The following is a 56,465-nucleotide window of genomic DNA, read 5'->3' as shown; positions in this document are numbered from 1 at the left end:
CCGGTGAGGCTCTGTTTCTCACACAGCCGTCCGTGCCCAAGGCAGTTGCGCGAGAAGGCTGACGGCGATCCACATAGATCCCAACAGGTCCGTGCTGATCCAGCTCACCCCATAGGGTGGCTGCCGTGGCAGATGCCGAGTCATGCGTTGCAGAAGCCAGTCCGGCGAGGTCTGCATCACGAACCAAGATTCGGAGCGACTCTGTTGTCGGAAGTGGTGTGGAGTGGGGGACTCTTGTCCAACGGATGTCTGTTAAGAGCCCTCCACACCAGTGGGTGATGCACAGGTCAAAGCCTTTCTGGGGCCGTCCGCCAACATCTATTCCAATGTGGACGCCGTCGCGGGCTGTTGCTGCGGCTGTCGGCGGCTGTTGTGCCTGAATCACTGCTGTTGCGTCTGGAGCCTGCCGGGAGGTGGTCACGTGTGGCATAGCAGGTAACCGAGGCGTACCAACGCGTGGTGGCGACTTAGCTACAGAGGGGGCCGAGCTAAGCCTGGATAGCGAGTTCTGCTTCTCGTACCGCAGTTTGGAGGATTGCGGAGGAGAGCCTCGGCTTCGGGACATCAGGCGCAGATTCGGCCACGTCGTGGCCGACATCGTTGATGGTTGCTCGGGAACGGACGCCGTTTCCGAGCCGGACTATCGAAAACGCAAGCAGCGCTACATCGAGCACTTGGAGGAGGCGTCGCCGTCGGTACGTCCTGTGTCGGCTGCCGACAAGCTGGCGAACATCCGGTCGATCATCACCGACTGCCGTGCCGTCGGGGACGGCTTGTGGGCCCGGTTCAACGCCCCGAAGGTGGACCAGCTCTGGTACTACGGATCCTTGTCGAAGGCGTTCAGTCGCCTTGGGCCAACTTCGGTCGCCCGTGAACTGGAAGAAGCGCTGGCAGAGCTTCTGCGGCTCACCGGGGAATCTCCGGTCAACCGCAAAGAGGCCGAGTAGGTCTCAACGCCAAGGCTTGCTGATCACCACCCAAACCACCAGACCGGGAGCGCGGCGGACAGCCCTGCGGCGAACTGGATGGCGAGTACGATCAGCGTCTGCCTGGCAACCACCGCCCACGTGCGCCGCCATGGGGCGACGTCCTGGCCGCCGGTTGGTGACTTTTTCTGGCCTTCGGGAATATTTCCACTTCTAGAGAGCCGTCTCGCCTCACGAGTCCCCGGGCGCGTCATTTGCATTCGCAGTCGATCGGTCGGCGTCCTCCCGTCGCCCACAGGCGTATGCTGGAAGGAATAGGTGGGTGTTATGGCCGACTTCGAGATCGTGACACGCGACGATTTCTCTGAAGTAACGTACCTGCTTGAAGTGCGCCATCCGCTGATGGCGAGGGCCGCCCGGCCCGGACAGTTCGTCATCGTCATGCTCCACCCCAATGGCGAGCGCATTCCCCTCACGATTGCCGACTTCGACCGCGACAAGGGCACGGTGACGCTGGTCATCCAAGCCGTTGGCAAGACCACCCGACAGATGCAGCAGGAATGCCAGGTGGGAACGTCGCTGCACGCCATGGTCGGCCCGATGGGCATTCCGAGCCCGACGACGAAAGCGAAAAAGGTGGTGTGCGTGGGCGGTGGCCTCGGCGTCGCGCCGATCTTTCCGCAGGCGCGCGGCTTCAAGGACAGTGGCGCCTACGTGATCGCGGTGCTCGGGTTCCGCACCATGGGCCTGGTCTTCTGGGAGGACAAGTTTGCCGCGTGTTGCGATGAGCTGATCCTGTGCACCAACGACGGCACGGCCGGCATCAAGGGCCTGATCACCGACGGCATCAAGGTCGCACTCGATCGCCACGCCGACATCGACGAAGTCGTCGCCATTGGCCCGCCCGTGATGATGCAGGCGTGCGCCGACGCCACCCGCGCCCGCCAGATCAAGACCATCGTCAGCGTCAACCCGATCATGGTGGACGGCACCGGGATGTGCGGCGGGTGCCGGGTCAAGGTCGGCGGGCAGGTGAAGTTCGCCTGCGTCGATGGCCCCGACTTCGACGGTCACCTGGTCGATTTCGACGACTTGATGGTCCGCCTGCGGCGCTACACGACAGTGGAGCAAACGGCGCAGGAGCGCTGGTCCGAGAGCTGCCGAATGACCCGGCAGGTCGGCCCGAGCGCCCTCGACGCCCTGGCGCGCGGCAGCGCCGAGCAGAGCGAGTTGCTCGAACTGCCTGAGAATGATGCGCTTGGCGGATAGGTTGATATCCGGCTAAAGCCGGATGCTACAGGGGAGAGGGAGATATCCGGCTAAAGCCGGATGCTACAGGAAACTGGGTGGAGCCGGATGGCGACGAAACGGACGATTCGCAGCATTCCACAGGCGCGCACGCCGATGCGCGAGCAGGATCCGCAGGTGCGGGCGAAGAACTTCGAGGAAGTGGCCCACGGCTACTCGCTCGAAGAGGCCATGCGCGAATCGGAGCGCTGCCTGCACTGCCCGGATGAGCCCTGCATTGCCGGCTGCCCGGTCGGCATCGACATCCCCGCCTTCATCAAGCAGATCGGCGAGCGCAACCTGCGCGGCGCCTATGACGTGATTACCGCCACCAACCTGTTGCCGTCGGTGTGCGGGCGGGTGTGTCCGCAGGAGAGCCAGTGCGAAGGCGCCTGCACGGTGGGGGAATCGCTGGAGGCGGTCGCCATCGGACGGCTCGAGCGGTTCGTCGGCGACTCCGCAATCAAGGAAGGCTGGGTCAATATCCCGCACCTCGAACCGACCCGGTTCAAGGTCGGCATTGTCGGCTCGGGCCCGGCCGGCATGGCGTGCGCGGCCGACATGGCCAAGGCCGGCACCGCGGTGACGGTGTTCGAGGCCTTCCACGAAGCGGGCGGCGTGCTGAAGTACGGCATTCCCGATTTCCGGCTGCCCAACACGGTGATCGACGCCGAAATCGAGAACCTCAAGAAGCTCGGCGTCACGTTCGAATGCAACACGCTGGTCGGCCGCCTGTTCACCATCGAGCAGATGCTCGACGAGATGGGCTTCGACGCGGTGTTCGTCGGCGTCGGCGCCGGCTACCCAACGATGCTCGGAATTCCCGGTGATTCGCTGAACGGCGTGCTCTCGGCCAACGAGCTGCTGACGCGCTGCAACCTGATGCGGGCCCGGGATTTTCCCAACTACGACACGCCCCTGCCGATCGGGCGGCGGGTCGCGGTCGTGGGCGCCGGCAACACCGCGATGGACGCCATGCGCGTGTCACTCCGGCTGGGCGCCGACAAGGTCTACTGCATCTACCGCCGTTCCAGCCTGGAAGCGCCGGCGCGGGCGGAGGAACTGCATCACGCCGAGCAGGAAGGGGTCGAGTTCCACTGGCTCACCAGCCCGGTGTCGGTCCTGGACGATGGCCACGGCAACGTGCGCGGCATGCGCTGCGTGCGCATGGAACTGGGCGAACCGGACGAGTCGGGCCGGCGCCGGCCGGTGCCGGTGGCGGGCAGCGAGTTCGACTTCGAGGCCGATCTGATTGTCTATGCCATCGGGACCAATGCCAACCCGATCATGGGCCAGACCTCCTCGTTGACACTCAACGCGCGCGGCTACATCGCGACCGACGACACCTGCGCCACCTCGGTGGCCGGGGTTTTCGCCGGCGGCGACATCGTCACCGGCGCGGCGACGGTGATCGAAGCGATGGGCGCGGGCCGCACCGCCGCCCGCAGCATCAAGGCGTATCTCGGCATTCGCGATCCCGGGCGTCCGTATCGGGGCGAGGCCGGCACGTTGTTCGGCATTGACACACGGGAACGCAACTTCGTACGGGTGCGCGTTGGCTAGAAACAGGAGATCAGGAGATCAGGAGTTGAATGTTCAAAGACGTGCTCTTGACCTCTTGAGCTCCTGTTCACGTCATCTGGAGGAAATGTGGTCACGTTGAACGAACACATCGTCGAGATCATCAGCGATTCGGGCGAAGGCGCCCAGAAGTGCGGCCAGTCGCTGGGCGCGATCGCGGCGCAGAGTGGCAACGGCGTCTGGACCACGGAGATCATCCCGGCCGAGATCCGTCCGCCGGCGCGCAGCGTGGCGGGCGCGAGTGGCGTTCGCATCCGCATCGGATCGGGGCCCGTGACCAATGGCGGCGACGAGACCGACCTCGTGGTGGCCTTCAACGAGCAGGTCCTGCTCGGGCGCGTGCGGGCCAGGGAGCTCAAGCCCGACTGCCTCATCCTGCTCGAGGACATGTGGCGCCACCACGCCGACCCGACGGTCGCGGCGGCCTACGTTGAGACCTACGATCGGCTCGTGGCGGCGGGCTACCGGGTGCACGAAATTCCGATGGAGCGGGAGTGCCGGACGCTGGTGAGCGATGCGCGTCGAGGCAAGAACATGTTCGCGCTGGGCATGCTGTGCCAGATCTACAGCCTGGACCTGAAGCTCGCCGCGGATCAGGTCGTGCAGACGTTTGGGAAGAAGGATCAGCGGATCGTGGACGCGAACATCGCGTTGCTCGAAGCCGGTCATCGCTGGGCGGGAACCAACCTCGACTTCAGTTACCGCATCCCCGCGGTCCGCTCGACCGAGCCGCAGATCGTGGTGAACGGCAACACCGCGCTGGCGCTCGGCGTGCTCGCCTCCGGGATGGAGATCTGCGCGATGTATCCGATCACGCCCGCCACTTCGGCCTCGCACTACCTGTCGGAGGCCTTCGAGCAGGTCGGCGGCATCGTGCACCAGGCCGAAGACGAGATTGCGGCCTGCGCCTTCGCCATCGGCGCGTCGTATGCGGGCAAGTGCGCGGTGACCATCACGTCGGGCCCGGGCTTTTCACTGAAGCAGGAGGGCATCGGGCTGGCGGTGATGGGCGAGATCCCGCTGGTGGTGGTCAACGTCCAGCGCGGCGGGCCGAGCACCGGGCAGCCAACCAAGGCCGAGCAGGGCGACCTGCTGACGGCGATCTTCGGCAGCCATGGCGACGCGCCGAAGGTGGTCATGGCGCCGTCCACCATCGAGGACTGTTTTTACTCCATCATCACCGCGCGCCGGATTGCCGAGACCTTCAACATGGTGGTCGTCGTCTTGTCGGACACCACGCTGGCCACCTCGCAGCAGCCCTTCCCGCGGCCGGTCTTCAGCGAGAGCTGGATGGCGCCGCCGGTCGACCAGAGCGCGGTGCCTGATTCCGCCAGGCCGTACGACTGGGACGACACCACCGGCCTGGCCCGCCGCTTCATCCCGGGGCAGCCGGGCGGCATGCACACACTCACCGGGTTGGCGCACGACCGCGACAGCCACGTCGCCTACGACGCCGACAGCAACGAGCAGGGGCTGCGGGCCCGCAGCCTGAAGCTGGCGGCGCTGCAGAAGACCCTCGTGCCGCCGCCCGTGGTCGGCGAGCAGAGTGGCGACCTGTTGGTGGTGGGCTGGGGCAGCACCCGGGGCGCCATCGAGGAGGCGGTCGGCTCGCTGCGCGCCGAGGGCCACAAAGTGTCGTCGATGCACTTGCGGTTCCTGCAGCCCTTGCCACCGGGGATCAAGGAGATCATGCAGGGCTTCGCACAGGTCATCACGATTGAAAGCAACTGGAGCGACCATCCGGACGATCAGCTCATCGACGACAGCAACCGCCGCTACTCGGCGCTGGCCATGATGCTGCGCGCGCGCTATCTGGTCGATGTCGATTGCTTCAGTGAAGTCAGGGGCCAGCCGATCCGGCCCAGCACGATTCGCCGGGCCGTCCGCGAGAAGCTCGCACGGGTGCCGGGAAAGGTGGCCACGTCATGAGCCCGATGTCCGCGACCGAATGCCTGCTGCAGATGTGCGACGAGCGTCACGAGCTCGAGGATTACCAAAGCGGGGTGCCGCGCTGGTGCACGGGCTGTGGCGACAACGCCATTCTCGCCGCCGTCCAGCGGTTATGCCGCGACGAGGGCCTGCGGCCGGAGAAGACAGTGTTCGTCTCGGGCATCGGCTGTTCGAGCCGCTTTCCCCATTACATGAAGACCTACGGCTTTCATGGGATCCATGGGCGCGCGCTGCCGATCGCCGAAGGGGTCAGGATGGCGCGGCCCGACCTGACCGTGTTCGTCAACACCGGCGATGGTGACTGCTGCAGCATCGGCGCGGCGCACTGGATTCACGCCATTCGCTACAACATGAACATCACGGTGTTCCTGCACGACAACCAGGTCTACGGGCTGACCAAGAAACAGGCGTCGCCGACCTCGCCGATCGGCACCAAGACCAACACCACGCCGCGCGGCAGTTACCTCGAGGCGCTCAACCCGCTGACAGTTACGCTCGGGGTCCAGAACGTCTCGTTTGTCGCGCAGGCGGTGGACTGGGCGCCGGATCTGCTCTACGACATTGTCACGGCCGCGCATCGCCACAAGGGCCTCTCGTTCGTGCGCATCGTTCAAAGGTGCCCGGAGTGGATGCCCAAGTTGCTCGATCCGTGGCTGCACGACCCCAGCCAGGTGCAGTTGCTCCATCATGCCAACGGCCTGCAGCCGAGCGCCGGTGCGGCCAAGGTCTACAAGAACCTGGTCGAGCACGATCCGTCGGATCTCAACCAGGCGCGGGTGATCGCGTCGCGTACCGACGTGGTGCCGGTCGGGATCCTCTATCGCAATCCCGAGGTGCCCTGCTACGAGGACCTGGTGCGCTCCGATCGGTTGCGGTCCGCGGCGCTGACCCGGGCCGGGCTCAACGCCGAGTTCGACAAGCACACGGTGTGGCCGCGCGAAGCGGAGGCGTAGGAGCGGACATGGACGCGGCAACCCAAGCGCACGTGGCGTTTTATCTCACCGGCCGCCGGCCGGCCGGGCATCTCGAAGCCGTCGACGGCCTGGGCCTGCGCCCGGCGCTCTTTGCCGGCTACCGCGAGCTCGACCGGTTGCGCTACGACTTCCCGCTGGTGCTGGTCGCCGGCCGGCCGGATGGTCCGTTGGTGCAGTCGCTGTCGGGCCTCATGGACGATGCGCTCGCCGCCACGGCGGCGGGCAGCGACGGCGATCGCATCCGCCAGCACGGCCTGCGGATCGAACGGGCGCTGCGGACGCTCGTGGCGAGCGGTGCGACCGGGACACTAGCGTCGCTGTGGGACGGGGCCGCGAGCGGCCTGGCACGGGACGCGGAGCCGGCCTTCGGCGACAGCCTCCGGCGATTGCGCCGGGCGATCGTGGTCGATGGCGAGGTGGCCGATTGCGACGCGGCCTTGCCGGTGCGCCTGTTGCGCCATCTGTGGGGCGCGGTGCAGGCAAAGAAGGTCGCGGCGTTGCACCAGCACCTCGACCGGCTGGTGATCAAGCTGTCGGAGATCCTTCGGGCCGACGCCGAACGCGCCACCGAGCGTCGCGACGCGTCGCATCTGAAGGCCTCGGTCGGCAAGGGCTTCAGCGACGCGTTCGACTTCAACGCCATGTCGCGGGTGCTCGGCAGCGCCGGCGCGGGCGAGGGGCTCCCCGAGGGCCGCCGCCAGCGAATCCATCAACTGCTGACCGTGCTGACCTCGCGGGCGTTCCTGCCCGGAACCGAGGGCGGGCTGGATCCGGCTGGCGAGCCGTACCAGTTTGCTTTTGGCAGTTGCAGCGAGGCCCTCGACGCCTTCCGCCAGCGGATGCCGGCGGTGATCGCCATGGCGAAGGCCCTCGCGATGGCCGATCTCGAGATCGATGGCCAGTACCGGGAGTCGCGCCACGACGCCCTCTTTGACGACTTCGGCGCCAACGGACTCGACCCGCAGGACCTGGCCGCGTTTCCCGACTACCTGGTCTGCCTCGACGCCGGCCAGTTGCCGGCGGCCGAGCACGCGCGCCTGATGGAGATTCTCTCCTCCGGCGTGCCGATCAAGATCCTGCTGCAGATCGACGACCTGCTGGAAGAGTCGCCGGACGGACAAGGCGCCCTCACGTCCGGCATGCGCAATCGGCAGATTGCCGGCATGGCCATGGGCTTGAACGACGTGTACGTGCTGCAATCGAGCAGCTCGAACCTGTTGCGGTTTCGCGAGCACCTGCTCCGGGGGCTGCAGTGTCGCGGGCCCGCCCTGTTCAGCGTGTTTTCCGGCGCGAGCGGCGCCGCGTCCGGCCTGCCGCCGTACCTGGTGGCGGCGGCGGCGATGGAGTCGCGCGCGTTCCCGGCGTTTGCGTACGACCCGTCGGCGGGCACCAATTGGGCGGCGCGCTTCTGTCTCGACGCCAACCCGCAGCGGGACCGCGATTGGCCGATCCAGCGCTTCGCCTACGAGGACGAACAACACCAGCGGGTGTCGGCAGACCTGGCCTTCACGGTGGTCGATTTCGTCGCCAGCGACCGCCGCTACGCGCGGCACCTGGCGCGGGTGCCGCGGGCGCAGTGGGGCGGCCACCTGGTCGCGGTGGACGAGTCGCTCGCGCGCGAGCGCAAAGGGTTGCCCGACATCGTCCCGAGCCTGTTGATGGTCGATGACGACGACACGCTGCACAAGGTGATCGTCGATGAACGGTTGATCAGGGAAGCGCGCCGCTGCCGCGAGATGTGGCACAGCCTCCAGGAGTTGGGGGGCATCCATAACTCGCATGCCGAAGCGCTGCTCGCGCGCGAGCGCCAGGCCTGGCAGCAACGCGCGTCGCAGGAAGCGGAGGCGCCAGCCCCACCTTCGCCGGGGCTACGGTGGACAAGCGCGCCGGCCGCGGCGAAACCCGCTGCGGCCGGGGCCCTCGTGGTGAGCGTGCCGGCGGCGCCGGAATTGGACCGGTCGCCCGACGAGGCGTACATCGAGACCGCGCGCTGCTCAACCTGCAACGAGTGCACGACGATCAACGGCAAGATGTTCGCCTACGACCACAACAAGCAGGCGTACCTCGCCGACATTACCGCCGGCACCTACGCCCAACTCGTGGAAGCCGCCGAGAGTTGCCAGGTGTCGGTCATCCACCCGGGCCAGCCGCGCAATCCGCAGGAACCGGGCCTGGAGGAGTTACTGAAGCGGGCGGCGCCGTTTCTGTAGCCGTCAGGTGCAACAGGTCGTCGTGCAGCACGGCTTCGCCACCGGCTTGCTGGCGCGCACGAACGCACTCATGAATCGGCCGTCGACCTGGGCCGGCAGGTCAGCATCATCGAGGCCGCTGTCTTCCAGAAACTGTCGCGCGTCTTCGGCGCGATAGACGCGCGTCGGCTCGACGGTGACCTGCTCGAATCCGGCGTTCACGAGCTTGGCCCGGTAGTCGGATTCTTCAAGGGCGCCGGCGATGCAGCCGACCCACAGTTCCATGCTGCGGCGGACCGCTTCCGGGATGTCATGGCCACGGACCACCACGTCCGAGACGGCGAATCGACCGCCCGGCTTGAGGACTCGAAAGGCTTCCGCAAGGACGCGGTCCTTGTCGGCGGACAGGTTGATGACGCAGTTCGAGATGATCACGTCCACCGAATCATCCGGCAGCGGGATCTGCTCGATCTCGCCGCGGAGGAACTCCACGTTCATGAGGCCGGACTTCGCCTGGTTGTCACGCGCCAGCGCGAGCATCTCGTCGGTCATGTCGAGTCCGTAGGCCTTGCCGGTTGGCCCGACCCGCCGGGCCGACAGCAGCACGTCGATCCCGCCTCCCGAACCGAGGTCCAGGACCACTTCGCCCGGCTTCAGCTCCGCCAGGGCGGTCGGGTTGCCACAGCCGAGCGACGCCAGCAGCGCCGCCGCGGGGATCTCACCCGTCTGCGCCTCGTCATAGAGGTTCGTGGTGATCGGGTCGGTTCCGCATGATCCCGACGTCCCACACCCGCAACTTGCGGTGTTCCCCTGGCGGGCGCGCTCGGCTGCCTCGCCGTACTTCTGCTGGACCACATCCTTCACATCAGCCATGGCTTCCTCCTTATATATTCGCTAATACGAATGTATTAGCGCACCACCCATTTGTCAACGCGCATCGTCGCCGGCACGCCAGCCCAAGTGGAACGAGTCCTGCACTGTCAGAGTTCGTGACTCGACGATCGCCGCCGCCGCGGCCGTGGTTTCAGCGCGCGCTCCTGGTGACGCTGGTCGCGGTAGTCCTGCTAATTGCGAAGGATTGGGCGTATGCGCCCACCTTCCGCTTGTTCCTGGACCAGCCGGGTGCGTCGGCTCGGTCCGACTCTGTTCAGCAGTACGGCGTGGAAGGGGATCGCGTCGTCCCGCTGGTCGTTACCCGCGCGGCGGATCGTGTGGCGTTTGTGACCCAGATTGGGCACGACTCGACCATCCACGTGGGCCTTCGTCCCCAGGCGCGGGTCACCTATGCCATCGAATGGCGGCGTGGAACCTCTCGCCGGGTGCTCGCCCAAGGCACCGTGGACGCCCCGGCCGCGATCGCGTTCGCGTATCCCACCGGCAACGGCGTGATCGAACTCGTGAGCGATGGCCCCCTCACGTGGGTCGATCCGAGGGTCGTTCGCGACTTGCCGCTGGTGCCATACGGGTGGACGTTCGGACTGTCGATCCTGTGCTGGCTGACCTGGCGTCTTCGCAATCGGGCGGAGTCGCCCGCGTTGGTCATGGGCTTCAACCCGTTGGTGTTGCTCAAGGCCGCGGCCGTCGCGGTCAGCCTGATCGTCTCGCTGCTCGTCACGGAAGTGGCACTGCGCGCCCTCGGCGACCACGTACCCCGCGGCATTGCCGCCGAGCGTCACGATCTCGGCGAGGTCAATCGCGATCCGCACTGGGTGGATTCGCCACGCTACGGGCGCCGGCTGCGAGCGAGCGTCGATACCATGAACGAATGGCGGGATGGCGACATCGTGCGAATGGGATTTATCCCGCCCTCGGCCGTGCCAGGCCCGCTGCACCGGTTCTCGTTCCACACCGACAGCGAGGGTTTTCGCAACCCGGTGGCGCGCGATCGCTTCGCGATCGCGGCGCTCGGCGATTCGTTCACCGACGCCATGACCATGGCGCAGGAGGCGTCGTGGCCGGCGCGCCTCGAAGCCACGTTGGGCGTGGCGGTGCAGAACTACGGCACCGCGGGCTTTGGTCCGCAGCAGCAACTGATGGTGCTGAAAGACTACGTGGCGGCCCATCGGCCCAAGACCGTGGTGCTGGCCTTCTTCGCCGGCAACGACATCTTCGATGCCGAGGCGTTCGACGCCTTTCAGCGGTCGGGCGGCACGATCAAACGGCCCCAGCCAGGGTGGCGGATCAAGGAGGTCGAGAGCCGCGTGGACACGTGGTTCGTCGTCAGCGCGCTGCGCGCCGGGCAGAAGTTGCTGGGGGCGCAGCAGTCGGCCTCGGCAGCGTCGGAAACACTGTCGGCATCACCTTCGAACGAAAACGTTCCCGAGCCGCAGCCGGCATTCGACCGGGGCTGGTTTGACCTCGAGGTCGCCGGCCGCCGCATGCGGTGGGCCTTCATGCCGCCGTACTTGAACACGCTCAACTTCTCGCTCGCCAATTTGATGGCCAGGCCCGGCTGGCCGATGACCACTGCGGCGATTCGCGAAATGCAGGCGGTATCGCAATCGTTCGGCGCCGAGTTTATCGTGATGTTCGTGCCCTTCAAGAGCCAGGTCTACCTGCCGGTGGTGGAGGCGTCGCTACCGAAGGAAGCAATCCGGTCGGCGTTTGGCTTTTACCTGGAGTCGTACGGCGGGGTGATTGACGTCGATCGAATGCTCGCCAATCGACTGGCGCAGAACCAGATGATGGCGCAACTGTGCGCCGAGGCCGGCATTCCGTTTCTCGACACGACGCCGGCGCTGGCCGCCCGGGCGGCGGCGGGCGAGAATGTCTACTTTCCCGACGAGTCGCACCTCAATCAGGCGGGCGAGGCGCTGATTGCGGAGCAGCTGGCCGAATTCATCAGGACGATTGCTTCGAAGTAGCGCGCGCCGGGCCCTTGGGCAGCCGGAACACGTGAATGGATTGCTCGTGCTTGCGGCAGCGCCGTGAGTAGTGCTTCTTGGCCATGTCCGAGACCATCACCAGCGTGTTGGGCGAACACCAACTGACGCCCTCGAGTGTGCGGTACCGGCGTTTGCCCTTCCTGGAGCGGGGGAAGTCGTAGATCGTGCCGGGGCCGGTGATGGTCCAGTCGCTGAAGCGCAGCGTTCCGATCCACAGCCGCGACGTCTGCTGCGACAGCACGGCGATCGTCCGGCCGCGCAGCGCGACCGCCGAGTAATCCTCGAACTTCACGCTCTTTGGCAAGGTGATGGTCGCGGCCGACTGCCAGATGGTGCCCTTGCGCCGCAACACGTGAATCAGCCCGTGTCCGCGCTTCTTGCCCTTTCGCCCGCCGTGACCGCCGTTGCCTTCGCAGAGTCCCAGCAGGTAGTCGCGCTCCTGCCAGCGGACCGCGGCGAGCCCTTCCATGCCGGTGTTACGTCGGTCGAAGCTGACGTCGACCCACCGGCGCTTGCGGAATCTGCCGTGTTGATCGCACTCGTCGATGAGGGGTTTGTAGGTGCCGTCGGGGTGCTTCTCGGCCTCGATCAGCAGGTAGAAATGGCCCGACTTCGGATTGAAGGCGAGGTCTTCATACCCTTCGCCGTCGCGGATCGGCCCGACCCAGCCGTGCTCGCTCGATTCGAGCGCCAGCCCGCCGCGGATCCGCGCCAGCCGGCGGATGTTGTCGAAGACGACGTAGTAGTCGCCGTCTTTTTGGATGACCCCGCTGGCTTCGAGCACGGCGCTGCCCTTGGGTGGGCGAAGGAACGCCGACACCTTGTGTTCGGCGACGAGAGTCAGGACCGGCCGCGCCATAAACGGAGTCTACCCGAGGTCAGGACGCGGGCGCGGTGACGGGGTCGAAGCGAACGACCACCACGGTGATGTTGTCGCGGCCGCCGGCTTCGAGCGCCAGGGCCAACAGCTTCCTGGCCGCGCTTTCGGGTTCGGCCTCGGTGGCCAGGACCTGCGCCAGTTGCTCGTGCGTCATCATCTCGCTCAGCCCGTCCGAGCACAGCACCATGCGATCGCCCGCCTGCACATCGAACGCCCGGGCCTCGACCCTGACCCCCGCATCGGGCCCGCCCACCACGTTGGTGATGATGTGGCGCAGCGGGTGGGCGGCGACATCCTCTTCACGGACGGACCCCTGGCGCACCAACTCCGCCACCAGCGTGTGGTCCTGGGTCATTTGCTGCAGGACCCCGTGACGATGCAGGTAGGCGCGGCTGTCGCCGGCATGAACCAGGCAGACCTTGGTAGCGAGGAAAAAAGCCATGGTGACGGTCGTGCCCATGCCCTTCAGCAGGGGATCGGCGGCGGCTTCCTGCGCCACCTGCGCATCGGCGTCCTTGACCGCGCGCTGGAACTGTTCCAGCACCTTCTGCGCGCCGGAATGATCCGGCTCGAGGAACCACCGAAAGGTGTTGAGCGTGAAGTGCTCGATCGCCGCCACCGCGATGGCGCTCGCGCGTTCGCCCGCCTGGTGGCCGCCCATGCCGTCGGCGACCAGGTACAGATGCGCGCGCTCCTCGCCCCGCTGCAACTTCGGCTCGGGCAGGCTCGTTTGACACACCCGCATGGCCTTGCTGAGCTCGGCGATCAGGAACTGATCTTCGTTGGCCTCGCGCACCAGGCCGCGATCGGTCAGTCCGAACGCGCGGGTGGTTAGTGCGGGGGGCGGAATGATGGCCGTGATTGCTTCACTCATGATGTTGTCCTGTCCACGATGGCTGCCACCCGGCAGAGACCACCACTTGCTGGTCGCGCATCCCACGCGCCACGTCGAGCCGCATCGCGCCGCCCTTACCAGGAAGCGCCAGCCGAACCCCCACGCCCGCATCGACATGCAGGCGCGAGGAACTCCCGTCGAGCCGATGCCATGCGCGGGCGGCATCAGCAAATACGGCCAGGCCCACCCTGGCCATGGCCGGCCGCCACAGCGGATGCCGGTATTCAATGGAGGCGTGGGCGAGCCGCCGGCCGAAGGCCTCGCCCGTGACCACACCGGCGTCGAGCAGGGGATGGGCGCGCAGCAACGACTCGCGCCCATGGCCGGTGCCCGCCCCGGGCCACAACGCAAACGGCGCGGCGCCCGAGACGGTCGTGGCGGCGGCACCGCCCAACCACATGGCCTGATTCTCGTTCGTGCGCGATCGCCATGCCGACGACAGCCGGCCGCTCGTGAAGGCCGTGCCCGAGCCAAGCGGCGCCGCCGCCTCGGCGCCGGCGCCGAGCGACACGCGATCGCCGGCCAGCCGCACCTCGACCCCGCCGCCGGCCGACAGGTAACTGTCGGCGGCCCAGCGGTTGAACGCGGAGCTCGCATTCCATCGCACCGTGCTCGACGCCCAATCGGCGACGCGCAGCCCAACGTGGCGCCGCTCCTCGCGGACACTGACCGGACCCCCGTACGATTGCCGCTCCCACGATCCTTCGATAGTTGTGACACCCGGCAGCCACGAGAGCGCGGGAACCGCAAGCGACACCGCAACTCGCGGGCGCGCTTCCCACCACCGCCACGCCACCGTCAAGAGCTCACCGCTCTTCGCAAGCGAGGCCGCGTCCACGCGAACCTCGTCCTGCAGCCACCCGCGGGCCAGGGTCGCCGCGATCGGCACCACGCCGCGCGGCAGCGCCGGACGTTCGACAACGATCGCGTCGATGTCGGCGGTGCCGCCGCCGAGTGGCCGATAGCGCAGGGAGGTCTGCGCGGCGCTCGGCAACTCTGCCAGCCGGCGGGCGGCATGGCCCTGTCGCTCCGGCGTCAGCACCGTGCGCGGCGGCAGCTTGAGGAGGCCCACCACCGTGGGGTGCGGCACCCGGCGCACGCCTTCGACACGAACGATGTCCACCGACGGCCGGGCGATCTGGTTCCACGCGTCGAGTGCGGCCAACGGCTCGTCGTTCAGAAACCGGCTGGTGGCCAGCAGATCCCACACCGCCTCGTCCTCGGGTTCGAGCACCGACGCCCGTTCCGCCGTCATGGCGGCTGCGGCCCAGTGCGATTGCAGGAAGTGCACGCCGGCCAGCTCGCGCCACGCAGCCGGATCCGCCGGACACAGTTCGGTCGCGGCCACCAGTCCCGGCGCTGCGTCGGTGACCTGCCCGGCGCGCGCCAGGTCCACCATGCGCGCGATCAGCGGACTGCACGGACTGGTGACCGCCGCGCTCGAGTGCTGGGGTGCTGAAGTGCTCGGGTGCTGAAGTGCTGAAGTGATCGGATCAGCGGAAGGCAAGACGAGCATGGCCCAGCGTCCGGCCGCGGCCCAGGCGCGATCGAAATCCGGTCGTGTCCAGGTCTGGAAGGGCGCGCTCGCCGGATCGTGCGCAATCACCTGCGCGGCCGTCCACCCGACGATCACGATGTAGTGATAGCGGTTCGGCCGCACCTCGATCAGCGCCACGATCGGACGGCCACGGTCGATCTGGTCGCGAATCCAGTCGTGGTGGGCGCCGGCGGCCCCGTCGATCGGAAACCCCTGCCAGCCCCGCTGCCTGATGTCGGCCGTCAGCACGTCGGTGCGAATGCCGGCCGCGCTGCGATCGATCAGCGATGCGAAGTCCTCGGGTTGCACTCGCCGGTCGCCCCAGTACCGCAGCACCATGGCCATGGCGGCGCCGCCACACAGGTCTTCGGTTTGCGTAAGGTAGGGGACATCCAGCAGGCGCGTGCTGCCGGCCGGATCGGCGGGCGGTGTTTGCGCGAAGGCGGGCGTGGCGGCCGTCGCCACGAGAATTACGACGGCCGCCATCACCACCGACGCCGTGAGGCGCGCCATGGTCGTCGTGCGCTGGATCAGTTGGCCAGCAGGATGACGATGATCAGGATCAGCAGCAGGGTCGTCAGCGAGATGACGATGGTGCTGGCACCGCCGGCCAGCGCGCTGGCGTCAACGGCGGCCGCGTGCTGGGCGAGCGTGTTGAGTTCGGCGCCGCTCAGGGTCGCCACGGCCGAGTTGGCCTGTTCGACGCTGAGGCCCAAGCGGGCAGCCATCTCCCGGGCGTCGGAACGATCGAGCACCTGGAGAACCAGCTCACGCTGCGAGTTCTCGGTGGCGGTCTTGTCGGCAAGCGCCTGGTGCAGCGCGACGGCGTCCACGACGCGGGCCTGCTGCGCATATGCCTGAGTTGAGAAGAGAAGTGCCGGAACTAGGAACAGCGTGACTACTTTTTGTGAAATCTGCATGCGAAATCCTCCGTGACGAGAGGATGCACGAAGTGGGCCAGTTCAGCCTTTGATGGCGTATCCCCTCTTCGCCAGAACCTCACGGACGCGCTCGCGCAGGTCGCCCTGGATTTCGACCGTGTTCTCGCGAACCGCTCCGCCAGTGCCACAGGCGCGCTTCAGCTCGCCGCACAGGTCTTTCAGGAACGCGGTGTTGCGCGGCAGGTCATACACGACTGTTACCGACTTGCCGCCGCGCCCGGCCTTCTCGAGCCTCAGCTTGGCGACCACGCGCGGCGGCACCGGCTGCTCGCCGGCGGCGAACCTCTTGCTGCACTGGCAGTCGCCGACCGGCCAGCCGCACTTCGGGCACGTCTGACCTTTATCGGTGGAGTAGACGAGGCGCGAGTTGCTCATCGCCCCGGGGCGCGATTACTTGATGAACGTGAACTTCGCGGATCCGCTCGCGGTGCCCGAGAAGGGCCAGAGCGAGGCGGTGCTGCGCGGGCGCGCATCGGCTTTCACGAGGACGTAGTACTCGCGATTGGCTTCGAGGATCTTGGTGTCGAAGAGCGGCAGGCGGTCGAACTGGGTGACCATCTGCGCCACCTGGGCGGGGTCTTCCACGACGAACGATTCCTCGACCCGGCCGTCGAGCGCGCGCGAGATGGTGTGGCGACGGGTCAGGTTGTCGAAGTCGACGCTGGTCGAGACCACGGCCGACGCCACGGTGCGATCGACCCACGCCGGCACCTTGAGCTTGAGTTCAACGGTGTAGGTGAACACGGTGCGCAGGCCGCTTTGCACCACGGCCTTCATTTCGTCGGTGAGACCGCCGTCGAGCGCGAACGTGACCAACACCCGTCCGTCGCGATTGAGCGTCTTCACGCGCAGCGTTTCGGCAGCCTGGGCCGCAGCCGGGGCGGCCGACACGGCCAGCAAGCTGAGCAGGCAGACCGCTCTCACGAGGTTTCGGACGTAGTACGGACGGGTTGAGCTCATCAGCTAAATCGAAGTTCCGGCAGACTTTAGCACACGTAACGGCGAATTGGGACTGGTATGATCGGGTCTGCGCCCAAAAAATAATGAAACTGCCCCTATTTTCCCTGATCGCGGCGATTGGCGCCAGCTTTTTGCTGGTCCCGCGGGGTTCTGCGCAGGAATTACCGTACCAGATCTTCGAGCGGTACCTCGAACCGCTCGCCCAGCAGATTGGTATGCCGGGCCTGTCGGCCGTGATCGTGCGCAATAACCGCATCGAGTGGGAAAAGGGCTATGGCTTCTCCGACGTCGAAAACAAGGTGCGCGCCACGCCCGATACCCTCTATCCCATTGGCGGGGTGACCCAGGCCATGAGCGCGGTGCTGCTCGCGATCTGCACCGACCGGCTCGCCCTGGAGGTCGATACCGGCATGCGCAAGTGGGTGCCGGCCTTCCCCGAGGACGCCAGCGTGCGCCACGTCCTGGCCCACGTGTCCGAGGGCCGCTATGTCTACGATCCCAGCCGGTATGCCGCGCTCACCCCGGTTGTGGAGGACTGCACCAAGCGGCCCTTCCGCGTGGCCCTCGCCGACGAGATTCTGCAGAGCCTCGCGATGACCTCATCGGTGCCCGGGCTCGACCTGGGCCAGCCGAGTGGGCAGGCCGCGCGCGACCTGTTCGATCCAGCGCGCGTCGCGCAGTACCAGGACCGGCTGACGCGCCTGGCCAAGCCGTACCGGATCGACCGCAACCGCCAGGCGCAGCCCTCGTCGTATCCGCCGTACGGACTGGACGCCTCGGGAGGCATGGTGTCGTCGGCGCGCGACCTGGCCGGCTTCGAGGCCGAGCTCGACGACAACATCAACAACGTGCCGATCAGCCTGAGCACGCTCGACAAGATGTGGACGCCGTTCATGTTCGACACCGGCGCCGCCGCGCCGACCGGCCAGGGCTGGTTCGTCCAGACCACCTCGCAGGAACGGCTGGTCTGGACCTTCGGCCACATTCCAGACGCGGCCTCGGCGCTGATCGTGAAGATGCCGTCGAAACGGCTGACGCTGGTGCTGCTGTCCAACAGCGGCGGCCTCGCCAACACCTATGAGCTCGAGAAGGGCGACGTCACCACCTCGCCGTTTGTGAAGATCTTCTTGCGCCTCTTCATCTAAACTGCGACTGCCGCTCCATGCTGCCGTCTGCCATCCAACGCGCGACCTTCATCTGGTTGACGCTCGTGGTACTGGCGGCGCCGGCGAGTGCCCAGGACATTTTTGCCGTGCCTTACGCAGGCGTAAAGTTTGGCGGCGATACCTCGATCGTTGATCTGGAGATCGCGGCGGGACGGGCTTCCATCGCCCTTGGCGGGTCGGTGTCGGTGTTGGGCGACGGCTGGCTCGGTTACGAAGTGGATTTCGGCTACATGCCGGGCTTCTTCGAGAACGACGACAGCCTGCCGCTGATCAAACCCGGCAGCTACGTGCTCGACCTGACGGGCAGCGTCATCCTGACCCTGCCTGATGCGGTCACCCGGGGCGGCCTGAGGCCCTACGCCATCGTCGGTATCGGGTTGATCAACGCGCACGCGCAGGACTTCCTGGAGATCTTCCTGGTGCGACGCACGGTGCCGGCCTTCAAGATCGGCGTCGGTGCCCAGGCGCTGCTGCTGACCAACAACGTCGGCATCCGCTTCGATCTGCGGCACGTGCGCAGCTTCACCGGCGATGACGGCTCGCTGGCTCGGGTGGGCCGGCGGATCAGCTACTCCCGATTCACGATTGGCTTGCTACTTCGCCTGTAATTAACAGGAGTTCAAGAGGATAAGAGAAACATTCTGGTCCTCCTGATCTCTTTATCTCCTGTTCCTGTTTATCACGCTCGGCCGGCGAATTCGCGGGTCTCGGTGTGGACCTTGACCTTCTCGCCTTCCTTGATGAACAACGGCACCTGGATCTCCATGCCGGTCTCGAGCACCGCCGGCTTGGTCACGCTGCCGCTCGCCGTGTTGCCCCGCACCCCCATTTCAGTGGATGCGACCGTGAGCTCAACGTGGGGCGGAAACACGATGCCAATCGGCTGGCCGTTATAGCGGTGAATCTGCACCTCGACGTTGTCGACCAGCAGGCCGCGGTCGTCGCCCAGGATCTCGCTGCCGAGCGTGTGCGTCTCGAACGATTCCTGGTCCATGAAGTGAAAACCGTCGGCGTCGGCATAGGAGAAGGTGGCCGACGACATCACGAGATCCGGCTCGGCAAACTTCTCGCCCGCCTTGAAGGTCTTGTCGAAGACCGCGCGGGTGATCAGGTTGCGCATCTTCAGGCGCACGAGGGTTTGCCCGCCCCGGGCCGTCGGTTTTGACACCTCGACGTCCAGGCAGTGGTAGGGAGCGTTCTCGTACTCGAAATACGCCTTGCGCTTGATCTCAATCGCTTCCAGCAGTGCAGCCATCGCGGCATTGTATCAAGGGTGCCTAGGGTGCCTAGGGTGCCTAAGGTGCCTAAGGTGCCGTTGGGCATGATGGTTGCTTGCTGTACCGCCATGCCGCTCCGTAACGAACCGGTTTGGGAATCCACCGCGAGCGTTCCCGCGTTTTCTCCCCTGGTCGCCGATGTGACGGCCGACGTCTGTGTGGTCGGCGCCGGCATTGCCGGGCTGACGACGGCCTATCTGCTGACTCAAGTTGGGAAGTCGGTGGTGGTGCTCGATGACGGCCGCGTCGGCGGGGGGGCGACCGCCGTGACCACGGCTCACTTGGCCAACGCCCTTGATGATCGCTACTACCATCTCGAGCGTTTGCACGGAGAAGGCGGCGCGCGGCTGGCCGCCGACAGCCACACCGCCGCCATCGACCGCATCGAGTCGATCGTGGGCCGCGAGCGGATCGCGTGCGACTTCGAACGCGTCGAAGGCTACCTGTTCGCGGCGACCGGGCAGGGCGAGGACGAACTGGACCTCGAACTGGCGGCGGCGCATCGCGCCGGACTCCACAACGTCGCGAAGATCGGCCGTGCGCCGCTGGCGTGGGACACGGGCCCGTGCCTGCGATTTCCCAACCAGGGACAATTCCATCCATTGAAGTACCTGGCTGGACTGGCGGGGGCGATCGAGCGCGCTGGCGGCCGGATCTATGCGGGCTCGCACGCCGATGTCATCCAGGGCGGCCAGCCGGCCACGGTCACGACCCGTGGCGGCGTGGTGACCGCCGGCGCCGTGGTCGTGGCGACCAACAGCCCGGTGAACGACCTGGTGGTGATCCATACCAAGCAGGCGCCCTACCTGTCGTACGTCGTTGGGATGCTGGTGCCGCGCGGCGCTGTCGGCCGCGCGTTGTTCTGGGACACAGCTGATCCGTATCACTACGTGCGCCTGCAGTCACTGCCCGACGGCGACCACGACGTGCTGATCGTTGGCGGGGAGGACCACAAGACCGGACAGGCCGACGACGGCGACGCGCGTCACGCGCGCCTGGAGGCGTGGGCGCGCGAGCGGTTCCCCATGGCCGGCGAGCTGAGCTACAAGTGGTCCGGGCAAGTGATGGAAACGGTGGACGGACTCGCCTTCATTGGCCGCAACCCCCTCGACCACGACAACGTCTTCATCGTGACCGGTGATTCCGGGATGGGCATGACGCACGGGACAATCGGCGGCATCCTGCTCACCGATCTGATCCTGGGCCGGCCCAACCCGTGGCAGGCCTTGTACGACCCGTCGCGCAAGACGCTACGCGCGTCGGGTGAGTTTGTGCGGGAGACCGCGAATGTTGCGGCCCAGTACGCCCAGTGGTTGACGCCGGGCGATGTCGAGTCAGTCGAGGAGATCGCGCAGGACAGCGGCGCGGTGGTCCGCCGGGGCACGGCCAAAGTCGCTGTCTATCGCGACCCGACCGGCGCGCTTCACGAACGGTCGGCGGCCTGTCCGCACCTCGGCTGCATCGTCGCCTGGAACGCCGCGGAGAAGTCGTGGGATTGCCCCTGCCACGGCTCGCGTTTCGACCGGTTTGGCGAGGTGATGAGCGGCCCGGCGAACGTCGGGCTCACGCGCGCTTGACGCTCTTGAGGGGCGCGGCCGCGCTATCGACCGCGAGCTCTTCCGCCTGGATCTCGACCCGTTCGCGCTTGATGTCGAGCCTGAGGCGGCCGTACAGGCTGGTGTAGATGTTGGCGACCCACACCAGCGTGAACCAGGCGAGCAACGCGCCCCGCCAGCCGGGCACCAGCAGCGTGAAGCCGGTCAGCCAGACGACGCCGGCCGCCACGTAGTGGCTGAAGCAGTACTCGCAAGTAAACAAGTAGAAGAACTTGCGCTGCGCCAGCGTCGAGCAACTCTTGCTCTTGTCGACGCAGAACTGGTTGAACTCATCAAACAGCGCTTCGTGCGTCACCGTCCATGCGATACATGCGACCGGGGCGGCGAGCACGAAGAGCCAGATGAGCTGTTCGCTCAGCGCGGGCACGTCAGCCCTTGGGAATGGTCAGGACCTGGCCGGGCTTGATCTTGTCCGGGTCGGTCAGGGTGCCCTTGTTGGCGTCGAAGATCTTCATGTAGGCGTTGGCATCGCCCAGGTGTTCCTTGGCAATCTTGCTGAGCGTGTCGCCGGCCTTGACCGTGTACGTGGCGGCCGCGGGCTTGGCGTTGGGGTCGATCGTGACCTCGGCCACGACGTCGTTGCGCCAGTCGGGCACGGTCTTGATGGCCGTCCAGATCTCGTTCACTTCGTCCTGGTTCTGGACCATGCCCTTGAAGTGAAGCTTGCCGTCGCGTTCTTCCGCAGCGCCTTGCATGCGGAGGCCCTTGGCGGTCAGGATGGCGTGGCTGTATTTATCTCGTAAGCTCATCGGTTGTTTTCCTCTGACCGTGTCATTGCAAGTTGCGAACCACCCGGAACGGTTCAGAATGGGGCCATGACCCGCACCGAGCATGACTCGCTGGGCCCAGTTGAGGTAGCCGCCGACCGTTTTTGGGGAGCGCAGACGGAACGGTCGCGGCACCACTTCGCCATTGGCGGCCCGCGAATGATCTGGCCGCGGCCGGTGATTCGCGCCCTCGGCCTGTTGAAGAAGGCCGCCGCGCAGGCCAACACCGAGTTGGGGGAGCTTGGCGCCGATCGCGCCGGCCTGATCATCCAGGCCGCCGACGAAGTCATCGGCGGCGCCCTCGACGCCGAGTTTCCACTCGTGGTCTTCCAGACCGGCTCGGGGACCCAGACCAACATGAATGCGAACGAGGTGATCGCCAATTGCGCCAATCAACTCGCTGGCGCGCCGTTTGGCACCCACGCCCCGGTGCATCCGAACGATCACGTCAACAAGGGGCAGTCCTCGAATGACGGCTTCCCGGTCGTGATGCACGTCGCGACGACCGAGCAACTGGTGCATCGCCTGGTGCCGGCCGTCACGGCCTTGCGTGACACGCTCGCCGCCAAGGCGCTCGCCTTCGATTCCATCGTGATGGTGGGCCGCACGCACTTGCAGGACGCCGTCCCGATCACGCTCGGCGCGGTCGTTCGCGGCTGGGTGGCGCAAATCGACGACACGCTGGCCGGTGTCACCGCCACGCTGCCGGGGTTGCACGCGCTCGCCCTTGGCGCCACGGCCGTGGGTACCGGGTTGAACGCGCATCCGAAGTTCGGCGCCACGGCCGCGCGGTACCTCGCCGAGGGCACCGGCCAGCCGTTTCACGAAACCGCCAACCACGTCGCGGCGCTGTCGAGCCACGACGCCATGGCGGCCACCAGCGCGGCGCTCAGGGGCCTGGCCGGCGCGTTGATGAAGATGGCGAATGACGTGCGCCTGTACGCCTCGGGGCCCCGCGCCGGCATCGGTGAACTGCGGCTGCCTGAGAACGAGCCCGGCTCGTCGATCATGCCCGGCAAGATCAACCCGACCCAGTGTGAGGCGCTGACGATGGTGGCGGTGCAGGTCTATGGCAACGATGCCGCGGTCGCCTTCGCCAACTCGCAGGGGCAGTTCCAGTTGAACGTGTTCAAGCCGGTGATCCTGCACAACGTGCTCGAGTCGATCGCGCTACTGGCCGATGCCGTGACCTCGTTCGACACCTACTGCGCGCGCGGACTAGAGGCCGACGAGGCGCGCATTGGCGAACACCTGGCGCAGTCGCTGATGCTGGTCACGGCGCTCACGCGCCACATTGGCTACGAGCGGTCCGCCGCGATCGCGCTCGCTGCCCACCGGGAAGGGCGCCCCCTGCGCGAGGCAGCCATGGCGTCGGGCCACGTGACCGCGGCGCAGTTCGACGACTGGGTGCGCCCCGAGCGCATGGCCCGGCCTCACGAGCGTGATCTGGGGTGACCGGCACTGACCCGCGCAACGGTCCCGGTGGCCTGCTAGACTGGGCTGGTGACGGCCCCGCCGATCCCCCTGAACGAGGCCGCCCGCCTCGCCGCCCTCGATCGCTACCAAGTCCTCGACACGGCTCCCGAGCAGGCCTACGACGACTTCACGCAGCTGGCGGCCCGAATCTGCGGCGTGCCGATCGCGCTGGTCTCGCTGATCGACAAGGACCGGCAGTGGTTCAAGTCAAAGGTCGGTCTTGAGGCACCGCAAACACCACGCGAGCAGGCGTTCTGCGCGCACGCCATTGTCGACAACCAGTTGCTGGTCGTCCCCGATGCCAGCCACGACCCGCGATTCGAGGGCAATCCGCTGGTGACCGGGGACCCGCACATCCGCTTCTATGCCGGTGCGCCGCTGGTCACGGGCGAAGGGCACGGCCTTGGGACCTTGTGCGTCATCGACCGGGTGCCGCGCCAACTCAGTCCCGAGCAGCTGGCGTCGCTGCAGGCGCTCAGCCGGCAGTTGATGGCGCAGCTCGAACTGCGTCGCACCATGGAGTTGCTGATCGAAGCCGAGCGCGCCAAGAAAGTGTTTGTCGCCAACGTCAGCCACGAACTGCGCACGCCGCTCACCTCGATCCGCGGCGCCCTCGCACTGGTCCGCGATTCGGAACCAGACCTCTCGGACGATGCCGGCGCGCTGCTCTCGGCCGCCCACCGCAACGCCGACCGCCTGCTCGCCCTGGTGAACGATCTGCTCGACCTCGAACGCGTCGGCAGCGGTGAGTTGGCGGTCGTCAAGAAGGAGTGCGACCTTGGCGAGGCCATCGCGCTTGCCGTCGACACGGTCCAGCCGATTGCCAGGGATGCGGGGGTGGCGATCACGTCGACGTCGACCACGGTCCGGTTGCTGGCCGACCCGGAACGCCTGACGCAGGTGTTCATCAACCTGCTGGCCAATGCGGTGCGCTTCTCGCCCAAAGGGAGCACCGTGAGGGTGGGCGTGACGGCCACGGTCGAGTCCGTGCACCTGACCGTTGACGACCACGGCCCCGGAGTGCCGCCGGCATTCCGGCAGACGATCTTCGAACCGTTCAAGCAAGTGGAAGGTTCGGCGGCCCACAAGAAGGGCGGCACCGGGCTGGGCCTCGCCATCTCGCAGGCGATCGTCAAGGAGCACGGTGGCGTGATTGAGGTGGGCGATGCGCCCGGCGGCGGCGCGCGCTTCTGGTTCGAGCTGCCGATCTAGCTCTTCGCGAACCCCTTCCGCGTCATCACGCCCCAGCCCTGCTTGTTGCGCAGGAAATCGATCAGGCCCTTCAGGCGCCAGTACGTCGTGAGCTGGCGGTAGCCGAAGTTTTCAATCACCCCGATGGCCGCCAGCAACAGCAGGTGCCGCACCTTGGGGTAGCGCCGGTACGACATCTCTTCGAGCAGCACCGAGGTCATGGAGATCATCGCGCCGAACACCACCGCGGCCAGGAACAACAGCTGGGCGAACACCACGTCCAGCAAGCCGAACATCACCGCCACCAGGGTCACCAGGTAGCCGGATACTTCAATCAGCGGGCCGATCGCCTCGAACAGCAGGAAGTAGGGCATCGCGAACCACCCGACCGTTCCGTACTTCGGGTTGCCCATCATCGCCATGTGATAGCTCAGCACCTGGCAGGTGCCGCGCTGCCAGCGGTTGCGCTGGCTGGCCAGGATCTTCCGCGTCTCGGGCGCTTCGGTCCAGCAGACCGGATCGGGCTGGAACACCACGCGATACGGCCGGTTGGTGTCGCGCCAGCGCCGGTGCAGCCGTGCCACGATCTCCATGTCCTCGCCGATGGTGTCGTGGCGGAAGCCGCCGACCTCGATCACCGCGTCGCGGCGGAACAGGCCGAAGGCGCCGGAGATGATCAACAGCGCGTTGGCCGCCGACATGAAGACGCGGCCGCTCAGGAACGCGCGCAAGTACTCGACGACCTGGAAGCGCGCCAGCCAGTTGCCGGGCATGTCGATCTTGGTGACGCGGCCGTCCTCGACGGTGCAGCCGTTGACAATGCGGATGATGCCGCCGGTCGCGAGGGTGTCGGGGCTCTCGACGAACGGCAGCGACGCGCGCATCAGCGCCTCGGGCTCGAGAATCGAGTCCGCGTCGATCACACACACCAGCGGGTAGCGGGCGGCGTTGATACCGGCGTTGATGGCGTCGGCCTTGCCGCCGTTGGCCTTGTCGATCACCACCAGGTCGGGGTGGTCGAGCGAGCGATAGAGCGCCTGCACGGGCTTGGTGCCGAGCGGCTGCTGGTAGACCACCGGCGCGCGCATCAGCCCGAAGGCGGCGACCATCTTCGCGATGGTCTTGTCCTTCGATCCGTCGTTGACGACCACCACCTCGAACTGCGGGTAGTTCAGCAGCAGCAGCGAGCGCAGGCTCTGCTCGATCGTGGCCTCCTCGTTGTAGGCCGGCGCAATCACCGAGATGCCCTGGGTCGCCGGCGACCGCATGACCACGTCGAGCGCCCGCGAGGTCCAGCGGCGCCGGTGCTGCATGAGCGAGAAGAACGCCACCACCGAGAACAACAGGTAGAGCAGGTTGATCACCAGGAAGTAGGCGAGGACGCCGAGGTCGAACACCATCAGGCCCTGCGACACCCACGCGCGCATCAGCGAGGTCCGCCTTCCCACAACACCTGCTGGGCCAGGTCGTGTCCCAATCCCGCGCCTTGACGCACGCGCGCTGCCAGCGCGGCGTGGCCGTCGGGACCCAGCCTGAGCAACGCCCGCGCCGATTGGGCGGCAACTTCCCACTCGTCATCGAGGTGTCCGGCCAGGTGCGGCGCCGCGTCGCTGCGGCCGCTCTGGGCCAGGGCGCGGGCCGCCGCGGCTCTGACCGCCGCATCGTCATCCGCCAATGCCTTGAGCGCGTGGTAGAACGCGCGTTCGTCGAGACCGATCGCCGACAAGGCCCGCCAGGCGGCGGCGCGGGTGGGCGCGTCGGTGGCGCCGGCCCACTGCAGCAGCGGATCGCCGGCGGCCGCGCCGCCGACAAACGAGAGGATGGTCGCGACCAGGGCGCGGTCGTGCGGGTGTCCGGCGCCATGCTCCAGCAACGCCGCGGTCGAGCCTTCGCCAAAGGAGCGCAACGACTGAACCAGGCGGACGCGCTCGTGGCGCGTCGGGTCGCTCATGCGCGCGAGCAAGGGGCCGATCGCCGAGGGATCGCCGATTTGCCCGAGCGCATCGATCGCCGCCGCCCGGACCTGTTCGTGTTCGTCGTCCAGCAGCTCGATCAAGGCGCGCACCGCCGCTTGGTCACGCAGCAGACCCAGCGCCAGGGCGGCTTCCGAGCGATGCCACCAGTGGCGCGAGCGCAGATCGGCCCGCCAGCGGCCGGTAAGCTGCAGGTCGTCGGCGAGCTCGGCGGCGCGGGTATTGTGGCCGCCGCGCACGGCGTACAGGGGTGCGAGCACCAGCGAGCCGACGAGCGGACGGTGGCGGCGCGGGATTACCTTGGCCGCGGCCGCGAGCGCCATGGCGTCGCCATCGAGGGCCGCGGCGACGATCGGGCCGTAGCGGGCGATCAGGATGCGCTGGCGCCAGCCGGCGGCGGCCCGCAGCAGGCGCTGGGCCACCAGCAGGGCCAGCAGCAGCAACAACAGGGCGCTGCCGCCCAGGATGAACGGGAGCAGCACATCGCGAAACGCCTCGGCGAACCGGAGCAGCACGCGCTACCTGGTCAGCCGCGCGATGCGGGCCATCAGCTCCTCGGGATTGAAGGGCTTGGTGACGTAATCGTCGGCGCCCAGTTCGAAGGCGCGCGCCACATCTTCGTCGCGGCCGCGCGCCGAGACGACGATGGTTTTTGGCCGGGAGCCGGCGCGCTCGCGCATCCGCATCAGGACGTCGAAGCCGGTGAGCTTCGGCATCATCAGGTCGAGCAGCACCACCCCGGGGTTCTCACGCTCGAGGGCGTCGAGGGTCTGTTGCCCGTCGAGCGTCAGCACGGTCCGGTAGCCGGCGGCCCGCAACCGGGCGTCGATGATGTGGAGCACGTCGGGATCGTCTTCGGCCAGCAGCACCGTCGTCTGTCCCGGTACCGTGGCGCTGCGGGCGACGCGGTCGGCGGCCAGGGCCAGGTCGGCTTGCGCCAGCATCGCATCAAGCGCGTCAGAGCCGGCGCCGGGCGGCGCCGGACCGGCGGCGCCGATGGCGGCGCCTTCGAACCGCGGCTCGCGGTCGAGCATGGCCTGCATCGCGCCGCGCGCGGCCGCGGGCGAGAGTTCCGGCGCGAGCATCACCAGGTGGGTGTCGCTGACGCGGCCGAGGAGGTCGCGCCGGCGCACCTCGTCGTGGCAACGCGCCGCCAGGCGCCCGAGGTCCTGGGCCGCGACGCGCACCAGCACCAGCGCCGCCGGTCCCCGCGACAGCGCCTCGCGGGCGCCGGTTGCGAACAGGTCGTACGGGAGCAGGCCCGGCAGCGCGGCCGGCGGCGACGGCACCGGGGCGGCCCGTGACACCTGGCGCTTGATGCGCATCAGCAGCTCGCTCGGCGCAAACGGCTTGGTGAGGTAGTCGTCGGCGCCCAGGCTCAGCCCGGCCAGGCGGTCCAGCAGGCCGGTGCGGGCCGTGCAGAAGATGACCGGGACCGTGGCGAGGGCCCGCTCGAGCTTGATCTGCCGGCACACCGCCATGCCGTCCAGGCCGGGCAGGTCGACGTCGAGCAGAATGAGATCGGGCTGTTCGAGGCGCGCCGCCTCGACGGCTTCTGGTCCCGACTCGGCGGTGACGACCCGGTATCCCGCGGCGCGCAGGCCCGAGGCCGCGACCCGGCGTTGTTCCTGATCGTCTTCGACCAGCAGGATGCGAGCGGCATGCGGAGCGCGGCCGGCATCCTGGGCCCATGAGGGCGCCGATCCAGCCAAGTCGTGAGCAAACCCCGCGCCCATGCGCTTCAATCCGGCGCGCACCGCGGCCGGGTCCAGCACCGGTTCGAGCAGCGACTGTTCGACCAGTGACGCCTGGTCGCTGACCGTCGGGAAGCCGAGCACCCCACCGAGGCCAGCGAGCTTGTGAGCGGCTTCCCGCAGCGCGTTCAGCTCGCCATCGGCGCCGCGTTCGACCGAGCTGAGCAGCGCATCCATGGCCGACAGGCGGTTCGTGAAGCCGGCGACAAAGCGCGTGCGGGCATCGCGGAGGGCTTGATCGGCCTCGTGATCCTCCGGCGTGACTGGTGGCGGAATGTGGTCCATGCTTGGCGCGCTGCGTGTCAAAGAGCATACCAAGGTCGCTCCGGGCGCCGAAAGGGAACTGCTATCATCAATCCGTGGGTTCGCTCGGGTTCGCCGCCTTCTTCTCCCTGCTTTGTTGCGTGTCGGCAGCGGCGCAAGACAATGTCATCGCGCGGGCGCGAGCCGCGGCCGACGCCGGCGACCGCCCGGCGGGCCTGGCTCTCCTGGAAACGCACTTGGCCAGTGCGCCACGCGATGCCGATGCGCGGCTGGTCTACGGCCTGATCCTGTCGTGGGAAGGGCGCTACGACGAAGCGCGCCAGGCCCTGACGGACGTGCTGGCGCAGTCTCCCGATTACCTGGACGCGCGGGTCGCGTTGATGAACGTGGAATGGTGGTCGGGACGGTTGCCCCAGGCGCGCGAGCTGGTGCGAGCCGTGCTGACGCGCGACGCCGGCAACGCGCAGGCCCGCTACGTCCAGCAGCGTCTCGATGCGCGCACCCGGCCGTGGTCGCTCGGCCTCACCTCCACCCGCGACACCTTCAACGACGAACGCGAGCCGTGGCAGGAGACGGCCCTGACGCTTGGCCGTGAAACGCCCGCGGGCTCGCTGTTCGTTCGGGGCCGCCAGGGCGACCGGTTCGGCCTCACCGACCAGCAGGTGGACCTCGAGTTCTATCCAACGTTCCGGCCCGGCACCTACGCGTTTGTCGGCGTCGGTGTCGGCAGCGACGAGGTGTTGTATCCGGAGTACCGGGTCTCGTTCGATCTGTATCAGTCGCTCGGCGGCGGGTTCGAGGTCTCGGGTGGCTACCGGCGGCTGGCCTTCACCGACGCCACCGACATCTATCTCGCGACCCTCACGAAATACGCCGGCCACTGGATGATCACCGGCAAGGCCTTCGTCGTGCCCGACCCGGAACTGGGCGATGCCTGGTCGTATCACGCTCAGGTGCGTCGCTACTTCGGCGCCGCCGGCACCAGCTTCATCGGCGGCGGGTACAGCCGCGGCTACAGCCGTGAAGAGCCGCGTGGCGCCGGCGACTTGATCCGCGTGGACGCCGACACCATCCGCGGGCAGGCCGAAATCGACTTGACCGACCGCCTGCAGCTCACCGTTGCCGCCAGCACCAGCCGGCAGGAACGGTCGTTTCGCGAGCCGTACTGGCAGACCACGTCTGGCGCCGGCCTCAAGATTCGGTTCTGACGACGCGGTGCGCGGAGTCGCACCGCGCTGGTATGCTGTCGCCGTTTGAAGGAGGGTTCTGTCATGACGCCGCTTCGCCGCCTGATCCTCGCAATTACCGTTGCCGTCGCCATGGCCACGGCCGTCATGCCCGCGCAGCAGGGCACCCTGACCCCAGCCGAACAACAGCGCCGCAAGGACCTCGAAGCCGAACTCCAGGAGATCGCCATCGTCGAACGGCGGGTGATGATTCCCATGAAGGACGGCGTGCGGCTGGCGACCGACATCTACCGGCCCAGGGCCGCCGCGGCAGGCAAGGTGCCCATCGTGTTCGTCAAGACCCCCTACAACTTCAACTTCTGGGACGTGCGCAACGGCGTGCCGGCCGACATGAGCACGATTCTGGCAGCCATCAAGCGCGGATATGCGTACGTTGGGCAGAACGAGCGTGGCCATTTCTTCTCCGAGGGCAACTACGACATCCTCGGCGCGCCGATCACCGACGGCTACGAAACGATCGACTACTTGACCAAGCAGACGTGGTCCAACGGCAAGGTCGGCACGACCGGGTGTTCGTCCACGGCCGAGTGGCAACCGGCCGTGGCGTCGCTTGGCCATCCGGGCTTTGCCGCCATGAACGTCCAGGGCTTCGGCGCCGGCGTCGGCAAGGTCGGGCCGTACTGGGAGCAGGGCAACTGGTATCGCGGCGGGGCGATGCAGATGCTGTTCATCACGTGGATCTACGGCGAGCAGAACCAGGTGCGGCCGATGTTCCCGAGAGACACGCCGCAGGAGGACCTGATTGCCGCCTCGCGCCTGTTCGACCTGGCGCCGCGGATGCCGCCGGTTGACTGGGACAAGGCCCTGTGGCACCTGCCGACCGAGGACATCATCAAGAACGTGGGCGGCCCGCGCGGCATTTTCGCCGATAAGATGCCGGTGGAGTCCGGCGGCATGATGCAGCAGCGCGAGCCGAGTTCCGACGCGTGGCGCAAGGGCGGCTTGTGGCACGACGACATGGCGCTGAACGTGCCCGGCCTGTGGTTCATGTCGTGGTACGACGTGTCGGTGGGACCCAACCTTGAGATGTTCAATCACGTGCGGCGAACCGCGAAGGGCGACGTCGCCAACCAGCAGTGGGCCATCATCGCGCCGGTCGCGCACTGCGCCTTCACCCGCGCCACCGCCAACACCATCGTTGGTGAACGCAGCATGGGCGACGCGCGGCTCGACTACAACGAGATCATGTACGGCTTCTTCGACAAGTTCCTGAAGGGTGACGCCAATGGCCGGATCGAGAAGCAGGCGAAGGTGACCTACTTCACGATGGGCAGCAACAAGTGGCAGACCTCCGAGGTGTGGCCGCCGGCCGGCGCGCAGCCGATGACGTTCCACCTGTCGAGCGGCGGCAACGCCAACTCGCTGAACGGCGATGGGCAATTGACCATGGCGCCACCCGAGACGGACCGGCCCGACCGCTTCACCTACGACCCGATGAATCCCGTCCTGTCCTACGGCGGCAACGTGTGTTGCACCGGCAACGCCATTACGGCCGGCTCGTTCGACCAGCGCAAGATGGAGTCACGCCACGACATCCTCGTCTACACCAGTGAGCCGTTCGCCGAAGGCGTGGAGATGAGCGGACCCATTACGCCGACGCTCTACGTCTCGTCCGACGCGAAGGACACGGACTTCACGGTCAAGGTGCTCGACGTCTATCCGGATGGCCGGGCCTACAACCTCGATGAATCCATTCAGAGGATGCGCTATCGCGACGGCTACGACAAGCCGCTGGTGTGGATGGAAAAGGACAAGGTCTACAAGGTCACGTTGCAGCCGCTCACCACGAGCAACTACTTCGCGCCCGGGCATCGCCTGCGGATTGAAGTGTCGAGCAGCAACTTCCCCCGTTTCGATCGCAACCTGAACACCGGCGGCCGCAACTTCGACGAGGCCAAGGGGGTCGTGGCGAAGAACGCGGTGCATCATTCAAAGCAGTACCCGTCGAGCATCACCGTGACGGTCGTGGGCAAGTAGTGCCAGGAGGGCAGCGCTTTAGCGCTGCCGGTGCCAGGAGGGCGGCACTTTAGTGCCGCCGGAGGAATGACATGAACGATCGCCGCGACTTTCTCACCGCCAGCCTGATGGGCCTGGCCGCGTCATTCATCGCGACCCGCGACGCTGACGCGGCGGTGACCGCCAAACCGCTGGCGCAGAAGGCGACGCCCGCCGTGAACCTCGACGGATGGCAGATGAGCGCCACCGAAGTGACCTATCCGCCCGGCGAAGCGTCGGCCCAGCATCGCCATCCCGGGTTCGTGATCGGCTACGTGCTCGAGGGCCAGTATAAGTTCGCGGTGAACAACGACACGCCGACGGTGCTCGCGGCGGGGCAGATGTTCTTCGAGTCGTTCGACGCGCCCGGGCAAGTGCACGCGGTGTCGGGCAACGCGAGCACGACTGCGACCACCCGGATCCTGGCGATCGTGTTCCATAAGAAGGGCGATCCCGTTTCCCTGCCCGGAGCATAGGCGCGCGTGGGCTGCTGGCGGAAGGGCGCGCGGCGATGTGATCGCGCGTCCCGGCTACTTTGTGGCCCCGCAATAGCCTGATTCCGCGGCAATAATTTCCATATCGGTCGACGTACTCGGACGCAGGAACTGCGTACTCGCGAGTGCCCATTCCTCGATTCTCGAAAGAAATCGCGCGGCATGCGCTTAGCACTGTTCTGTCGCGTCATGCGCGACGATGCTAGGATTCGAGGGAGGAGCAGCGGATGTCCGAACACCCAGTGCCGGCGGTCCACAAGCTCACGGTCAACGAACTCTGGGCGCGATTCCCGGACGAGACTCACGTGCGTCACGAGCTCATCGACGGGGTGCTCTTCGTGACGCCCAGCCCAATCACCCGGCACCAGCTGCTGGTCGGCCGGCTGTCGTTCGAGATTGAGTTGTACCTTCGGGCGCATCCGGGGGTCGGGCAGTTGTTCGGCGTTCCACTTGACGTCGTCCTGTCGGACCATGACGTCGTTGCACCCGACATCATTCTGATCGCTGACGATCAGACGGAAATTCTCACCGACCAGAACGTGCAGGGGCCTCCGGCGCTTGTGGTCGAGGTCCTCTCGCCGTCAACTCGAAGGCGAGACATCGGGATCAAGCGCCAGCTGTTCGATCGCGCAGGAGTTCGTTCGCGCGATAAGAGTTCGGCTACTGCTTAATCGGTAGGGTCAACGAGCGCTCGAGTTCGTCCAGCTGATTGTTGACGTCGCTCCAGCGTCCCTGGTCGGCCGCCATCTGCTGCGATAGCAGCGATTCCTCGGTCAGCAGATCCTGCCGGCGCTTCTCCGGGTTTCGCAACTTAACCTTGTGGTATTCGAGTTGCTCTTCCATCTCTCGTCGCATCTCAGACGAGTTCGTCCGCTCAATCGCACTCTCAGTTCGCTTGACGTCGTCAGTGGTCGATGCGATCACCGCCTCGACTTTCGAAAGCTCGTCACGGACCGCGGCCGCTCGACGAGAGAGCTCGGCGATGCGCTGCTCCTGCAGTTGTACCCGAGCCACCAGCAACTGGATGCGCGCGCCAACCGTGGCCGAGCGCTCCATCGCAATGCGGAGCGACCGCACTTCACTGAGCAGCTCGCGAATCGGATCCGCAGCTGGGGTTTGCGCGGTGATTACACCGGGACTGAGAAATGAGCCGAGCAAGACAACAACGGTGGCGCGCATCACCTCTGACCTCCGGTCTTAAATCACCCGATCACTGATTCACCAAATCCCGATATGGAATCACCAAATCACCAAATCACGAGATCGCCAGATCACCGCCTGAACAACCCCACCAACGCTCCCTTGCCGCGAATCTTCCCGGCCATGGCGGCCATCACCGCGGCACGCGTGAGCGGTGGCGATTGGCCCACGGCCGGCACCTCGATCGTCGAATCGAGCGCGTAGATCTCGAACACGTAGTGATGCGCCGGGCCTGACGCCGGCGCGCCGGGGCCGCGATAGTACGGGCCGCTGGCGCTGATCTGCCGCGTGCCGTCGGGTAACTGGCTGCCTTGCGGCACCCCTTCCGGCAGCGCGCGCGTGCCCTTCGGGATGTTCCACAGCATCCAGTGCAGGATGTCGTCGGTGCCGTTCCCAATCGCGGTGTCCGCGTCGCGCGCGATCAGCACGAAGCTGACCGCATCGTCCGGCGCCGTCCACGCCAGCGGCGGCGACACCTGGGCGCCGGCCTGGGTGTACTTCGCGGGAATGGCGCCGCCGTCGGTCCACGCCGTCGTGGTCAACGACATCACCTGGATGGGACCGCGGCGGTTGCTGAGTTGGGCTGGTGGGGCTGGTGGGGCGGGTGGGGCTGGTAGGGGATTCGGGAGGCCGGCCACACCGGGGCCTTGCGTCTTCTTCCACGCGTCGTAGCGCATCCGCAGCGTCTTCACGGGGTTGAGATTCTCGCCCGCCTTGATCTGGTTCGGTCCCTTGTCGGCGCCCGGCTGCGACGCGGTCAGATACATCGCGTACTTGCCGTTGTTGTGCGAGTCGCCGCTCGTGTCCTTCGGGTCAGATGCCAGGATGTAGGCGATGTGCGACGTGCGGCCGTCGCAGGGGATGGCCGGCGCCACGCCGTCGGCCGGCCACGGCGGGCACACGCAGCGGCTGTCGCCGCCCGAGCCGTCGGCCGCCTCCATGGCCGCCATCACGCGATCGGTGATCGAGCCGGCGCTCTTGATGAACGCCTGCACCGCGTTGGGCATGACGTTGCCGGCGCGAAGAATGTTGCCCTGGATCGAATAGAAGATCTCGGTGCCGGGGACCTGGCCCTGGAGGTCTTGCGAGACGTAGCCGTTGGTCAGGCCCGAGTGGCCGGCGCTGCGGCCCTGCAAATCGAGAATCCCGAACTGCCGGCTCTGGAACGCCGGGTCGGCGCTCAGCAATTCGATGATCCGCTTCGGGTCGGTCCCTTTCTGCAGCTCCTCGAACACCAGCATCTGGTTCTTGTGCGTGCCGTCAACGCCGGCCTGGCAGGCGGCAACGCCCTTGCCGGGCACCACCACGGCCTGCACGCCCATCAGGAACTGGTCGTCGCGATCGACGCACGTGGCCGACGCGATCACGACCCGGCCCGAGGTGCGGTCGACGGCAATCACTGACCAGGTGGCAAAGGCCGAGGAGGGCAGAACCAGCAGAGAAACCAGGACCAGGAACACTCGACGCATCAGTAAGACCCCTTTCGCCAGACACTATATACTTCCCCGGTCTGGACCTTTGGAGGGGCTATGAGAATCGCTCGCATCGGCTTCGTCGTGGCGGCTGTGTTCGGGTTGGCTCCGGTGGCGCAGGCACAGACCGCGCCGACTTTTGCCAAGGACGTCGCGCCGATCTTCTATTCCAAGTGCGTCGAGTGCCATCGCCCGACGATGTTCGCGCCGATGTCGCTGATTACCTTCGACGAGGCCCGGCCGTGGGCGCGGTCGATCAAGCAGCGGGTTGCGGCGCGCACCATGCCGCCATGGGGGGCCGACCCCGCGCACGGCGTGTTCAAGAACGATCCCCGGCTGTCAGAGAAAGAGATCGCGACGATTGTGGCGTGGGTGGATGCGGGCGCGCCGAAGGGCCGCGACGCCGACCTGCCCAAGGCGCCGACCTTCGCGGAAGGCTGGAGCATTGGCAAGCCCGACGCCGTCTTCACCATGACCGAGGACTTCAAGATCCCGGCGACCGGCGTGGTCGAGTACCAGTACCTGCGCCTGCCCACCGACATCACGGAAGACAAGTGGATCCAGGCGATTGAGATCAAGCCGCAGGCGCGCGCGCAGGTGCACCACGTGCTGGCCTACACCCAGCCGACGGGTTCGCCCCTGAACACGAACGGCGCGCTCGGGCCGAACAGCATCGGCGGCGTCACGCCCAACAAGCCGGGCGTCATCTTCGAGCCGGGCGTCGGCCGGCTGCTGACCGCCAATTCCGACATCGTCCTGCAGATGCACTACACGACCAACGGCGAGGCGACCACGGATCGCACGCAGGTTGGGGTGGTCTTCGCGAAAGAAGCGCCGAAGATGCAGCAGCGCGGCGGCAGCGTGATCCAGCCGCGATTCGTGATTCCTGCCGGTGCGCCGGCGCACGAAGTGCGCGGCTCGCGGGTGCTGGCCGAAGACACGCTGATCACGTCGTTCACGCCGCACATGCACGTGCGCGGCAAGAGCATGACCTACATCGCGACCTTCCCCGACGGGACCAAGGAGACGCTGTTGTCGGTGCCGAACTACGACTTCAACTGGCAGATCAGCTACGAGCTGGCCAAGCCGCGGCTGTTCCCCAAGGGCACCTCGATCGAGGTGATCGCGCACTACGACAACTCGCCGAACAACAAGTTCAATCCCGATCCCACCAAGGACGTCCGCTGGGGCGACCAGACCTTTGAAGAAATGATGATCGGTTTCTGGGGCACGGTGGTCGAACGCCCCGTGACCTCGTCACAGAAGAACGAATGAAGATATCGCGTCGCGAATTCGTCTCCCTGGCCAGCGCTTCGGCGCTGGCCATCCCCACGAAATCCTGGTCACGCCAATCGTCACGGCCCGCCGTTGACGGCGCGCGCCTGCGCAACCGGCTCGAGCGCCTGAGCACGCACGGCCGGCCGCCCGGCGGCACGTTCGCCTCGGGCGTGTCGCGCGTGGCGTATTCGGTGGCAGACCTCACGGCCCGGGCGTTCATCATCGACGAGATCAAGTCGGCCGACATCGTGCCCCGCATCGACGCCGCCGGCAACATCTTCGCCCGCTACGGTGGCCAGCCCAACCAGCCCGCCATCCTGTTCGGGTCGCATATCGACTCGGTGCCGAACGGCGGCAATTTCGATGGCAACCTCGGCTTCTTCTCGGCGCTGGAGGCGATCCAGGCCGTGCAGGCGGCGAAGGTGCAGACCCGGCATCCGCTCGAGATGGTGTTGTGGGCGCACGAAGAGAGCACGGCGTTTGGCATCGGCACCGCGGCCAGCCGCATTGTCGCCGGCGACCTGCGGGCCGGGGACATGGACCGGACGTGGAACGGCATGCGGCGCGCCGATGCGATCAGGCGCATTGCCGGCAGTCCCGATCAGATCGAGACCGCGGTGCGCGGCAAGGGTGCGTGGCACTCGTACGTCGAGCTCCATATCGAACAGGGCGGCACGCTCGACCAGGCCAGGGTGCCAATCGGCATCGTCGAAGGCATTGTCGGGATTCACCGTTACGACGTCGTGATCGAGGGCTTCGCGAACCACGCCGGCACCACGCCCATGGGCGAGCGCCAGGACGCCATGGTGGCGGCGGCGCAGTTGACGCTCGCGGTGCGCGAGATTGCCGCGCGCCGGCAAGGCCGACAGGTCGGCACCGTGGGCCGGCTCGAGGTCGAGCCCAATTCGCCCAACGTCATTCCCGGCCGCGTGACGCTCAGCGTGGAGTTCCGTGACCTGTCAGATCAGGTGCTTCGCGAGCTCGGTGATGCCGTGAAGGCGCGCGGCGCCGCGATCGCGAAAGACACGGGCACGACCATCACCTTCGCACTCGCCAGCACCAACCTTGGGTCACCGGCCAGCAGCGGCGTCCAGGAGGCGATCGGGAAGGCGGCGAGTGTGCTCAGCCTGCCGACGCGCCGCCTGCCGAGCGGTGCCGGTCACGATGCCCAGCAGATCGCGCGGCTGTGCCCCATGGGCATGATCTTCGTGCCGAGTGTCGGCGGGATTAGCCACTCGCCGAAAGAGCTCACCACGTGGGACGACTGCACGCGTGGCGCGAACGTGCTGCTTGGCGCCGTGCTGGAGTTGGATCAGCGCGACAGCGTGTAGGCGCTCTGCGGCGCGCGCCTTGACAGACGCGCGTGGGGCTCGCCGCTTCGCGTCTCGTCGGGGTCGCTCGCTCCGCTCGCATCCTGGGGCTCGCGCCTTCCACCTCCGCGCAGAGCGCTACGGCGGACAAGTCGGCGCTCGCAGGGACACCAGCATGATCGAGATTCGCGAAGAGCGTCCGGGCGACGTAGCGGCGATTCGCAGAGTGAATCGATGTGTTCATGGTGTTGGTTCTGGATTACGTGAAAATGGCCGACGTCTCTGGCGTCGCCAGGTACCGCCAGGAATTCTCGTCGGTGAGCTAACAGATTTATCAGTGTCCAATCTGTGTCTAATCGGTGGCCTGTAGTACGCTGCTTCCCGACTATTTTTCCAGCTTGTCTCTGAATGTATATGAATCGATATCTGTTTACTATTTCTGCGACTGCTCTGTTGTGTGTAACGAGCGCCACGAGCTCGATGGCCCAGACCAAGCCGGGTTCGGCCAACGTGGCGACCGCCGTTCGCGCGACCGAAGCGCCGACCCTTGACGGCGATGTGCTCGGCGACCCGGCGTGGAACGCGGCGACGCCCATTACCGGCTTCGTCCAGGAGCAGCCCAACGAGGGGCAGCCCGCTTCGGAGAAGACCGAGGTTCGCGTCATCTTCACTGCCGATACCCTGTATGTCGGGGTGGTGTTGTACGACTCGGACCCGAGCGGCATCATCGTGACGGACGCGCGCCGTGACTCGCCGTTGGACGACACCGACAGCTTCCAGGTGATTTTCGACACCTATCGCGACCGCCAGAACGGGTTCGTGTTCGGGACCAACCCTGCCGGGGTCGAGTACGACGGCCAGGTCACCAACGAAGGGCAGGGCGGTGGCGGGCTGGGCTTCGGCCAGATGCAGTCGGGCGGCTCCGGTTCGGGCTTCAACATCAACTGGGACGGCGCCTGGAGCGTGCGCACCCGCATGACCGACCAGGGATGGTCGGCCGAATTTGCGATTCCATTTCGGACGCTGCGCTACCCGGCCGCCACGGATCAGACGTGGGGCATCAACTTCCAGCGGAACATCCGGCGCAAGAACGAACGCGCGTACTGGGCGCCGATTCCGCGACAGTTCAACCTGTATCGGCTGTCGTTGGCCGGATCGCTGACCGGCGTGCAGACGCCGGCGCTGCGCAACCTGCGCATTACCCCGTACGTGCTGGGCAACGCGTTGACGTCGGGTGAGAACCCGGTCGACGGCGAGCTGCTGGGCGATATCGGCGGCGACCTGAAGTACGGCATTACACCCAGCCTGACCCTGGACGCCACCGTCAACACCGACTTCGCGCAGGTCGAGGTGGACGATCAGCAGGTCAACCTGGATCGGTTCAACCTGTTCTTCCCCGAAAAGCGGCCGTTCTTCCTCGAGAATGCCGGGTTCTTCAGCGTCGGCAACCCGGGCGAAGTGGATCTCTTCTTCAGCCGCCGCATCGGCATCAGCAAGGCCGGTGAGGCGATTCCCATCCTCGGGGGTGGCCGCGTCTCGGGCAAGGCCGGCCGCTTCAACGTCGGCGTCCTGAACATGCAGACCGACGAGTTCGACAACGCCGTGGCCGGCACCAACTTCACGGTCATGCGCGTGAGCCGGGACTTGCCGAACCGCTCGTCGATCGGCGGCATCTTCACCAATCGGCTCGAAACCGGCAGTCTCGCCGGCGACGCCGCGGCGGGTCGCACCTACGGGCTGGATGGCAGGTGGGGCGTTGGCGCGACCAGCATCTTGACCGGCTTTGTCGCCAAGACCGACACCGAAGGCATCACCGACAGCACCCACGCGTTTAACATCCGGTCGCAGACCAACCGGCCGCAGTGGGACCTGAACGTCGGCTACCAGGAAGTGGGTAGCGGTTTCAATCCCGAGGTTGGCTTCCTCAGCCGCAAAGGCTATCGCAAGCCTGACGTCTTCCTGATGACGCGCTTCCGCCCGAAGGATTTCATTAACATCCAGGAACTACGCCCGCATGCGACCTTCCGCGGCTTTTGGGGTCTCGACGGCTTCCAGGAAACCGGCTACCTGCATTTGGACAACCACTGGCAGTTCCGCGACAGTACCGAGATCCACACCGGCATGAACCTCACGCTCGAGGGCGTGCGGAGGCCGTTCGAGATCTACCCGGGCATCTTCGTTCCCCCCGGCACCTACGAGCACGCCGAGGCGCAACTGGTGGGCATGAGCAACCAGGGCGCGCCGGTCAGCGTCAGCATGCGCGTGAACGCCGGGGGTTTCTTCGGAGGCGATCGTTTGAGCCTCAGCCCGACGGTCAGGTTTCGCGCCGGCGACGCGCTGACCACCGAGCTGACCTATCAGCGCAACGACGTCACCCTGCCGGGCGGCGCGTTCGTCACCAACCTGGTGCGCACCCGCGTGTCGTACTCGTTCTCGTCGCGCGTGTTCACGCAGGCGCTGATTCAGTACAACGACCGCGCCGACCTGTGGTCCATGAACTTCCGCTTCGGCTGGCTGCAGGCGGCCAACACCGGCCTGTTCGTCGTCTACACCGACACCCGCGGCCTCTACGAACTGAACGATCGGCCGGAACGGACCGACCGGTCGCTGATCGTCAAGTACTCCTACATGTTCGACTTGTTTCGCTGAAGAACCGGAATCGTCCAACTCAGGAGAAACCACCATGGTGACCTTGGTAAAGCGGCTGCTCGTGGTCGTGGCCTTGTGTGGCTGGGCGTTGCCAGCGTCGGCGCAGACGGTGGACGAGGTGATCGAGAAGCACCTGGCCGCCATTGGCGGCCGCGCCGCCCTCGCCACGCTGCAGTCGCGGCAAATGGTCGGCACCATGACGCTGTCATTGCCGGTCGGCGGCGACGTGACCGGCTCGATCGATGCGCTGAACGCTGTCCCCAACAAGGCGCGGACGTTGATCAAGCTGGATTTGACGGCGCTCGGCGCCGGCCCGATCCAGATCGATCAGCGCTTCGATGGCTCGACCGGCTACCTGCTCGACAGCATGCAAGGCGATCGCCCCATCACCGGCAGCCAGCTCGCGAGCATGAAAAGCGCGGTGTTCCCCTCGCCGTTCCTGAACTACAAGGAGCGGGGCGCCAGCGTCGAGTTGAAGGGCAAGGAGAAGGTTGGCGAGCGCGAGGCATACCTGCTGGTCTACACGCCCAAGGATGGCGCGGTCGTGCGCCAGTACCTCGATGCCGAGTCGTTCCTGGCGGTGCGGATGGTGACCACCGTCGACGTGCCCGGCATGGGCGCCCTGGATCAGACCTCGGACTTCTCCGATCAGCGCGACGTCGACGGCGTGAAGGTGCCGTTCCTGATCAAGTCCTCGTCGGCGGCGCAGAGCTTCACCATCAGCGTCACCAAGGTGGACCACAACGTCACCGTGGATGAAAAGCTGTTTGTGAAACCCGGCCTATAATTGTGGCGGTGCCGCGCGTCAGGCTACTTCGTCCGCTCCCGCGTTCGATTACGCGGCCGCTCTCGTTGCTCGCCGTGGTCGCGTGGCTCGCGACCATGGCGGTCATGGTTGACCGCACCTACCTCCAGGCAGCGCCCACCAACCTGGCCACCGACCTGGCCCGCTACGGCTCGACCGCCCAGTGGCGCGGCGTCTACTACCGCGGCGAGAAGATTGGCTTTACGGTCAGCCAGGTCGAGCGCACCGACGCCGGCTTCGAGCTGAGCGAGGACGGGCGGCTGCAGTTCTCGTTGCTCGGCGCCACGACCGCGGCGGTGCTGCGGACGACGGCGCGCGTGGACCGCGCCTTCGCGTTGCAGACGTTCGAGTTCTCGCTCGATCCGGGCACCGGGCCGACCACCGTTCGCGGCCGCCTCGATGGCCTGCGGCTGTCGCTCGACATCATCAGCGCCAGCGGCACGCGTTCGGAAACCCGGGATCTCGAGGCGCCTCCCGCCCTCATGCTGAGCATGGGCCGCCGGCTGGCCAGCGAGGGGCTGGTGGCGGGCACCCGCCACGAATGGCAGATCTTCGACCCCGCCACCATGAAGAACGCGCCGGTGCAGCTGGCGATCGGCGAGCGCGAGGTCGTCAACGCCGGCGGCCGCCCCACGCCGGCGTTTCGCGTCGAGTTGGCCTTCTCGGGACTGAGCACCACCGCGTGGATCACCGACACCGGCGAGATCGTTCGCGAGGAAAGCCCGATGGGGCTGATCTCCGTGCGCGAAACGCAGGAGCAGGCCACGACCCTGGCCGTGACGAACCGGATGCAGGCAGACATGTTGGCCGCGTCTGCCGTGGTGCCGACCATGCCGCGGGGGGCGTTCATCACCGAGCCGCGCGACGTGACGCGGCTGCGGATGCGCATCGACCACGCCGACCTGTCGGGCCCCGACCTCCAGGGTGTCGGCCAGACGGTCACCGGCAACATCGTCGAACTCGTGGATACGCGGGGGCTCACCGCCGGGCCGGCCGATACCGATCTCGATCGCTACCTGCGGCCCGAGCCGTTCATCGAAAGCGATGCGCCCGAGATCCTGGCCGAGGCCGAGCGCATGGTGCAAGGCATTGCCGGTGCGCGCGCGCGGGCCGAGCGATTGATGCGCGAGGTCAACCAGCTGGTGGAGAAGAAGCCCACCGTGAGCCTGCCCTCGGCGCTCGAAGTGTTGCGCACGAAAGTGGGGGACTGCAACGAGCACACGGTGCTGTTCGTCGCGCTCGCGCGATCGCTGGGCATCCCGTCGCGCATCAACGTCGGCCTGGCCTATGTGCGGGGCGCGTTCTACTACCACGCGTGGCCAGAGGTCTACCTCGACGAAGGTGGTGGCCGCGGACTGTGGCTGCCGGTGGACCCGACCTTCAACCAGTTTCCGGCCGATGCCACGCACGTCCGTCTGGCGCGCGGCGGGTTAGACCAGCAGACCGCCATCCTGCCGCTCGTCGGCCGCGTCAGGATGACCGTGTTGCAGTTGGACGTGGCCCCGGGGTCGACACCCATTCTCGTGGGCCGGTCCGCCACGGATGCACAGTCCCTGTCCATTCCCGTGCCCAGGCGCCAGGACTGCGGCTGCTGGATTCCGTGCCCGGGTAGCTAATGATCGCCGTCGAGAATCTGGTCAAGCGTTTTGGTTCCTTCACGGCGGTCGATGGCGTTTCGATTAACGTCGAGCCCGGCCAGATCCACGGCTTTCTCGGCCCGAACGGGGCGGGAAAGACCACCAGCATCCGGATGATCGCGGGCCTGCTGCGGCCCGACGAGGGCCGCATCCTGGTGAACGGCCACGACCTGGCGCGCGAGCCCGAGGCCGCGAAGGCCGCGCTTGGTTTCATTCCGGACCGGCCGTTCATCTACGACAAGCTGACCGCCGGCGAGTTCCTGCGGTTTCACGGCGGACTCTACGGCATGGACGGCGGCGACACTGACGCCCGCATTACCGAGATGCTCGAGATCTTCGAGCTGGGCCGGTGGCAGCACGAGCTGGTCGAGAGTTTCTCGCATGGCATGAAGCAGCGGCTGGTCATGAGCGCGGCCTTCCTCCACCGGCCCAAGGCGGTGCTCGTGGACGAGCCCATGGTCGGTCTCGATCCGCGCGGCGCGCGCTTGATCAAGGACATCTTCCGGCTGATGGCGTCGCGCGGCGTCGCCATCCTGATGAGCACGCATACCCTGGAAGTCGCGCAGGAGATGTGCGACCTGATCAGCATCATCCTCAAGGGCAAGATCATCGCGCACGGCACGGTCGCCGACGTGCGTGCCATGGCCGGCACGCCGGACGAGGAACTGACGCCGGTGTTCCTGAAGCTCACGGGCGGCGGCGCCCTGCAAGAGATCGACGAGATCGTCTGATGGAGTCGCTGACTCGTCCCTTTCCTTACTTGCTGTTGCCCATGTGGTGGGCGTCGCGCAACCGCGCCCGCCGGCGCGAGAAGGGCGACCTGACCCGGGGCGTGCTGTTCGGCGCGATCGGCCTGGCGGTGTTCGCCGCGTTGTTTGCCGGGTCGTTCTGGGTGACCTGGCAGGCCGCCGGCTACGACGAGCTGGGCGATTACCTGATCCGCATCGGGCTGTCGTGGCTGTTCCTCACGTTCCTGTCGTTCCTCGCGTTCAGCGCGGTGGTGGCGTCGCTGTCGACCTTTTTCCTGTCTGACGACTTGCGGTTGATCATGGTCGCGCCGGTCGCGTCGCGGCGCCTGTTCTTCGCGCGCTTTGCGCGGACGCTGGCGCAGTCGGGCTGGATGGTCGTGGTCTTTCTCGTGCCGGTGCTCGCCGGCATCGGCTTTGCCAAGTGCGCGCCGTGGACGTTTGTCGCCACCGTGATCCTCACGGTGGTGCCGTTCGTCACCATTCCGGTCGCGCTCGGCTCGGCGCTCACTCTCGCGCTCGTGAACGTGTTCCCGGCGCGCCGCGCCCGCGACATCCTGATGTTCATGGGCCTGGTGTTCGCCACCAGCCTCGTGCTGTTGCTCCGCTTCCTGCAGCCCGAACGGCTCCTGCGGGTCGAGTCGATGCCCGAGGTGACGGCGTTCTTCGCCACGCTGCAGTCGCCGATCACGCCGCTCCTGCCGTCGTTCTGGGCGGGGGAGGCGTTGTTCGCCGGCGTGCAGGGCGGCAGCGACTGGCTGCACATCGGCGCGCTGTGGACGACCGCGGCGGCGCTGGTGGTGGTGGTGGGCGCGGCGTTCGAGCGGTGGCACTTCGCCGGCTTCAGCAAGTCACAGGAGGCGCGCAAGGCGCGCTTTGCGCGGTTCCACGCGCTCGACGCCGTGGCCCGCCTGCTGCCGTTGTCGCCGGTGCGGCGTCACCTGCTCATCAAGGACATCAAGGTGTTCCTGCGCGACGTCAGCCAGTGGTCGCAGTTGCTGCTGCTGGTGGCGCTGATGCTGGTGTACCTCTACAACTTCCGCGTGCTCGACCTGGATCGCCTGCCGTACATGAGCGGCGTCGTGAAGAACCTGTACGCGTTCCTCAACCTGGCCATGGCGGCGTTCGTGATGGCGACGGTGGCGGTGCGGTTCGTGTTCCCGGCGGTGTCGGCTGAAGGCGCCGCATTCTGGATTATTCGCACCGCCCCGATCTCGCTGCGCGACTTCTTGTGGTCGAAGTTCTGGTCGGGCCTGGTGCCGGTGCTGGTGCTGTCGGAGATCCTGATCGTCGCCGGCAACGAACTGCTCGGGGTCGATCCGTTCCTGAAGCAGATGTCGGCCGTCGCCATCGTCTTCATGTCGTTCGCGCTGGTCGGGCTGGCCACCGGCCTCGGCGCGCGCTACCCGCGGTTTGCCGCCGACAATCCCAGCCAGGTGGCCGGGTCGTACGGCGGCGTCGCCTTCATGATCGTGGCGGTGCTGTTCATCCTGGTGATGATTGGGCTGCTTGGCTGGCCGTCGAGCGTGTACCTGTTCAGCCAAGTGCGCAACCGACCGTTGACCGAAATGCAGCAAGTCCTGTTCTACGCGTGCTTCGCCTCGGCCGCCCTCCTCAGCATTGCTGTCTGGCTGCTCGGCATGCGGACCGGCGTGCAGGCATTGCAGGCGATGGATCGGACGCCAGCGTAGTCGCGCCGCTAGCCTCGCAGGATCTGCCGGATCGGATCGGGTAGCAGCTGCGTGCCGAGCTTCCAGCACGTCTTGCAGGCAGGGCAATCGTAGAAGTGAACCGGAATTTGCGCCATCGACGCGGCCTGGGGCCGAAACGAGCCGGACGACACTTCTGTGTCGACATAGGCGAGGGTGCCCTGGCAGGTTGGGCAGGACGGATCGACGGGGCGATCAGCCGGATCGAGCGTGGCCATAAGTGCACAGTATGGCGCAACTCGAAGCGACACGGTGGCTCTTGGTGCACAATGTCCGGATGCCACCATTGAACTGTCCTCGGTGTCGCGGTGAACTGGTTGCCGGTGGAGCGGTCTACGGGCCGGGGCGGATGGCGTTTCGTCCGCAGGACTCGAAGTTCTTCACCCTGCAGACCGGCGATGTCATGACCAAGGCGATGATGTGCCGCGAGTGCGGCGTCATCGAGTTCGTCGGCGACGTCGCCAAGTTGAAGCGGTTGCTGGTTGGCGGAGCCGACCCCACGCCGGGACCGACTTCAGCGAGTTAGCGGGCGTCGGCGCGCTGGTTTCATCAGCGACATTCGGCCCTCGTTGTTCGTTACACTGTGGCCGCCATGTCACGAATTCTCATCGCTGCCCTGCTGTTGGCCGTCGTCACCCACGCTCCGGCTAACCACCTTCGCCAAGGCTACGGCGGTCAAGAAGCCGGAGGCTACTCTGAACAGGACGTTCCACCTGCCGCGACGGCCGGGGACCCGTGGTTCGGTACGTTCTCGATCATTGCCTTTGATCCGGCGACCCACGAGTTAGGCGTCGGGGTCCAGTCGCGGGCGTTTGGGGCGGGCGCCGCCGTGCCGTACGCGAAACCCGGGGTGGGCGCCGTGGCTACACAGGCGTCGGCCAACCGTCAATACGGCCCCAAGGCAATCGCCCTGCTCGAGCAGGGGCTGTCGCCGGCCGAGGTGGTGAAGCGCATCACCGACGAGGATCCTGGCCGCGACTCGCGCCAGGTGGCGGTGATCGATACCAAGGGCCGCTCGGCGGTCTACACCGGCAAGCGCGTGCTCGATCGCAACAACGATCCGAAAGACCTCGTGCACCTGGGCGGCTTCGCGGGCTTCGCCGCCGGGCCGAACTTCTCGGCGCAGGGCAACACGCTGGCGAGCGAAGAGGTGGTCAAGGCGATGGCGGCGGCGTACCAATCGGGCAAGAGGTCGATGGCCGAGCGGTTGATGGACGCGCTCGATGCGGGGCAGGCGAAGGGTGGCGACACCCGCGGCATGCAGTCGGCCGGCATTCTCGTGGTGCGGCCCCTGCCGCCCAACTCCGACTCCACCGTCGAGCGCATCGTCGACATCCGCGTCGACGATCACGAGGAGCCGTTCAAGGAATTGCGGCGGTTGCTGCAGATGACGACGGGCGTGCCGAATCGGTTAACGGCCCAGTCGGCGGAACTGGCGAAGGCGGGGAAGTTTGCGGAGGCGATTGTCGAACAGCGCAAGGCGCTCGACATCAACCCGCGCAGCGAGCAGCTGATGTACGCACTGGCGCAGCGCCACGCGCAGGCGGGGGACACGAAGCAGGCGCTCGACTATCTGGGCCAGGCGATCCGCCGCCAGCCGAAGCAGTGGCAGCAGCAGGCGGCCACCGACCCGATGTTCGCAAAACTGGCCCCCCTCCCGGAATTCAAGCGCCTGGTGGGTGCCTGACCCCCATTTTCACAAATTTGTGGATTGGGGACAGTCAACAGCAGCCAAGTTAATCGAAATGCGGCCTGTTTCCGCGAACAGGGCTGGTTGAGGGCTGACCCCAATCCACCATTTGGTGAAAATGGGGGTCAGGCCCCGGTCACCCTGCGGGGGTCAGGCCCCGGTCACCCTGCGGTCAGGCTGATCCCCGATCCCCGATCCCTGATCAGGCCATTCGCGACGGTTGCCACTGCAAACCGAGGCCGATGATCCGCTCGATCAACTTGGCGTAGGTCACGCCGGCCCGCTGAGCCGACTCGGCGAAGTCTTCGCCGTGCGCCAGCTGCGGGTTCGGGTTGGCTTCGATCACCGACAGCTCGCCATTCGCCTTCAGGCGCATGTCAATGCGCGCGTAGCCTGACAAGTCGAGTGCGCGGTAGACGCGCTTGGCCAGATGCTGCACCTTGGCAGAGACGTCGTCTGGCAGCGTCGCCACGGCCGTGTCGATGCCGTGCTTCTTCTGGTACTTAACGCTCCACTTCACGCGCTCGGTCGCGATTTTCCAGTTGTTCTCCGGCATCTTCGAGAACGACATCTCCCACACCGGAAACGTCTGCAGGCGATCGTTCCCGATCACCCCGACGTAGAGCTCGCGGCCGTCGATGAACTGTTCGACGATGGCGGGGGTCATGATGGTGTCGTGGATGAACTGGACGCGCTTGATCAGCTGCTCCTCGTTCTCGACCACCGACGCCTGCGAGATGCCGGTCGATGACTCGTAGGTCAGCGACTTCACGATCAGCGGGAACTGCAGGCGCTTGGGCAGCTTCACCTTGTTGCCGAGTGGCACGACCAAAAAGTCGGGCACCGGGATGCGGTGATACGCCATCAACTTCTTGGCCAGGCCCTTGTCGCGCGACAGCGTGAGCCCGCGCGGGTTGCATCCGGTATACGGCACCTTCAGCAGCTCGAGGTAGCTGACCACGTTCTGGTCGAACACCACCACATCGTCAAACGCCTCCATCAGGTTGAACGTGATGGTCGGCTTGAAGTCGTCCATCGTCGCGCGAATGGGCGTGAGGTCGTCGTGCACGCCAATGACGCGCACCTCGTGGCCCAGCACTTTCAGCGTGCGGACGACGTCGTATTCCATGCGCCAGGAGGCGGTCGAGGCGGTGGCCTGGTCGGGCGCCTCATCGGGCGGTTCGAGGCCTTTGTGGACGAGAGTCAAGACGCGCTGTGGTTTCAAAGGGCTACCCGATGGCGGCCGCTGTGCAAGTAGTTCATCACCTGCACGGTCAGCAGCACCGTGAATTCCTGCCGCGCCTGTTCTTCGGGCACGGCGAGGCGGAGTTTCAGCTCGCGGCATCGCTTGATGATGTCTTCGAGCACCTTGTCGATGGTGTATTGGTAAATGCCGGTCCAGTCGGCGACGATCTTGCGCACCGGCCGGCGGATGCGGCTGAGGAACTGGGCCGCGGTGATCCGGCTGGCGTGCTCGGGCCCGTCCGAGAACAGCCGGCGCAAGTCACGATCGTAAAACGCCGGATGGTCCACGCCGTAGTGCCGCCGCTTTTTCCGGTAGTGATACCGGAGCGTGCGATTGAGCTTGTGGAGGGGATCGATCTCCTCGGTGCGTTCGAGCAGCGGCTTCTTGGCGACCAGCGACTTCATCAGGTCGTCCATGTACTCGAGCTTCTTGATCGCCGGCCAGCCGGCGTAGCGCGGCTTCCACTGGGCTTCGGGCGTCAGCCACACGGCAAACGTCTCGGCGAAATCTTCGTCGGGATGGCTCTGCGCGTACCACGGGTCGAGGTGCTGGACGAAGCTCTTGCTGTACGGCCGTGGCGCGTAGAACTCAGGATAGGGTTCTGACGAACTGCCGAAGACGTGCTGTCGTTGACGGCGCAGCCGCAGTTTGTAGGCGTTGTCGATGACGTGGCCGGCCTCGTGCCGCAGGATGCGCATGCACCACTCGTGCTCGCCGCCCTCGACCGCCAGCATCTGCGTCTTTTCGAGGCGCTCGAGCCGTGGATGCGCCAGGTAGAACGGCACCGCCATCGACGCCTGGCCGTCGGGCGTGAACCATTCGTCGGAGAGATAGAAGTGGAGGGGAAACGTGAGGCCACGGGTCTCGAGCTCCGACTTGAGCTGCGAGATCCGGGTTTCGATGACCGTGCCGTCCAAGCGCAAGGGCAGGGCCGACAGCCGCAGATTCAGCAACTCTTCATCGGGCAGGTCGGCCCAGTCGGGAGGGGCAGTCGTGCTGGGCATCGGCGCTCATCAGAGTTTAGGCCAAACAGGGCCCTCACAGGAGTCAAGGAGGCCAGGAGCCTACAGATCATCGATTGCCCTTGGCCGTAGGGGCGCACTTTAGTGCGCCCTCAGGCGCGCGCAGAAGTGTGCACTTGAGAGTCTCAGGACGGATGGCTGTCTATAACCTCGACAGTCAATAACCCGTACACCTCGTCTCGGAGGACCATCCCCCCCATGGCCATCGACGTTCGTAGACCGCTCAAGAAGTTCGTCCACTGCCAGCCGTTTACGCTCGTCAACAGTCTGCGCACCGCTGGCGACACCTGCGGCACTAGCTTCGAACTCGCTGTACGTCGGAATGCATCACAATGGGCGACGTTTGTGACAGTGTGGGTCAAGGGGGGGTATTTCGAGGAGCCGCACAGCAGATTTCCCGTCACAGATACGGCGATTGTTTGAGGAGATGACGAAGGATCTAATTTGGGTCGTGGTTGCGAGTGAACCCATCGTACTGACCGGCGCTAAATCAGGTGTTGCTGCACTGCCCACGCGGACGCCCACGCGAATCGTGACCGCCTCGGGCTAAGTCTGGCGGTTGGTGTCCAAGCAAGGGCTTTCAAAATCTCGTGGGAATTTGGGAAAGTTGGTGCGCTCGGCAGGACTCGAACCTGCGACCCCCGGCTTCGAAGGCCAGCGCAACACCCTCATCTTGTTCTGTCCTTGTTACTTAGTCAAACGGTGCCATCCACTTTCGCCGCGACGTAACGCGGGAGAGGTTCCGTTGGCAAGTGGGCCAGCATCGCGGCCGCCGTCGTGCTCGCGGCTTCGGGCACGCCCGCCTCGATGTAGCGCAATGTCTGTCGGGAGTCGGCGTGCTGGCCGAGGTTCTGGACGCCGCGCAGATTCCCGCTCGAGCGCAGCGCCTGCGTCAGGAACGAGTGCCGCAGGTCGTAGGGTCTCACGAGGGGGATGATGACGATCGCGTCGCCACGCGCCTGGCAGCGGTGCGGCAGGGCTGTCTCGCCGTCACGCAGCTGCTCGCCGATCACCTTCACGCAGGCGCGGTGCCAGGAATCCCGGACGCTCGAGTTGCTGTATTTTCGAAGACCGCCCGCCGCGGCGAGCGCTTCGATCACCGCGAGGCCCTGTGGCAGCAGCGGCAGCCATGATTCCTTGGTGCCCTTGCCCTTCCGTCGCGGTCTCGCGCGAAGCATCGGCGCCTTGACCTTCCGGCCGGTGCTCGGGTCCAGCACCAGGACGTGCTTGATGTCGGTGTCTGGCTTGATCTTGGCGATCTGCGCCGGCGGCAGGCCCGTGTAGGCCATCAGCGCGCAGCGCAGCTTCGCGAGGCTGACCGTCGGCCTGGTGCCTTTCCCCTTGCCCGTCGGGCGGCCGCGGTCGGGCATCTTCGCCAGGATGCGATCGATCAGGCGGTAGTCGAGCGCGCGCGGCTCAGGCTCCGGTTCCTTGCGCTTCCTCACCGCCGCGGTGGGGTTGGGATCGCCGTCGACGTTGACCGCACGGAAGATGCTGCGCAGGGCTGACAGCCGCTTGTTGCAGGAGCTGGCCGCGACGTCGGCATGTTCCCACGCCGCGAGCTGCTGCTCGATCTTCAGCTTGGTCAGCGCGAATCGTGACTCACGGCCGTAGGTGGCGGTCCAGTGCCGGCAGAGGTTCGAGGCCGACTGTCTCTTCGCCTTGTCGCCAATCGTCGCGAGATACTCCTGCGCATCGGCAGCCAGTGAGCCGGCGCGCGGCCGTTCGTGCGACCGCGCCTTGCCCTTCAGCTTGTCGCGGACAGCCTCGAGCTGGTCGAGGGGCGTGCACCTCGCGAAGCGGTGCTCTTCGGGTATGCCGGCGACCTTCACGATGACGGCGAACCCGGAGCCGTCCTCGTAGATGTTTGGGGCGATGGTCTTGCGGTGTCCTCGTCTCGGCATGGGCGGATCAGCTTTCGATTCCAGCTTCCTTCAGGAACAGCCTCACCGCACTGTCGAGAATGCCGAACGTGCGAGTTTCGCCCAAGTGCTTGCTGTAGACGTGGAACGGCCGCTTCGACGGGCGACTCACTCCTCTCTGAACGCCAGCGCCATCGAAGTCGTCGAAAAAATCGACCGTTATTGGCTCATGTAGAATCGCGACCACAGGCGCCTTCTTCAGCTTGCCGTGTTTGCCCAGCTCCAGCAGTTGAAGAGCGTTCGGTGTTGCGTTCATCGGCCACCCCAGCGCATTTAGCTGGCGTCCGTGCGCCGCAATCACGTCCTCGATCGTGAGGTAGGTTCTTCGAGGTTCAATGACCAGCCCGGGCACATACCGCGGCCCGGCGTCCATCGAATCTCTGATCGTGATCTTGTCCACGCGATAGGTCTTATCGAAGCCGCAAGCCAGGTCGCGCGCGACAACGTAATCACCAGCGACGACTACCGGTGCAATCTCCCTGACGGCCCCAGGCTGGCTTCCGCCGGCATATTCAACGGCCAAGATTTCACCTGCGCGCGCGGCCTCGATCAGTCGAGGGGCTGTTGGTGTCGCCATGGTCACCTGTTATCGGATGGTGACCTTGTCGCCACTCATCAGGGTTGAGTCGCCTTTGGCGATGTCGACGCCCTCCCATTGAACCTTCACAGATACCGACGCCTTGCCTGTCACCGCTCGCCACCCACGCATGTAGTTCAACACCAACTTCTCGCCGGCCAGCGTGTCCGAGCGAATTGCGTCAGCGAAGTCGCGCGAGACCTGGAGCCAGAGCAATGACTCCATCGCGCTTGCACTCGTCACCGTGCCCAACACGTGACCCTCGGAACAGAACCGCTCGAGGCTCTTGTAGTCGCCGGGGGTCTTGCCATCGATCGGCCCGCAGAGCTTCGACACTCCTGACGTGATCTCGCTGGCCGCCGTCGGCTGCGCGCGCGGAGCCGACGGCGTGGCGTCAATGCTTCCCGATGGGAGCAGCAAGGCAACGACCGAGACCACCACGACGCCGATCGCGACGATGCCGCAGCCGAGGCCGAGAGTCCGTCCGACTGATCGACCTGGACTCGCTCCGGCCGAGGCGATTGTTGCCGTCTCCGGGGCTTCGGCTGGTGAGAGATCTCGACCGCAGTGCTTGCACGCGATCGCGGCGTCCTGAATTTCCTCAGCGCAGAACGGGCACGTTTTCATGGTTTTTTGGTCCCGGAAAGGGCGGGTGTTAGCGGGGTTCAGCCGGCGCGCCGGCGCAGCGCCTCGTCAACCAGTCTTTCGATCACCGCCGCCGCGTCGGGATCGCTGTGCTGCAGCTCGACGACTCGCTGCGCCAACCTTGGCAATCTGGAGAAGGTCACTCGCGACATCTTGAACTTTGTCGAGGGCAATTTTGAGAGCCTCGTTTTCTCGTTCGAGTTCGAATACGCGAGCCGCAGCTGGTTCATCGTGGTCTCCTGTTCGAGTTGGAAACCCTGACGGTTGATCGGTACTTTGACGGATGAGGTCACGCGTGGCGATCACGCGATCGTAGGCGGGATCAACGCCGAGCAAGAGATCGTCGATCGAGCAGTTCAGAGCCGTCGCGAGCTTTAGAAGGGTTCTCGTCGCTGGTGGTCTGCGCGCAGATTCCCACTTCGACATGGTCGGCGGCTTCACGTGCACCGCCTTCGCCAGTTCGTTGCTCTGCATCTCGGCTGCAGCGCGTCGCGCTACCAGGTTGGCCCCAAAGCCCCGATGGTCCTTCCTCACAGAGCCCAAAAGATAGCGCGGCCCAAAGTATTTTGAAACCTCTAACCCGTTACCAGTCAATATATTACCCATATAGGTAACTTTTAAAGTTTGCCAAACGTGTAAAAACTTATTGACGCAAGGTTATCTGTGTGGGTAATGTTTGCCGAGTAGCAAACATGCCCAAGCCGTTGAGCCCGGAACAAATCGCCGCGATTCGCTCGGTCCCGCTGGGAACGATGCCGAACAAGGTGGGCATCGTCCTGGCCATGACCAGCACGCGTCAGGCCGACATCGTCGAAGCGCGCGGGCTCAGCGCCTCCCAGGTCAGCAACGCCAACACCGGCAAGGGCGTCACCACCGTCGACACCGCCCGCGAGATCGCCGCGTTCTTCGTCTGCGACATTGAACTGCTGTTCCCAGGCGCCGAAGAATCCGCGGCGGAAGCCGACGAACGCCTCGAGCGCGAGCGCCGCGAAGCGGAGCGTCGGTCAGGCGAAGACCGCCGGGCAAAGGACGTGGCGTGATGGCTGCGGTTCTTCTGAATCGTCGGGCATCGGAGCGAAGGGCGTAACGTCATGCCGTCCACTATCGCCGCCACCGTCGCCTCAACGCATCGCCTGAATTCTGAGATCGGGTCGCCGCGGATGGCGAAAGCGGATCTCAAGAAAATTGATCAGGGCCTGCGGCACGACATCGGCCGCTGCGTCGCGCGGGCGCGGCAGTCGCTGTCCTGGTCGCAGAAGGAACTCGCCGACGCGATCGAGCGCGGCACCGGCGAGGCGCGCGACGTCGCCCAGTTGTCCCGCTGGGAAGCGGGCACCGAGCGGCCGCAGTTCGACGTGCTGTTCTCGGTGCCCGAGTTCCAGCAGCCGCTCGTTATCGCGCTGGCGGGCCTGACCGGTGCGTTTGAGATCGTCACCGAACTGCGTGCCCGGAGGATGGCTTGAGGGCCACGCTGCACGCGGCACCGGGCACGACGGCGAAGATGCCCTTCCAGTCCCCGGTGGAGCCGGAGACCACCAGGCGCGCGACGTGCGCCACCTGCCGCGGCGTGCGCGTGTTTTTTCTGACCACCGTTGGCGAGTGGATCTGCTTCGTCTGCCGGAGGGCCCGGTGATCACCAACTGGGATCAGCTCCCGCTCGTGATGAAGCCCGAGCACATGGCGCACCTGCTCGACGTTGAGGTCTCCACGATTTGGAAGCGCTGCCAGAAGAAGCGCATGCGCCCGACCCCGGTGAGCTGGGAGAAGCCCTACGAGTGGTATCGCGAGACCGTCCGCGCGCAGTTCGAGGCCGGCGTCACGCGGATCCCCGTCGGCCGCCCGAAGCGGCGTCGGCCCTTTGAACGTGCGCGGCAAGCGTTTGCCGCTCGTGAGTCCGGAACGGTAGTCAACCAGGCGCAGTAGCGCCCAGCAACCGAAAGGCACAGACGTGAACGTCACAGCCCTCAGCACCGCGAAGCCGCCAGCCGCCGATTACTCGGCCGACCTGTCGAAGCTGGCCACCGACGCGCTCGATTCGATCCTGCAGCGCCAGATTGCGACGTTGCTCTTCAAGTGCGACAGCCGGAACATGCGCGCCATCATCGAGGACCTGGACCCGGTCAGCCAGCAGAAATACCTGAACGCGGCTGCCACGTCGATGCGCCAGGTGGATGAGCGCTGGCACATTCCTGGGCTCTATGCCGCCGTCGACGCGGGTGACCGCTTTGAAGGTGGCACGGGCATCACCACGATGCACAAGGACGTGCGCCTCCACGAACTCGGGCGCGTTGACGCGGCCATCCGTCGGTATCGGCAGTTCCTCGCCGGCCAGGCAGGACCAGACATGGAAACCAAGGCGCAGGCCTGCGCTGTGCGCGACCGCGGCGCCGTGTAGATGGACACCGTTCGCGTTCGGTTCGAACACGTCGGCCCATCTCGGAAGTGCTGGGAGGTGGACCTGCCGAGCCCACTGACGGCGCATTCGTTGGAGCGCGCGATCAAGAGGAACCATGCCCTCGGCAGCCGCGACATCGAGTTCTCGGAATCCGACGACTACTTCGGCGGAACCATCTACGTCGGCATGTGTCGGCCGGTGGGCACCTGGAGGGTTCTTGAGCGCGCAAACGTCAGCGAAGCGGCCCGCACTGACTCAGTGGTTGCGGAAGGCGTGACAGCCGGAGAAGACGGCATCGAGTTCAGACCGGGGCAGTCGTTCGTAGAAGCCGCCGCATCCCGCGGCGCAGTTGACAGGAGATCGAGATGACCGAAGCAGCCGAAGAGACCAAGACCGAAGAGACCACCCAGCAGCCTGCCGACGCGGGCGCGCAGGATCCGCCGACCGGCGATCAGGGTGGCGCGGCCCCCGCTGGCGATGCCGGCGACCAGGGCACCGGCGACGCGGCCGAGAAGTAAGACCGCCATGGGCAGTGCGCGGGCTGCGTCGACCTGATGCGCCGCACTTCCGTGCACTGCCACTTTTAGAACGAGACGCACGAACCGGATCGAACGACAGCGGGTAATTCGGTCGCCACTGCGGCCTTCGCCTGACGGCCAGCTTCACCGCTGTAGCCGCGTTGACTGTTCCGATGTCGCCAGTTCGCTCGTGCGTCGCGTTGTAAAGGGTTCACCCAGCAATAAAGCAGCTCTACGGACACGACAGGAGAGGTGTGTGATTTTTCAGCCCAACGATTGGCCACATCCGCATGTGACGCCGCGCAGCGAACAGGAACGCGACCGACTGTTGACCGTCGTGCCTGACCGCCTCGTCTTTGTGTTCGGCAGCAACCTGGCCGGCCGCCACATGGGCGGCGCGGCGCGCGACGCCGTCGACTACTTCGAGGCCGAGATGGGCAAGGGCTACGGCTGGCATGGCCGGTCCTACGCGATTCCGACGATGGACGTCGGCTTGCGCACGCTGCCGCTGCACTTCATCGCCGGGCACGTTGACCGCTTCCTGGTCGCGGCGATGGCCGAGCCTGACTTCACCTTCTACGTGACGGCCGTCGGCACCGGCATCGCCGGTCTCACCCACGAGCAGATGGCCCCGTTCTTTGTGGGTGCTCCCTCGAACGTGCTCCTGCCGGTCGAGTGGCTCCCGTTGCTGTCAGCCCAGGCCACCACCACCGAAGGAGCCCGCCCGTGAGCGCGAAGAAGAAGTCGAAGGCCACGCGGTCTGGCAAGAGTCCTGTTCGGAAAAAGACCGCGGCTTCGCCGCGGTCGGGTCCAGGCTCGTCGGCGCCGGCTGCTGTCGCGGCCGATCCCAAGACGCCAATCCACCAGTGGACGAACGGCGGTTCGCGCGTCCTGATCCTGCGCTGTGGCGAGGTGGGCTACAACGGCTTCCAATGGCCCACCACCGTGGGCGCCACCGTCGTCGCGCCGGATCCTGACCGGCGTCCGGTGTGCGGCGGTGGCTTGCACGGCTGGCCGTGGGGCCTGGCGTTCGGCGAAGGGAAGGAGCCCGACTGGACGGTGAAGTGGCTCGTCTTCGCCGCTGATCCGGCCGATGTCATCCTGCTCGAAGGCAAGGTTAAGTGTGTCGGTCCGGTGGAGATCGTTCACGTCGGGTCGATGCTCACCGCCTGGAACTTCGTTCTCGCCGGCCAGATGGCCTGGTCGCACTACTACGCCGACGGCGCACCCGCGAGCAGCTCCGGAGACGGCGCACCCGCGAGCAGCTCCGGAGACGGCGCACCCGCGAGCAGCTCCGGAACCCGCGCACCCGCGAGCAGCTCCGGAGACGGCGCACCCGCGAGCAGCTCCGGAACCCGCGCACCCGCGAGCAGCTCCGGAGACGGCGCACCCGCGAGCAGCTCCGGAGACGGCGCACCC

At 66.3% G+C, this 56,465-nt stretch carries 55 protein-coding genes; 33 read left to right on the top strand and 22 right to left on the bottom strand.

Annotated features, from left to right (window positions below; translation table 11 throughout):
* The first annotated feature begins 413 nt into the window (after nt 1-413).
* The 6 genes from Q8T13_13960 (at nt 414) to Q8T13_13935 (ending at nt 8,928) form a co-directional block, all read left to right on the top strand.
* On the top strand, nt 414-947 hold the full coding sequence (locus tag Q8T13_13960; GenBank protein ID MDP3718866.1) for an HD domain-containing protein: 534 nt from the start codon (nt 414-416) through the stop codon (nt 945-947).
* Nucleotides 948-1,253: 306 nt separating this feature from the next.
* Nucleotides 1,254-2,195, top strand: coding sequence for a sulfide/dihydroorotate dehydrogenase-like FAD/NAD-binding protein (locus Q8T13_13955; protein MDP3718865.1), 942 nt, complete (start codon nt 1,254-1,256; stop codon nt 2,193-2,195).
* Nucleotides 2,196-2,282: 87 nt separating this feature from the next.
* Nucleotides 2,283-3,776, top strand: a complete 1,494-nt coding sequence (gene gltA, locus Q8T13_13950) for an NADPH-dependent glutamate synthase (GenBank protein MDP3718864.1) — start codon at nt 2,283-2,285, stop codon at nt 3,774-3,776.
* 96 nt (nt 3,777-3,872) lie between these two features.
* Nucleotides 3,873-5,723 (top strand): 2-oxoacid:acceptor oxidoreductase subunit alpha, encoded by a 1,851-nt coding sequence (locus Q8T13_13945; GenBank protein MDP3718863.1) that lies wholly within the window; start codon nt 3,873-3,875, stop codon nt 5,721-5,723.
* Nucleotides 5,720-6,697: a thiamine pyrophosphate-dependent enzyme gene (locus tag Q8T13_13940; GenBank protein ID MDP3718862.1), complete on the top strand. Its 978-nt coding sequence runs from the start codon at nt 5,720-5,722 to the stop codon at nt 6,695-6,697. The genes Q8T13_13945 and Q8T13_13940 overlap by 4 nt, the downstream gene beginning before the upstream one ends.
* Nucleotides 6,698-6,705: 8 nt before the next feature.
* Nucleotides 6,706-8,928: a hypothetical protein gene (locus tag Q8T13_13935; GenBank protein ID MDP3718861.1), complete on the top strand. Its 2,223-nt coding sequence runs from the start codon at nt 6,706-6,708 to the stop codon at nt 8,926-8,928.
* Between the two features lie 3 nt (nt 8,929-8,931).
* On the opposite strand, the gene Q8T13_13930 is transcribed toward Q8T13_13935, so the two are convergent.
* Complete coding sequence (locus Q8T13_13930) at nt 8,932-9,780, bottom strand: arsenite methyltransferase (protein ID MDP3718860.1); 849 nt, start codon at nt 9,778-9,780, stop codon at nt 8,932-8,934.
* 116 nt (nt 9,781-9,896) lie between these two features.
* Here Q8T13_13930 and Q8T13_13925 point away from each other — a divergent pair, with 116 nt between their 5' ends.
* Nucleotides 9,897-11,771, top strand: a complete 1,875-nt coding sequence (locus Q8T13_13925) for a hypothetical protein (GenBank protein ID MDP3718859.1) — start codon at nt 9,897-9,899, stop codon at nt 11,769-11,771.
* On the opposite strand, the gene Q8T13_13920 is transcribed toward Q8T13_13925, so the two are convergent.
* The 6 genes from Q8T13_13920 to Q8T13_13895 are packed head-to-tail and all read right to left on the bottom strand — an operon-like array spanning nt 11,749 to nt 17,005.
* Complete coding sequence (locus tag Q8T13_13920) at nt 11,749-12,651, bottom strand: hypothetical protein (GenBank protein MDP3718858.1); 903 nt, start codon at nt 12,649-12,651, stop codon at nt 11,749-11,751. The genes Q8T13_13925 and Q8T13_13920 overlap by 23 nt on opposite strands.
* A 19-nt stretch (nt 12,652-12,670) precedes the next feature.
* Nucleotides 12,671-13,546: a protein phosphatase 2C domain-containing protein gene (locus Q8T13_13915; protein ID MDP3718857.1), complete on the bottom strand. Its 876-nt coding sequence runs from the start codon at nt 13,544-13,546 to the stop codon at nt 12,671-12,673.
* Entirely contained in the window at nt 13,539-15,617 is a 2,079-nt protein-coding gene (locus Q8T13_13910) for a C39 family peptidase (protein ID MDP3718856.1), read from the bottom strand. The genes Q8T13_13915 and Q8T13_13910 overlap by 8 nt, the downstream gene beginning before the upstream one ends.
* A 17-nt stretch (nt 15,618-15,634) precedes the next feature.
* Nucleotides 15,635-16,024, bottom strand: coding sequence for a PA2779 family protein (locus tag Q8T13_13905; protein MDP3718855.1), 390 nt, complete (start codon nt 16,022-16,024; stop codon nt 15,635-15,637).
* Between the two features lie 42 nt (nt 16,025-16,066).
* On the bottom strand, nt 16,067-16,420 hold the full coding sequence (locus Q8T13_13900; protein MDP3718854.1) for a hypothetical protein: 354 nt from the start codon (nt 16,418-16,420) through the stop codon (nt 16,067-16,069).
* Between the two features lie 15 nt (nt 16,421-16,435).
* The gene (locus Q8T13_13895; GenBank protein MDP3718853.1) at nt 16,436-17,005 is read right to left on the bottom strand and encodes a DUF4390 domain-containing protein; all 570 of its coding nucleotides are present in this window, start codon (nt 17,003-17,005) and stop codon (nt 16,436-16,438) included.
* 83 nt (nt 17,006-17,088) lie between these two features.
* Between Q8T13_13895 and Q8T13_13890 the strand changes: the two genes are divergently transcribed.
* Together Q8T13_13890 and Q8T13_13885 are read left to right on the top strand one after the other, a co-directional pair.
* On the top strand, nt 17,089-18,150 hold the full coding sequence (locus Q8T13_13890; protein ID MDP3718852.1) for a serine hydrolase domain-containing protein: 1,062 nt from the start codon (nt 17,089-17,091) through the stop codon (nt 18,148-18,150).
* 17 nt (nt 18,151-18,167) lie between these two features.
* The gene (locus tag Q8T13_13885; GenBank protein ID MDP3718851.1) at nt 18,168-18,779 is read left to right on the top strand and encodes an outer membrane beta-barrel protein; all 612 of its coding nucleotides are present in this window, start codon (nt 18,168-18,170) and stop codon (nt 18,777-18,779) included.
* Between the two features lie 71 nt (nt 18,780-18,850).
* Here the strand turns inward: Q8T13_13885 and efp are convergent, their stop codons facing one another.
* On the bottom strand, nt 18,851-19,426 hold the full coding sequence (gene efp, locus Q8T13_13880; GenBank protein ID MDP3718850.1) for an elongation factor P: 576 nt from the start codon (nt 19,424-19,426) through the stop codon (nt 18,851-18,853).
* A gap of 90 nt (nt 19,427-19,516) precedes the next feature.
* Here efp and Q8T13_13875 point away from each other — a divergent pair, with 90 nt between their 5' ends.
* Nucleotides 19,517-21,025, top strand: a complete 1,509-nt coding sequence (locus tag Q8T13_13875; GenBank protein MDP3718849.1) for an FAD-dependent oxidoreductase — start codon at nt 19,517-19,519, stop codon at nt 21,023-21,025.
* Here Q8T13_13875 and Q8T13_13870 read toward each other — a convergent pair.
* Both Q8T13_13870 and Q8T13_13865 read right to left on the bottom strand, forming a co-directional pair.
* Nucleotides 21,012-21,422: a hypothetical protein gene (locus Q8T13_13870; GenBank protein ID MDP3718848.1), complete on the bottom strand. Its 411-nt coding sequence runs from the start codon at nt 21,420-21,422 to the stop codon at nt 21,012-21,014. The two genes, Q8T13_13875 and Q8T13_13870, sit on opposite strands and share 14 nt — an antisense overlap.
* Before the next feature lie 10 nt (nt 21,423-21,432).
* The gene (locus tag Q8T13_13865; protein MDP3718847.1) at nt 21,433-21,813 is read right to left on the bottom strand and encodes a LysM peptidoglycan-binding domain-containing protein; all 381 of its coding nucleotides are present in this window, start codon (nt 21,811-21,813) and stop codon (nt 21,433-21,435) included.
* A 66-nt stretch (nt 21,814-21,879) separates the two neighbouring features.
* Between Q8T13_13865 and Q8T13_13860 the strand changes: the two genes are divergently transcribed.
* The gene (locus Q8T13_13860; GenBank protein MDP3718846.1) at nt 21,880-23,286 is read left to right on the top strand and encodes a class II fumarate hydratase; all 1,407 of its coding nucleotides are present in this window, start codon (nt 21,880-21,882) and stop codon (nt 23,284-23,286) included.
* A gap of 48 nt (nt 23,287-23,334) precedes the next feature.
* A complete protein-coding gene (locus Q8T13_13855; protein MDP3718845.1) occupies nt 23,335-24,519 on the top strand; it encodes a GAF domain-containing sensor histidine kinase in 1,185 nt (394 codons plus the stop codon).
* Here the strand turns inward: Q8T13_13855 and Q8T13_13850 are convergent.
* Genes Q8T13_13850 through Q8T13_13840 form a run of 3 tightly spaced genes read right to left on the bottom strand, consistent with a single transcriptional unit; the run spans nt 24,516 to nt 28,510 of the window.
* Nucleotides 24,516-25,925 (bottom strand): glycosyltransferase, encoded by a 1,410-nt coding sequence (locus Q8T13_13850; GenBank protein MDP3718844.1) that lies wholly within the window; start codon nt 25,923-25,925, stop codon nt 24,516-24,518. The genes Q8T13_13855 and Q8T13_13850 overlap by 4 nt on opposite strands.
* Nucleotides 25,925-26,986, bottom strand: a complete 1,062-nt coding sequence (locus Q8T13_13845; GenBank protein MDP3718843.1) for a HEAT repeat domain-containing protein — start codon at nt 26,984-26,986, stop codon at nt 25,925-25,927. Before Q8T13_13845 ends, Q8T13_13850 begins: the two co-directional genes overlap by 1 nt.
* A gap of 3 nt (nt 26,987-26,989) precedes the next feature.
* Entirely contained in the window at nt 26,990-28,510 is a 1,521-nt protein-coding gene (locus Q8T13_13840) for a response regulator (GenBank protein MDP3718842.1), read from the bottom strand.
* Between the two features lie 74 nt (nt 28,511-28,584).
* On the opposite strand from Q8T13_13840, the gene Q8T13_13835 reads away from it, so the two are divergent.
* The 4 genes from Q8T13_13835 (at nt 28,585) to Q8T13_13820 (ending at nt 32,896) form a co-directional block, all read left to right on the top strand.
* On the top strand, nt 28,585-29,697 hold the full coding sequence (locus tag Q8T13_13835) for a YaiO family outer membrane beta-barrel protein (protein ID MDP3718841.1): 1,113 nt from the start codon (nt 28,585-28,587) through the stop codon (nt 29,695-29,697).
* Nucleotides 29,698-29,823: 126 nt separating this feature from the next.
* Nucleotides 29,824-31,713, top strand: a complete 1,890-nt coding sequence (locus Q8T13_13830; GenBank protein ID MDP3718840.1) for a CocE/NonD family hydrolase — start codon at nt 29,824-29,826, stop codon at nt 31,711-31,713.
* 71 nt (nt 31,714-31,784) lie between these two features.
* Complete coding sequence (locus Q8T13_13825; GenBank protein MDP3718839.1) at nt 31,785-32,207, top strand: cupin domain-containing protein; 423 nt, start codon at nt 31,785-31,787, stop codon at nt 32,205-32,207.
* Nucleotides 32,208-32,452: 245 nt separating this feature from the next.
* Nucleotides 32,453-32,896, top strand: a complete 444-nt coding sequence (locus Q8T13_13820; protein ID MDP3718838.1) for a Uma2 family endonuclease — start codon at nt 32,453-32,455, stop codon at nt 32,894-32,896.
* Here Q8T13_13820 and Q8T13_13815 read toward each other — a convergent pair.
* Entirely contained in the window at nt 32,886-33,404 is a 519-nt protein-coding gene (locus Q8T13_13815; protein MDP3718837.1) for a hypothetical protein, read from the bottom strand. The genes Q8T13_13820 and Q8T13_13815 overlap by 11 nt on opposite strands.
* 92 nt (nt 33,405-33,496) lie before the next feature.
* Nucleotides 33,497-34,894, bottom strand: coding sequence for a YbhB/YbcL family Raf kinase inhibitor-like protein (locus tag Q8T13_13810; protein ID MDP3718836.1), 1,398 nt, complete (start codon nt 34,892-34,894; stop codon nt 33,497-33,499).
* A gap of 60 nt (nt 34,895-34,954) precedes the next feature.
* On the opposite strand from Q8T13_13810, the gene Q8T13_13805 reads away from it, so the two are divergent.
* The 7 genes from Q8T13_13805 (at nt 34,955) to Q8T13_13775 (ending at nt 45,013) form a co-directional block, all read left to right on the top strand.
* Nucleotides 34,955-36,172: a cytochrome c gene (locus tag Q8T13_13805; GenBank protein MDP3718835.1), complete on the top strand. Its 1,218-nt coding sequence runs from the start codon at nt 34,955-34,957 to the stop codon at nt 36,170-36,172.
* Entirely contained in the window at nt 36,169-37,506 is a 1,338-nt protein-coding gene (locus Q8T13_13800) for a Zn-dependent hydrolase (protein MDP3718834.1), read from the top strand. The genes Q8T13_13805 and Q8T13_13800 overlap by 4 nt, the downstream gene beginning before the upstream one ends.
* Before the next feature lie 459 nt (nt 37,507-37,965).
* The gene (locus tag Q8T13_13795; protein ID MDP3718833.1) at nt 37,966-40,134 is read left to right on the top strand and encodes a DUF5916 domain-containing protein; all 2,169 of its coding nucleotides are present in this window, start codon (nt 37,966-37,968) and stop codon (nt 40,132-40,134) included.
* 34 nt (nt 40,135-40,168) lie between these two features.
* Nucleotides 40,169-40,921, top strand: coding sequence for a hypothetical protein (locus Q8T13_13790; protein ID MDP3718832.1), 753 nt, complete (start codon nt 40,169-40,171; stop codon nt 40,919-40,921).
* An 8-nt stretch (nt 40,922-40,929) separates the two neighbouring features.
* Nucleotides 40,930-42,555: a transglutaminase-like domain-containing protein gene (locus Q8T13_13785; protein MDP3718831.1), complete on the top strand. Its 1,626-nt coding sequence runs from the start codon at nt 40,930-40,932 to the stop codon at nt 42,553-42,555.
* Nucleotides 42,555-43,307, top strand: coding sequence for an ABC transporter ATP-binding protein (locus Q8T13_13780; GenBank protein MDP3718830.1), 753 nt, complete (start codon nt 42,555-42,557; stop codon nt 43,305-43,307). Before Q8T13_13785 ends, Q8T13_13780 begins: the two co-directional genes overlap by 1 nt.
* Complete coding sequence (locus Q8T13_13775; GenBank protein ID MDP3718829.1) at nt 43,307-45,013, top strand: hypothetical protein; 1,707 nt, start codon at nt 43,307-43,309, stop codon at nt 45,011-45,013. The genes Q8T13_13780 and Q8T13_13775 overlap by 1 nt, the downstream gene beginning before the upstream one ends.
* Before the next feature lie 8 nt (nt 45,014-45,021).
* Here Q8T13_13775 and Q8T13_13770 read toward each other — a convergent pair whose 3' ends face one another.
* On the bottom strand, nt 45,022-45,249 hold the full coding sequence (locus Q8T13_13770; protein ID MDP3718828.1) for a hypothetical protein: 228 nt from the start codon (nt 45,247-45,249) through the stop codon (nt 45,022-45,024).
* Between the two features lie 59 nt (nt 45,250-45,308).
* Here Q8T13_13770 and Q8T13_13765 point away from each other — a divergent pair, with 59 nt between their 5' ends.
* Nucleotides 45,309-45,557 (top strand): PF20097 family protein, encoded by a 249-nt coding sequence (locus tag Q8T13_13765; GenBank protein ID MDP3718827.1) that lies wholly within the window; start codon nt 45,309-45,311, stop codon nt 45,555-45,557.
* Nucleotides 45,558-45,623: 66 nt separating this feature from the next.
* Complete coding sequence (locus tag Q8T13_13760; protein ID MDP3718826.1) at nt 45,624-46,718, top strand: DUF1028 domain-containing protein; 1,095 nt, start codon at nt 45,624-45,626, stop codon at nt 46,716-46,718.
* A gap of 205 nt (nt 46,719-46,923) precedes the next feature.
* Here the strand turns inward: Q8T13_13760 and Q8T13_13755 are convergent, their stop codons facing one another.
* The 6 genes from Q8T13_13755 to Q8T13_13730 form a co-directional block, all read right to left on the bottom strand.
* On the bottom strand, nt 46,924-47,928 hold the full coding sequence (locus Q8T13_13755; GenBank protein MDP3718825.1) for an ATP-grasp domain-containing protein: 1,005 nt from the start codon (nt 47,926-47,928) through the stop codon (nt 46,924-46,926).
* A 14-nt stretch (nt 47,929-47,942) separates the two neighbouring features.
* Nucleotides 47,943-48,971: a putative zinc-binding metallopeptidase gene (locus Q8T13_13750; protein MDP3718824.1), complete on the bottom strand. Its 1,029-nt coding sequence runs from the start codon at nt 48,969-48,971 to the stop codon at nt 47,943-47,945.
* Between the two features lie 713 nt (nt 48,972-49,684).
* Complete coding sequence (locus tag Q8T13_13745; protein MDP3718823.1) at nt 49,685-50,893, bottom strand: hypothetical protein; 1,209 nt, start codon at nt 50,891-50,893, stop codon at nt 49,685-49,687.
* Nucleotides 50,894-50,900: 7 nt separating this feature from the next.
* Entirely contained in the window at nt 50,901-51,488 is a 588-nt protein-coding gene (locus tag Q8T13_13740; protein MDP3718822.1) for a hypothetical protein, read from the bottom strand.
* A 9-nt stretch (nt 51,489-51,497) separates the two neighbouring features.
* Entirely contained in the window at nt 51,498-52,115 is a 618-nt protein-coding gene (locus Q8T13_13735; protein ID MDP3718821.1) for a hypothetical protein, read from the bottom strand.
* Between the two features lie 38 nt (nt 52,116-52,153).
* The gene (locus tag Q8T13_13730) at nt 52,154-52,426 is read right to left on the bottom strand and encodes a hypothetical protein (protein ID MDP3718820.1); all 273 of its coding nucleotides are present in this window, start codon (nt 52,424-52,426) and stop codon (nt 52,154-52,156) included.
* Between the two features lie 399 nt (nt 52,427-52,825).
* Here Q8T13_13730 and Q8T13_13725 point away from each other — a divergent pair, with 399 nt between their 5' ends.
* From Q8T13_13725 to Q8T13_13690, 8 genes are all read left to right on the top strand, one after another.
* Nucleotides 52,826-53,173 carry a hypothetical protein gene (locus tag Q8T13_13725; protein ID MDP3718819.1) on the top strand — a complete coding sequence of 116 codons (348 nt, stop codon included), beginning with the start codon at nt 52,826-52,828 and terminating at the stop codon, nt 53,171-53,173.
* Nucleotides 53,174-53,224: 51 nt separating this feature from the next.
* Nucleotides 53,225-53,596, top strand: a complete 372-nt coding sequence (locus tag Q8T13_13720; protein MDP3718818.1) for a hypothetical protein — start codon at nt 53,225-53,227, stop codon at nt 53,594-53,596.
* A gap of 136 nt (nt 53,597-53,732) precedes the next feature.
* Nucleotides 53,733-54,056 (top strand): hypothetical protein, encoded by a 324-nt coding sequence (locus Q8T13_13715; GenBank protein MDP3718817.1) that lies wholly within the window; start codon nt 53,733-53,735, stop codon nt 54,054-54,056.
* Nucleotides 54,057-54,081: 25 nt separating this feature from the next.
* Nucleotides 54,082-54,528, top strand: coding sequence for a hypothetical protein (locus tag Q8T13_13710; GenBank protein MDP3718816.1), 447 nt, complete (start codon nt 54,082-54,084; stop codon nt 54,526-54,528).
* Nucleotides 54,529-54,897, top strand: coding sequence for a hypothetical protein (locus Q8T13_13705; protein MDP3718815.1), 369 nt, complete (start codon nt 54,529-54,531; stop codon nt 54,895-54,897).
* A complete protein-coding gene (locus tag Q8T13_13700; GenBank protein ID MDP3718814.1) occupies nt 54,894-55,046 on the top strand; it encodes a hypothetical protein in 153 nt (50 codons plus the stop codon). The genes Q8T13_13705 and Q8T13_13700 overlap by 4 nt, the downstream gene beginning before the upstream one ends.
* Nucleotides 55,047-55,302: 256 nt before the next feature.
* A complete protein-coding gene (locus Q8T13_13695) occupies nt 55,303-55,776 on the top strand; it encodes a hypothetical protein (GenBank protein ID MDP3718813.1) in 474 nt (157 codons plus the stop codon).
* The coding region (locus tag Q8T13_13690) for a hypothetical protein (protein MDP3718812.1) at nt 55,773-56,465 on the top strand (693 nt) is incomplete at its 3' end. The genes Q8T13_13695 and Q8T13_13690, both read left to right, overlap by 4 nt.

It is taken from the genome of Acidobacteriota bacterium (genome assembly GCA_030697165.1).
Lineage (GTDB): Bacteria > Acidobacteriota > Vicinamibacteria > Vicinamibacterales > UBA2999 > 12-FULL-67-14b.
The sequence above is the reverse complement of the archived record's forward strand: the minus strand, read 5'-3'. Positions and strand labels throughout refer to the sequence as shown.

Excerpts from the sequence above, each read along its gene's own strand:
- Q8T13_13840 (MDP3718842.1), bottom strand. The coding sequence starts at position 28,510 with ATGGACCACATTCCGCCACCAGTCACGCCGGAGGATCACGAGGCCGAT.
- Q8T13_13810 (MDP3718836.1), bottom strand. The coding sequence starts at position 34,894 with ATGCGTCGAGTGTTCCTGGTCCTGGTTTCTCTGCTGGTTCTGCCCTCC.
- efp (MDP3718850.1), bottom strand. The coding sequence starts at position 19,426 with ATGGCTGCACTGCTGGAAGCGATTGAGATCAAGCGCAAGGCGTATTTC.
- Q8T13_13830 (MDP3718840.1), top strand. The coding sequence starts at position 29,824 with ATGCCCGCGCAGCAGGGCACCCTGACCCCAGCCGAACAACAGCGCCGC.
- Q8T13_13955 (MDP3718865.1), top strand. The coding sequence starts at position 1,254 with ATGGCCGACTTCGAGATCGTGACACGCGACGATTTCTCTGAAGTAACG.
- Q8T13_13780 (MDP3718830.1), top strand. The coding sequence starts at position 42,555 with ATGATCGCCGTCGAGAATCTGGTCAAGCGTTTTGGTTCCTTCACGGCG.
- Q8T13_13935 (MDP3718861.1), top strand. The coding sequence starts at position 6,706 with ATGGACGCGGCAACCCAAGCGCACGTGGCGTTTTATCTCACCGGCCGC.
- Q8T13_13795 (MDP3718833.1), top strand. The coding sequence starts at position 37,966 with ATGGCCCAGACCAAGCCGGGTTCGGCCAACGTGGCGACCGCCGTTCGC.
- Q8T13_13775 (MDP3718829.1), top strand. The coding sequence starts at position 43,307 with ATGGAGTCGCTGACTCGTCCCTTTCCTTACTTGCTGTTGCCCATGTGG.
- Q8T13_13910 (MDP3718856.1), bottom strand. The coding sequence starts at position 15,617 with ATGGCGCGCCTCACGGCGTCGGTGGTGATGGCGGCCGTCGTAATTCTC.
- Q8T13_13760 (MDP3718826.1), top strand. The coding sequence starts at position 45,624 with ATGTCACGAATTCTCATCGCTGCCCTGCTGTTGGCCGTCGTCACCCAC.
- Q8T13_13765 (MDP3718827.1), top strand. The coding sequence starts at position 45,309 with ATGCCACCATTGAACTGTCCTCGGTGTCGCGGTGAACTGGTTGCCGGT.
- gltA (MDP3718864.1), top strand. The coding sequence starts at position 2,283 with ATGGCGACGAAACGGACGATTCGCAGCATTCCACAGGCGCGCACGCCG.
- Q8T13_13895 (MDP3718853.1), bottom strand. The coding sequence starts at position 17,005 with ATGAGCTCAACCCGTCCGTACTACGTCCGAAACCTCGTGAGAGCGGTC.
- Q8T13_13745 (MDP3718823.1), bottom strand. The coding sequence starts at position 50,893 with ATGCCGAGACGAGGACACCGCAAGACCATCGCCCCAAACATCTACGAG.
- Q8T13_13850 (MDP3718844.1), bottom strand. The coding sequence starts at position 25,925 with ATGCGCGCGTGGGTGTCGCAGGGCCTGATGGTGTTCGACCTCGGCGTC.
- Q8T13_13705 (MDP3718815.1), top strand. The coding sequence starts at position 54,529 with ATGGACACCGTTCGCGTTCGGTTCGAACACGTCGGCCCATCTCGGAAG.
- Q8T13_13800 (MDP3718834.1), top strand. The coding sequence starts at position 36,169 with ATGAAGATATCGCGTCGCGAATTCGTCTCCCTGGCCAGCGCTTCGGCG.
- Q8T13_13865 (MDP3718847.1), bottom strand. The coding sequence starts at position 21,813 with ATGAGCTTACGAGATAAATACAGCCACGCCATCCTGACCGCCAAGGGC.
- Q8T13_13740 (MDP3718822.1), bottom strand. The coding sequence starts at position 51,488 with ATGGCGACACCAACAGCCCCTCGACTGATCGAGGCCGCGCGCGCAGGT.
- Q8T13_13805 (MDP3718835.1), top strand. The coding sequence starts at position 34,955 with ATGAGAATCGCTCGCATCGGCTTCGTCGTGGCGGCTGTGTTCGGGTTG.
- Q8T13_13905 (MDP3718855.1), bottom strand. The coding sequence starts at position 16,024 with ATGCAGATTTCACAAAAAGTAGTCACGCTGTTCCTAGTTCCGGCACTT.
- Q8T13_13920 (MDP3718858.1), bottom strand. The coding sequence starts at position 12,651 with ATGGCGCGGCCGGTCCTGACTCTCGTCGCCGAACACAAGGTGTCGGCG.
- Q8T13_13860 (MDP3718846.1), top strand. The coding sequence starts at position 21,880 with ATGACCCGCACCGAGCATGACTCGCTGGGCCCAGTTGAGGTAGCCGCC.
- Q8T13_13770 (MDP3718828.1), bottom strand. The coding sequence starts at position 45,249 with ATGGCCACGCTCGATCCGGCTGATCGCCCCGTCGATCCGTCCTGCCCA.
- Q8T13_13700 (MDP3718814.1), top strand. The coding sequence starts at position 54,894 with ATGACCGAAGCAGCCGAAGAGACCAAGACCGAAGAGACCACCCAGCAG.
- Q8T13_13720 (MDP3718818.1), top strand. The coding sequence starts at position 53,225 with ATGCCGTCCACTATCGCCGCCACCGTCGCCTCAACGCATCGCCTGAAT.
- Q8T13_13875 (MDP3718849.1), top strand. The coding sequence starts at position 19,517 with ATGCCGCTCCGTAACGAACCGGTTTGGGAATCCACCGCGAGCGTTCCC.
- Q8T13_13790 (MDP3718832.1), top strand. The coding sequence starts at position 40,169 with ATGGTGACCTTGGTAAAGCGGCTGCTCGTGGTCGTGGCCTTGTGTGGC.
- Q8T13_13825 (MDP3718839.1), top strand. The coding sequence starts at position 31,785 with ATGAACGATCGCCGCGACTTTCTCACCGCCAGCCTGATGGGCCTGGCC.
- Q8T13_13750 (MDP3718824.1), bottom strand. The coding sequence starts at position 48,971 with ATGCCCAGCACGACTGCCCCTCCCGACTGGGCCGACCTGCCCGATGAA.
- Q8T13_13930 (MDP3718860.1), bottom strand. The coding sequence starts at position 9,780 with ATGGCTGATGTGAAGGATGTGGTCCAGCAGAAGTACGGCGAGGCAGCC.
- Q8T13_13940 (MDP3718862.1), top strand. The coding sequence starts at position 5,720 with ATGAGCCCGATGTCCGCGACCGAATGCCTGCTGCAGATGTGCGACGAG.
- Q8T13_13885 (MDP3718851.1), top strand. The coding sequence starts at position 18,168 with ATGCTGCCGTCTGCCATCCAACGCGCGACCTTCATCTGGTTGACGCTC.
- Q8T13_13890 (MDP3718852.1), top strand. The coding sequence starts at position 17,089 with ATGAAACTGCCCCTATTTTCCCTGATCGCGGCGATTGGCGCCAGCTTT.
- Q8T13_13735 (MDP3718821.1), bottom strand. The coding sequence starts at position 52,115 with ATGAAAACGTGCCCGTTCTGCGCTGAGGAAATTCAGGACGCCGCGATC.
- Q8T13_13900 (MDP3718854.1), bottom strand. The coding sequence starts at position 16,420 with ATGAGCAACTCGCGCCTCGTCTACTCCACCGATAAAGGTCAGACGTGC.
- Q8T13_13815 (MDP3718837.1), bottom strand. The coding sequence starts at position 33,404 with ATGCGCGCCACCGTTGTTGTCTTGCTCGGCTCATTTCTCAGTCCCGGT.
- Q8T13_13820 (MDP3718838.1), top strand. The coding sequence starts at position 32,453 with ATGTCCGAACACCCAGTGCCGGCGGTCCACAAGCTCACGGTCAACGAA.
- Q8T13_13915 (MDP3718857.1), bottom strand. The coding sequence starts at position 13,546 with ATGAGTGAAGCAATCACGGCCATCATTCCGCCCCCCGCACTAACCACC.
- Q8T13_13725 (MDP3718819.1), top strand. The coding sequence starts at position 52,826 with ATGCCCAAGCCGTTGAGCCCGGAACAAATCGCCGCGATTCGCTCGGTC.